This is a genomic window from Pseudomonas sp. PWP3-1b2 (assembly GCF_049896045.1).
In the GTDB taxonomy this organism is placed as follows: domain Bacteria; phylum Pseudomonadota; class Gammaproteobacteria; order Pseudomonadales; family Pseudomonadaceae; genus Aquipseudomonas; species Aquipseudomonas antarctica_B.
Window position 1 is genome coordinate 1 of sequence record NZ_JAFCTN010000010.1, and the last position, 55,507, is coordinate 55,507.

Sequence of the window (55,507 nt, forward strand, 5' to 3'; positions counted from 1 at the left end):
ATGACGGCGTGAATGCAGGCCGGCGTCGCTTCTTGGTAGCAGCCACATCCGTGGTGGGTGCTGCAGGAGCGGTGGGGGCTGCGGTCCCGTTCGTGGGGTCATGGTTTCCCAGTGCCAAGGCGAAAGCCGCAGGCGCACCGGTGAAGGTGAATGTCAGCAAGATCGACCCAGGCCAGCAAATGATTGCTGAGTGGCGCGGTCAGCCCGTATTCATCGTTCGTCGTACCGAGGAAATCCTGGGGAATCTGAAGAAAATCGAGGGGCAACTGTCTGACCCCGATTCAAAGAATTCCGACCAACCCGCTTACGTCGACAAGGAAGTTCGTTCGATCAAGCCAGAGATTCTGCTGCTGATCGGTATCTGCACCCACTTGGGTTGCTCGCCTACCTTCCGCCCGGAAGTTGCTCCAGCAGACCTTGGCAAGGACTGGGTCGGTGGTTATTTCTGCCCTTGCCACGGTTCTCACTACGACCTCGCAGGCCGCGTCTACAAGTCGCAACCCGCACCCTTGAACCTGCCAGTTCCGCCACACCACTACGAGACTGACGATGTCATTGTCATTGGCGTAAACGAGGGGGAGAAAGCCTGATGAGCAAGTTCATGGATTGGGTGGATGCGCGTTTCCCCGCTACCAAAATGTGGGAAGACCACCTCAGCAAATATTACGCGCCCAAAAACTTCAACTTCTTCTACTTCTTTGGCTCGCTGGCCCTGCTGGTGCTGGTCAACCAGATCGTCACCGGTGTCTGGCTGACGATGAGTTACACGCCGTCGGCGGAAGAAGCGTTCGCCTCCGTCGAATACATCATGCGTGACGTCGAGTACGGCTCGATCCTGCGCCTGCTGCACTCCACCGGCGCGTCGGCGTTCTTTATCGTCGTCTACATGCACATGTTCCGTGGCCTGCTCTACGGTTCGTACCAGAAGCCGCGCGAGTTGGTGTGGGTGTTCGGCATGCTGATCTACCTGGCGCTGATGGCCGAAGCCTTCATGGGTTACCTGCTGCCGTGGGGCCAGATGTCGTACTGGGGCGCCCAGGTGATCATCTCGCTGTTTGGCGCGATCCCGGTGATCGGCAACGACCTGACCCAGTGGATTCGTGGTGACTACCTGATCTCCGGCATCACCCTGAACCGCTTCTTCGCCTTGCACGTGGTGGCCTTGCCCATCGTGATTCTGGGCCTGGTGGTGCTGCACATTCTGGCACTGCACGAAGTGGGTTCGAACAACCCGGATGGCGTGGATATCAAGAAGCACAAGGACGAGAACGGCATCCCGCTCGATGGCATTCCGTTCCACCCGTACTACACCGTCAAAGATATCGTCGGCGTGGTCGTGTTCTTGTTTGTGTTCTGCTCGATCGTGTTCTTTTTCCCGGAGATGGGCGGGTACTTCCTGGAGAAGCCTAACTTCGAACAGGCCAACGCCTTCAAGACGCCCGAGCACATTGCCCCGGTCTGGTACTTCACGCCGTTCTACGCGATCTTGCGGGCGATCCCCGACAAGCTCATGGGCGTGATTGCCATGGGCGCAGCGATTGCGGTGCTGTTTGTGCTGCCCTGGCTCGACCGCAGCCCGGTCAAGTCCATGCGCTACAAAGGCTGGCTGAGCAAGATCTGGCTGTGGGTGTTCTGCATTTCGTTCGTGATCCTGGGCGTGCTGGGCGTACTGGCGCCGACCCCTGAGCGTACGTTGTTGTCGCAGGTTTGCACCTTCCTGTACTTCGCCTACTTCATTCTGATGCCGTTCTACACCCGGCTCGAGAAGACCAAACCGGTACCGGAAAGGGTGACTGGCTGATGAAAAAATTATTCGTAGCATTGATGCTTGCGGCCCTGCCGCTGCTGTCCTTCGCCGCCGAGCACGGCGTGGAGTTGGAAAAAGTCGACATCGACGTCTCCGACAAAGCTGCCATGCAGGATGGGCTGCGTACCTTTACCAACTATTGCATGGGCTGCCACAGCGCCAAGTTCCAGCGCTATGAGCGTGTGGCAGACGACCTGGGCATCCCCCATGACGTGATGCTCAGCCATTCGGTGTTCACCGGCGCCAAGATCGGCGACCACATGACCATCGGCATGCAACCGGCTGACGCCAAGACCTGGTTCGGTGCCGCACCGCCCGACCTGACGTTGGTGGCGCGCGTGCGCGGTACCGATTGGCTCTACGGTTACCTGAAATCCTTCTACGAAGACCCTGCGCGCCCCTATGGCGTGAACAACAAAGTCTTCCCGAACGTCGGTATGCCTAACGTTCTGGTCGGCCTGCAGGGGCGCCAAGTGGTAGGATGCAAGCAGGTTCAGGTCGTTGAAGACGGCAAGAAGCAATATGACCCGTTGACCGGCACGCCTTTGACTCATGAAGCGTGCGATCAACTGACCATCGTGCCCAAGACCGGCACGCTGAATGAAGAGCAGTTCGACGAGAAGGTAAAAAATCTCGTGACCTTCCTGGCCTACTCGGCCAACCCGGTCAAATTGCAGCACCAGCGCATCGGTACGTACGTCTTGCTTTACCTGGCTTTCTTCTTTGTATTCGCCTATCTGCTCAAACGCGAATACTGGAAGGATGTGCATTGATCCAACCGTAAGCAATTGCTGTTAATCTTGCGCGCCCAGCGGCATCTCTGAACACGTAGCGGTCGGGTTTTCCTGACGCTGCAGAGATGCTCTCTGGGCGCGCTCGTTTTTGAGCTTTCGATAATTTCAACAAGCGAGGAGGACCGCCATGGGCGTGACCAACCGGTTGGCCTGTTACTCCGACCCCGCCGACCACTATTCCCACCGAGTACGCATCGTGCTCGCAGAGAAGGGTGTCAGCGCCGAGATCATCAGTGTGGAGGTGGGTCGTCATCCGCCGAAACTGATCGAAGTGAACCCTTACGGCAGCTTGCCCACCCTGGTCGATCGCGACCTGGCGTTGTGGGAGTCAACCGTGGTGATGGAATACCTGGATGAGCGTTACCCGCATCCGCCTTTGCTGCCGGTGTACCCGGTGGCGCGTGCCAACAGCCGCCTGCTGATCCATCGGATCCAGCGTGACTGGTGCGGGCTGGTGGATGTGATTCTGGATTCACGCAGTAAAGAGGCGGCACGTGTTGTGGCGCGCAAGGAATTGCGCGAGAGCCTGACCGGTGTTTCGCCGCTGTTCGCCGACAAGCCTTTTTTCCTCAGCGAGGAACAAAGCTTGGTGGATTGCTGCCTATTACCCATACTCTGGCGCTTGCCGATTCTGGGTATTGAACTGCCGCGGCCGGCCAAGCCGTTGCTTGATTACATGGAGCGCCAGTTTGCGCGTGAGGCTTTCCAGGCGAGTCTGTCTGGTGTCGAACGCGATATGCGCTAAGGCTTAAGGAGCCGCTGATGAAGTCCAGTCGACCCTACCTGGTCCGCGCGCTCTATGAGTGGATTGTGGACAACGATTGCACCCCGCACATGCTGGTCAACTCTGAATTTCCCAAGGTTGACGTGCCGCAGGGTTTTGCCAGTGATGGGCAGATCGTGCTGAACGTGTCACCCAGTGCCGTGCGTCACCTGCACATGGACAACGAAGCGGTGAGCTTCGAAGGGCGTTTCGGCGGTGTGCCGCATACGCTGTTTGTGCCCATTGGCGCCATCCTCGGCATTTATGCCCGGGAGAACGGCCAGGGCATGGTGTTTGATCTGGAGTCGCCTTTCGAGGAAGACGAAGCGATCGAAGGCGAAGACGGTGATGACGTGCCGCCACCCGATGCCGAGCCACCGCGCCCAAGCGGTCGGCCGAGCCTGAAAGTGGTGAAGTAACCGGCTTTTACCCTCGGGTAAGCCTCAAAAATGCCTCGGCCTGTGCCGGGGCATTTTTTTGCGCGCTGGATATGGATGAAAGTCGTGTCAGAACGGTGATCGTACAACCGCCATGGGCTATGATGCCCCCTCAAGTTCGCCGAGAAAGATGATTCATCATGGAAAACGCCAACACTGTCCCTCGTCTTCCCCGCAAGCGCCGCAGCCTTGCCCAGGAATTGGTCACGGTGTTGTCCGAGCAGATCCGCGACGGCCAGCTCAAGCGGGGCGACAAACTGCCCACCGAGTCGGCGATCATGGAGGCCCATGGGGTCAGCCGCACGGTGGTGCGTGAAGCCATCTCGCGCTTGCAGGCGGCGGGGCAGGTCGAAACCCGCCACGGCATCGGCACCTTTGTGTTGGACACGCCAAGCCCGAGCGGCTTCCGGATTGACCCGGCCACGGTGGTGACGCTGCGTGATGTGTTGGCGATTCTGGAACTGCGTATCAGCCTTGAAGTGGAGTCCGCCGGGCTTGCTGCCTTGCGTCGTAGCGATGAACAGCTGGCTGCGATGCGCGCGGCCCTTGATGCATTGAACGAAAGCGCTGCCCATGCCGGCGATGCCGTCGCGTCGGACTTCGCGTTCCACCTGGAAATTGCGCTGTCCACCGGCAACCGCTACTTCACCGACATCATGACTCACTTGGGCACCAGCATCATTCCGCGCACCCGCTTGAACTCGGCACGCCTGGCCCATGATGACCAGCAGCACTACATGAGTCGCCTGAGCCGCGAGCACGAAGAGATTTATGAGGCGATTGCCCGCCAGGATTCGGACGCGGCACGCGCGGCCATGCGCCTGCACTTGACCAACAGCCGTGAACGGCTGCGCCATGCCCATGAAGAGGCAGAAGCGCAACGTAACTGAAGACAGCGCAGATCCAGTGTGGGAGCTGGCTTGCCTGCGATGCAGGCACCTCGGTGCTTCAGTGAAACTGAGGTGATGCTATCGCAGGCAAGCCAGCTCCCACAGTGGATTGTTGTTGCCTTGGGTTAGCCAGCAGGCTGGTTGGGCTTGTAGTCCTTAAGCAGCAAGTACGTACTCCACCCCCACCAATCATTGGTCCAGTGCTTGTCGTTCAGGTCATTCACTTCCTTGCGCCGCAGTACCTTGTCTCCCTCCACCTTGAACAGCGGCGAAAAGTTATTCGCCGGGTTCTGCGCGGCGTTTAAATCCGGCACATACAAAGGCGCCTTGAAGCTGGCCGGGGAGGGCGCGACGCCGCTGATGAAGGCTTCGAAGATTTCATCCGCCGACGCCTGCACTGCACGTTTGACCTGCACTCGATTGGCCGCGTCGATACTGTCGAAGTAGCGTTTATCGCCGTAGGCATGCCATTGATCACCCATGGCATTGCGCACCTTGAGCCCGAACTTGCTGTCTTCATCGTGCATGAAGCGGCTGATCAGCGAACCCAGTTCGCCCGGCGTTACCACGGCGGCCAATTGTTTGCGCGGCACGCGCAGGTGGCCGGCGGAAAACAGGTCGGTTAAAAAGTGATCAGCAAAGCTGTTCATGGCGTAAGCCAATTCCAGTGCCTGATCGGTGCCGGTTTGATGGGCCACCACCGCCTGTTGCAGCGCCGCCGTGTGGCCGGCCAGGTACGCCGACAATGCCCATTCACCGAAGTGGTCGGCGTTGTCCGCCGCCAATTTCAAGTAACGACCCAACGGGATCAACCCCGACACCGCGCTGCCACCGCCCGTGATGCGGTTCCATTCTTCGGACAACGTATCACCCAGCGCATCGTACGCTTCGTGAGGCTGCTTGCCGTCGTTGATGGCCTGGTTGACCGCGTTGATCTCCTTTTGCATCACCGCGAGGATCTTCCTCGCTTCCTCCCGCGAGGTCGGCAGCACGGCCAGCGTATTAAACGCAGCATTGAAACGTTGCACGCGGTCGGCGGGGGAGGCGCCATCACTGATGGGCTGCCCGGGAATGCCGTAGAAATCACCGCCCAGGGCGATCACTTGGCCGTAGGTCAACGCCAGGCCGTTGGGCAGGTGCAGTTCAACCTGGTGCGCGGGAATCGCCGGTGCGTCTTTCCCAAAACGCAGCAGCGTGTCATCACCGATGGCAGTGTGTTCAGCGCCTTCAAAGCGCAGGGTTGGCGGTTTTTTTTCGGGTGCGGCGAGTTCAAGACCTGACATGTTAGCTCCTTGCTATGTCGTAGGAATCTTCCTTGATAACTGTATGTATATACAGTTATTGCGAGCATAAAGGAAAAAACTCCTACGTCAAGAAACCCGGTTTCGACGTGGCGCTGAACATGAAGCTTGAAGATTTGCAGTTGACGAATCTTTTTATAGTTGTACGATGACGTACGACATCAACAAACCAACAATAATCTTTCGACAGAAAGTTTTCGCCCAGGGTGTTCGAATAATGAATCCACAAGAACTGAAGTCCATCCTTTCCCACGGTCTGCTGTCTTTCCCGGTGACCGATTTCAATGCCCAGGGTGACTTCCACCAGGCGGGCTACATCAAGCGTCTGGAATGGCTGGCCCCTTACGGCGCCACCGCGCTGTTCGCTGCCGGCGGCACCGGTGAGTTTTTCTCCCTGGCTGCCAGCGAATACTCCCAAGTGGTGAAGACCGCTGTTGATACCTGCGCCACCAGCGTGCCGATCCTTGCCGGTGTGGGCGGTTCGACTCGCCAGGCTATCGAGTACGCCCAGGAAGCCGAACGCCTCGGTGCCAAAGGCCTGCTGCTGCTGCCGCACTACCTCACCGAAGCCAGCCAGGACGGCGTTGCCGCCCACGTGGAAGCCGTGTGCAAGTCGGTCAAGATTGGCGTGGTGGTTTACAACCGCAACGTCTGCCGCCTGACCGCGCCACTGCTGGAACGCCTGGCTGAACGCTGCCCTAACCTGATCGGCTACAAGGATGGCCTGGGCGATATCGAGTTGATGGTGTCGATTCGTCGCCGCCTCGGTGATCGTTTCAGCTACCTCGGCGGCCTGCCGACTGCAGAGGTTTACGCCGCTGCCTACAAGGCCCTGGGCGTGCCGGTGTACTCCTCGGCGGTGTTCAACTTCATCCCGAAAACCGCGATGGACTTCTACCACGCGATTGCGCAGGACGATCACGCCACTGTCGGCAAGATCATCGACAACTTCTTCCTGCCTTACCTCGACATCCGTAACCGCAAGGCTGGTTATGCCGTGAGCATCGTCAAGGCGGGCGCCAAAATCGCTGGCTACGACGCAGGCCCGGTGCGTACCCCGCTGACCGACCTGCTGCCGGAAGAATACGAAGCACTGGCCGCGCTGATCGACAAGCAAGGTCCGCAGTAACTTATCAACAAGGCCGCTGAGAGATCAGCGGCCTTTTGCGTCAGGAGAAGATTTGTGTCCCAAGCCAAACGTTTTGATAACTACATCAACGGCGAGTGGGTGGCCGGTGCCGACTATTGCGCCAACATCAACCCGTCGGAGCTTTCCGATACGATCGGCGAATACGCCAAGGCTGATGTAGCCCAAGTCAACGCTGCCATCGACGCCGCACGCGCCGCTTTCCCCGCCTGGTCCACCTCCGGCATTCAGGCTCGCCATGATTCGCTGGATAAAGTCGGCACTGAAATCCTCGCCCGCCGCGAAGAACTCGGCACCTTGCTGGCGCGGGAAGAGGGCAAGACCCTGCCTGAAGCCATTGGCGAAGTGACCCGCGCCGGTAACATCTTCAAATTCTTCGCCGGTGAATGCCTGCGTTTGTCCGGCGATTACGTGCCTTCGGTACGCCCGGGCGTCAACGTTGAAGTCACCCGTGAAGCCCTCGGCGTGGTCGGCCTGATCACCCCGTGGAACTTCCCGATTGCCATTCCGGCGTGGAAAATTGCCCCGGCCCTGGCCTACGGCAACTGCGTGGTGATCAAGCCGGCTGAACTGGTACCGGGCTGCGCCTGGGCCCTGGCCGATATCATCTCCCGCGCCGGCTTCCCGGCCGGTGTGTTCAACCTGGTGATGGGCAGCGGTCGCGTGGTTGGCGACGTGCTGGTCAACAGCCCGAAAGTCGACGGCATCAGCTTCACCGGTTCCGTGGGTGTGGGCCGTCAGATCGCCGTCAGCTGTGTGTCGCGCCAGGCCAAAGTGCAGTTGGAAATGGGCGGCAAGAACCCGCAAATCATCCTTGATGACGCCGACCTCAAGCAGGCCGTCGAGCTGTCGGTACAGAGCGCGTTCTACTCCACCGGCCAGCGTTGCACCGCGTCCAGCCGCCTGATAGTCACGGCCGGTATTCACGACCAGTTCGTCGCGGCCATGGCCGAGCGCATGAAGTCGATCAAAGTCGGCCACGCCCTGAAAAGCGGTACCGACATCGGCCCGGTAGTCTCCCAGGCCCAACTGGATCAGGACCTCAAATACATCGACATCGGCCAAAGCGAAGGTGCGCGGCTGGTCAGCGGTGGCGGTTTGGTGACCTGCGACACCGAAGGCTACTACCTGGCGCCGACGCTGTTTGCCGACAGCGAAGCCGCCATGCGCATCAGCCGTGAAGAGATCTTCGGCCCAGTGGCCAACGTCGTGCGCGTGGCCGATTACGAGGCGGCGCTGGCCATGGCCAACGACACCGAGTTCGGCTTGTCGGCGGGTATTGCCACGACGTCGCTCAAGTACGCCAACCACTTCAAACGTCATTCCCAGGCCGGGATGGTGATGGTCAACCTGCCAACCGCCGGTGTGGATTATCACGTGCCGTTCGGTGGCCGTAAGGGTTCGTCCTATGGTTCGCGCGAGCAAGGTCGCTATGCGCAAGAGTTCTACACCGTGGTGAAAACCAGCTACATCGGTTCGTAACACGCACTACCTGTGGGCACCGGCTCTTGTGGGAGCTGGCTTGCCTGCGATGCAGAGAACTCGGTGCTTCAGTGGGACCGAGGTCTTGCCATCGCAGGCACGCCAGCTCCCACATGAAGCGGGTGCGCACAGACAACAAGACAATTACCCGCAAAAAAAATAATTAGTGGGAGTACATCTTCATGCAAGCGACCAAGCCGACTCACGTCCGCTATTTGATCCTGCTCATGCTGTTTCTGGTGACCACGATCAACTACGCCGACCGGGCCACCATTGCTATCGCAGGCTCCAGCCTGCAAAAAGACCTCGGCATCGACGCGGTCACCCTCGGTTATATCTTCTCCGCATTCGGTTGGGCCTACGTGGCCGGGCAAATTCCCGGCGGCTGGCTGCTGGACCGGTTCGGCTCGAAAAAAGTCTACGCCCTGAGCATCTTCACCTGGTCACTGTTCACTGTGCTGCAAGGCTATGTCGGTGAGTTTGGTATCTCCACGGCGGTTGTCGCGCTGTTCATGCTGCGCTTCATGGTGGGCCTGGCAGAGGCGCCATCCTTCCCGGGCAACGCCCGCATCGTGGCGGCCTGGTTCCCCACCGCCGAACGCGGCACGGCCTCGGCGATCTTCAACTCGGCGCAGTACTTCGCCACGGTGCTGTTCGCGCCGTTGATGGGCTGGATCGTCTACACCTTCGGCTGGCAGCACGTGTTTATCGTGATGGGCGTGATCGGCATCCTCTTCTCGCTGATCTGGTTGAAAGTTATCCACAGCCCGCGTCAGCACCCGATGATCAACGAAGCCGAACTCAATCACATTGCAGCCAATGGCGCGATGGTCGATATGGATCAGGACAAGGGCAAGGGTAAAAAAACCGACGGCCCGAAGTGGGATTACATCCGTCAGTTGCTGACCAATCGCATGATGCTCGGCGTGTACCTGGGCCAGTACTGCATCAACGGCATTACTTACTTTTTCCTCACCTGGTTCCCGGTGTACCTGGTGCAGGATCGCGGCATGACCATCCTCAAGGCCGGTTTCGTTGCCTCGCTGCCGGCCATCTGCGGGTTTATCGGCGGTGTGCTGGGTGGGGTGATTTCCGACTACCTGTTGCGCAAAGGGCACTCGCTGACCTTCGCTCGAAAAGCACCGATCATTGCCGGCCTGTTGGTCTCCAGCAGCATCATTGCGTGCAACTACGTCGACGTTGAATGGATGGTGGTGGGCTTCATGGCCTTGGCCTTCTTCGGCAAAGGCGTTGGCGCACTGGGTTGGGCGGTTGTGTCCGACACCTCGCCGAAACAAATCGCCGGCCTCAGTGGCGGCTTGTTCAACACCTTCGGTAATCTGGCGTCGATCACTACGCCGATTGTCATCGGCTACATCATCGCCACCACCGGTTCGTTCAAATGGGCCCTGGTGTTTGTCGGCGCCAACGCGCTGGTAGCGGTGTTCAGCTACCTGGTGATTGTCGGCCCGATCAAACGCGTAGTGCTCAAAGAGCCGCCAAGCCAGGGCCCTGAGCTGACCAACCTTACCCAAGCGCATTCCTGAGGGGCGATGTAATGCAGTTGATTGAACATGCCGACTCGCCGCGCTCGATTCGTTTGCACGCGCGCGACAACGTAGTGATCGTGGTCAATGACCAAGGCGTACCGGCCGGGACCGAGTTCCCGGACGGGCTGGTGACCGTTGAGTTCATCCCGCAGAGCCACAAGGTGACGCTGGAAGATATCCCCGAAGGCGGTCAGATTATTCGCTACGGCCAGACCATTGGTTACGCCCTGGCGCCGATTCCACGCGGCAGTTGGGTGCAGGAAGATCAACTGCGCATGCCCACCGCGCCGCCGCTGGACAGCTTGCCGCTGTCCACCGAGGTGCCTGAAACCCAGGCGCCGCTGGAAGGGTTCACGTTCGAGGGGTACCGCAACGCCGACGGCACCGTGGGCACGCGCAATATTTTGGGCATCACCACCACGGTGCAGTGCGTGACCGGGGTGCTGGACCACGCGGTCAAGCGCATCAAGGACGAGTTGCTGCCCAAGTACCCGCACGTCGATGACGTGGTGGCGCTGACCCACAGCTACGGCTGCGGCGTGGCGATTACCGCGACGGATGCCTACATTCCGATCCGCACCGTGCGCAACCTGGCGCGCAACCCGAACCTGGGCGGCGAAGCCTTGGTGATCAGCCTGGGCTGCGAGAAATTGCAGGCCGGGCAGGTGATGCACGACAACGACAGTTCCGTGGATTTGAGCGAGCCGTGGCTGTATCGGTTGCAGGACTCCAGCCACGGGTTTACCGAAATGATCGAGCAGATCATGGCGTTGGCCGAAACCCGCTTGAAGAAACTTGACCAGCGCCGCCGCGAAACCGTGCCGGCGTCCGAGTTGATCCTGGGCATGCAGTGCGGTGGCAGTGATGCGTTTTCCGGCATCACCGCCAACCCGGCGCTCGGTTATGCGTCGGACTTGCTGCTGCGGGCCGGTGCGACGGTGATGTTTTCCGAAGTCACTGAAGTACGCGATGCGATTTACCTGCTGACGTCTCGCGCCGAGACGAAAGAAGTCGCGCAGGAGCTTGTCAGGGAAATGGACTGGTACGACCGTTACCTGGCCAAGGGCGAGGCGGATCGCAGCGCCAACACCACGCCGGGCAACAAGAAGGGCGGGTTGTCGAACATTGTCGAGAAGTCCTTGGGCTCTATCGTCAAATCCGGCAGCAGCGCGATCAACGGCGTGCTTGGCCCGGGCGAGCGGTTCAAAAGTAAGGGCCTGATTTTTTGCGCGACGCCAGCCAGTGACTTTGTGTGCGGCACCTTGCAACTGGCGGCGGGGATGAACCTGCACGTGTTCACCACCGGGCGTGGCACGCCTTACGGGCTGGCGATGGCGCCGGTGGTGAAGGTGTCGACGCGTACAGAGCTGGCGCAGCGTTGGCCGGACCTGATCGACATCGACGCGGGCCGCATCGCCACCGGGCGCGCGAGCATCGAGGAGTTGGGTTGGGAGCTGTTCCACTTCTACCTGGACGTGGCCAGCGGCAAGAAGCAGACCTGGGCTGAGCAGCACAAGCTGCACAATGACATTACCTTGTTCAACCCGGCGCCTATCACCTGAGACCCGAGCTGATCCTGTGGGCGCTGGCTTGTGTGGGAGCTGGCTTGCCTGCGATGCAAGCACCTCGGTTGTCAGGCAAACCGCAGTGATGCTATCGCAGGCAAGCCAGCTCCCACACAAGCCCCACATTGAATCGGTGTCGACCAGACGAAGCGGGCCGCATGGCTTATCATTAGCCACCTGACGACGCTCACCAAGGTTCTCCCCGGCATGCTGGCTATTTTCCTCACCACCCTCACCATCACCGCGCCGGTGTTTGCCATGCTGTTTCTCGGTGTGCTGCTCAAGCGCATCAACTGGATCAACGACAACTTTATCCACACCGCGTCGTCCCTGGTGTTCAACGTCACCATGCCGGCGCTGCTGTTCCTGGGCATCCTGCATGCCGACCTGCACTCGGCACTCAAGCCCGGTTTGCTGATCTACTTCGCCGTCGCCACCCTGGTGAGCTTCGCCTTGGCCTGGGGTTGGGCGATTTTTCGGTGCCCGCGTGAAGACCGCGGCATCTACACCCAAGGCGCTTTTCGCGGCAACAACGGGGTGATCGGCCTGGCGCTGGCCGCCAGCATGTACGGCGACTATGGCATCTCCCTCGGTGCGATCCTCGCGGCGCTGGTGATCCTGTTCTACAACACGCTGTCGACCATCGTGCTGGCGGTGTACAGCCCGGTGATCAAGTCCGACCCGTGGAGTATCTTCAAAAGTGTGGTGGCCAACCCGCTGATCATCAGCGTGTTCGTGGCTGCGCCGTTTGCCATTTTTAAAATCGGTTTGCCTGGCTGGCTGGAATCGTCCGGCCAGTACCTGGCGGACATGACCCTGCCGCTGGCGTTGATCTGCATCGGTGGCACCCTGTCACTGGCCGCCTTGCGCAAGAGCGGCAGCATGGCGCTGAGTGCCAGCCTGGTGAAGATGATCGGGCTGCCGCTGTTGGCGACGCTGGGCGCGTGGCTACTGGGTTTTCGCGGGCCGGAATTGGGCATTCTGTTTCTGTACTTTGGTGCGCCGACGGCGGCGGCAAGCTTTGTGATGGCCAGGGCGGCCGAGGGTAATCATGAGCTGGCGGCGGCGATTATTGTGATCACTACCTTGATGGCGGCGGTGACCACCAATATCGGGATTTTTGTGTTGCAGGCGGGTGGCTGGATCTGAAGTGTGCGGTGGGTTTGAGGGCCAATCGCAGGCAAGCCAGCTCCCACATTTGAATATATTCACAGTTCAAAATGTGGGAGCGGGCTTGCCCGCGATAGCTATCTGACAGTCACTGCTTATCCGCCTGATACGCCTCAATCACTTCCTGCGCCGCCCGGAACGCATCAATCGCCGCTGGCACACCCGCATACACCGCGCAGTGCAGCAGCGCCTCGCGAATCTCCTCCACGGTACAACCATTGTTCAGCGCACCGCGCACATGGCCCTTCAGCTCCTGCGGACATTTGAGCGCCGTCAGGGCCGCCAGGGTAATCAGGCTGCGGGTCTTCAGCGGCAAACCTTCGCGGTTCCACACACTGCCCCAGGCGTGTTCGTTGACGAAATCCTGCAGCGGCTGGGTGAACTCAGTGGCGTTGTTCAGGGCGCGGTCGACGAACACATCGCCCATCACCTGGCGACGCATTTCAACCCCGGGTTTTTTCTGATCGGTCATTGCGATTCCCTTTTGTGTTGGCGGCGCCAGGCTCGCAGCGAGGTGAACAGCAGGAACGCCACCAGCGCTGGCAGGACGTAATGCAGCATCAATTGTTCAAGTTTGTTGGCCAGTGGCATGCCGAATGTAAACGACACCACATGCAGCCCATACGCCAGGTACAGGCCGAGGAACAGCAGGCCTTCGGCGCGTGTCACCCGGTAGCCGCTGTAGAACACTGGCAGGCACAACACCACCACGGCGAGCATCACTGGCAGGTCGAAATCCAGCGCGTTGGGCGACACCGAGAGTGGCGACGGCGCGAGCAATGCGGTCAGCCCCAATACCCCGAGCAGGTTGAACAGGCTGCTGCCGATCACGTTACCCACAGCGATCTCGCGCTCGCCGCGCAGGGCGGCGATCAGCGAAGTGGCCAGGCACGGCAGCGAGGTGCCGACGCCGATCAGCGTCAGGCCAATGATGCGTTCCGACAGGCCCAGGTCGCTCGCCACATCCACCGCTGCACCGAGCAGCAAATGCCCCGCCAGCACCAGCACCAGCAACCCGCCGAGCATCAGCAGTACGCTGCTCAGCCACGGCGCGCTGGCCACGGTGTGCAGCGTGCGGGGGCGGCGGGAGTGGCGCGTCTGGTAGTGCAGCAGCGCGACGTAAGCCACCAACGCCACGAGCAACACCAGCCCGTCGAACGGCGTCAGCTCTTCATTACCCGCCAGGATGAACACCAGCAGGCCAGCGCAGATCATCACCGGGATATCCAGGCGCACCAGTTGCCGTGACACCCGCAGCGGAATGATCAGCGCCGACAGGCCCAGGGTCACGAGGATATTGAAGATGCTGCTGCCGATCACGCTGCCCACGGCGATGTCGGTGTTGCCAGCGAGGGTGGCCTGCAGGCTGACGGTCATCTGCGGCGCGCTGCTGCCGAAGGCGACGATGCTCAGGCCAATAATCAGTGGCCGCACCTTGAGGCTGGCCGCCAGGCGCACGGCGGCGCGCACGAGGATTTCGGCACCGACGATCAGCAACAGTAAACCGCTGACCAGTTCGATAAGGCTCCAGGGCGAAAGGGCGGTTAATCCGAGAATGGTCAGGGCTCCCTCATCAATTGGTTATGGCTTGCACACGCACCCGCGCGGTGCCGTTGCCCAGCATACCCAACTGCTGGGCGGCTTTGTGCGAAAGGTCGATCAAACGCCCACGGGCATGCGGGCCGCGATCATTGATGCGCACCACCACGGATTTGTTGTTATTGAGATTGGTCACCTTGACCTGCGTGCCGAAGGGCAGGCGCCGATGGGCGGCGGTCAGGGCGTTGCTGTTGAAGGGTTCACCGCTGGCAGTCTTGTTGCCATGGTGCCTGGCGCCGTAATAGGAGGCGGTGCCGGTTTCGTCGTAGCCGTGGGGGTCGATGAGGCCGCTGACGCAACCGGCCAGCAGAGAGAACAAGGCCCAAAGACCTAGTAGACGCTTCATGTTCAGATAACCCGCAATTTGAATGTGGTTGTTGGCTTGCCTGCTAACCGGCCACCTGGGTTTTTATGTTGCCCCTCGGTGATGCTATCGCAGGCAAGCCAGCTCCCACATGAGGTCGGGTTGGCTGTGAAACCCCGCCCGGACCATTCACCGTTGTCAGCCTTCGAGCTTGCTCTTCAGCAGTTCGTTCACCTGTTGCGGGTTGGCTTTGCCTTTGGAGGCTTTCATCGCCTGGCCAACAAAGAAGCCGAACATTTTGCCGCGCTTGGCTTCGTCTGCCGCGCGGTATTGCTCAACTTGCTCGGCGTTGGCCGCGAGCATTTCATCCAGCACGGCGGAAATCGCGCCGCTGTCGGTGACTTGCTTGAGGCCACGCGTCTCGATGATCTGGTCAGCGCTGCCTTCACCCGCCGCCATCGCTTCAAACACGGTCTTGGCGATTTTGCCGGAGATGGTGTTGTCCTTGATGCGCAGCAGCATGCCGCCCAACTGCTCGGCGGTGACCGGGGCTTCGTCGATTTCCAGGCCCTGTCTGTTCAACAGGCTGCCCAGCTCAACCATCACCCAGTTGGCCGCCAGTTTGGCGTCGCCGGCAATGCTCAGCACTTTTTCGAAGTAATCGGCTTGTTCACGGCTGGAGGCCAAGACGCTGGCATCGTAAACAGACAGGCCGAACTGCTCCTGGAAGCGCTCGCGTTTTTGCTGCGGCAATTCCGGCAGAGTGGCGCGCACGTCATTGAGGAACGAGTCTTCGATCACCACCGGCAACAGGTCCGGGTCGGGGAAGTAACGGTAGTCGTTGGCTTCCTCTTTGCTGCGCATGGCGCGGGTTTCGTCTTTGTTCGGGTCGTACAGGCGGGTTTGCTGGATCACCTTGCCGCCGTCTTCGATCAGTTCGATCTGGCGACGCACTTCGCTGTTGATCGCCTTTTCGATGAAACGGAACGAGTTGACGTTCTTGATCTCGCAACGGGTGCCGTATTCGGCCTGGCCCTTTGGACGGATCGACACGTTGCAGTCGCAGCGCAGCGAGCCTTCGGCCATGTTGCCGTCGCAGATGTCCAGGTAACGCACCAGCGCGTGGATCGTCTTGACGTAGGCCACGGCTTCCTTGGCGCTGCGCATGTCCGGTTCGGAGACGATTTCCAGCAACGGCGTACCGGCGCGGTTCAGGTCGATACCGGTAGCGCCCGGGAATTCTTCGTGCAGGCTTTTGCCGGCATCTTCTTCCAGGTGCGCACGGGTCACGCCGACACGCTTGATGGTGCCGTCTTCCAGCGGGATGTCCAGGTAGCCCTTGCCGACGATCGGCAATTCCATCTGGCTGATCTGGTAGCCCTTGGGCAGGTCCGGGTAGAAGTAGTTTTTGCGCGCGAACACGTTGTGCTGGCCGATTTCGGCGTCAATCGACAGGCCGAACATCACCGCCATGCGCACCGCTTCCTCGTTCAGCACCGGCAACACACCGGGCATGCCCAGGTCGACCAGGCTGGCCTGGGTGTTGGGCTCGGAGCCAAACGTGGTGGCGCTGCCGGAGAAAATCTTCGATTGGGTGGCGAGCTGGGTATGAATCTCCAGCCCGATCACAACTTCCCATTGCATAGTGTTCTCCTCAGAAGCCGGTAGGGGTGCGAGTGTGCCAGTCAGTGTTCAACTGGTACTGGTGCGCCACATTGAGCAGGCGGCCTTCCTGGAAATACGGGGCGAGCAATTGCACGCCCACCGGCAGGCCATCGACGAAACCTGCTGGCATGGACAAGCCCGGCAAGCCCGCGAGGTTGGCGGTGATGGTGTACAGGTCTTCCAGGTACTCGGCGATCGGGTCGCCGGTCTTGGCGCCGATCTTCCAGGCCGGGTTCGGCGTGGTTGGGCCGAGGATCACGTCGACTTCTTCAAAGGCTGCCATGAAGTCGTTCTTGATCAGGCGACGGATTTTTTGCGCCTTGAGGTAGTACGCGTCGTAGTAGCCGGCCGACAGGGCGTAGGCGCCGACCATGATGCGGCGTTGTACTTCGGCACCGAAGCCTTCGCCACGGGAGCGCTTGTACAGGTCGGTGAGGTCTTTCGGGTTTTCGCAGCGGTAGCCGAACCGCACGCCGTCAAAACGCGACAGGTTGGAAGAGGCTTCGGCCGGCGCGATCACGTAGTAGGCAGGAATCGCGTGCTGGTTGTTCGGCAGGCTGATTTCCTTGATCACGGCGCCGAGCTTTTCCAGCTCCTTGATGCTGTTGTGCACCAATTGGGCGATACGCGGGTCGAGGCCGGCGCTGAAATACTCTTTCGGCACGCCGATGCGCAGTCCTTTGAGCGAGGTGTTGAGGCTGGCGCTGTAGTCCGGCACCGGCTCGTCAATGCTGGTGGAGTCCTGTTTATCGAACCCGGCCATACCTTGTAACAATATCGCGCAGTCTTCAGCCGTGCGCGCCAGAGGCCCGCCCTGATCGAGGCTGGATGCGTAGGCGATCATGCCCCAACGGGAAACACGACCGTAAGTCGGTTTCAGCCCGGTGAGGTTGGTGAAGGCCGCAGGCTGGCGGATGGAGCCGCCGGTGTCGGTGGCCGTAGCCGCCGGCAAAAAGCGCGCAGCAACAGCCGCAGCCGAACCGCCGGACGAACCACCGGGCACGTGCTCCAGGTTCCACGGGTTTTTCACCGCGCCGTAGTAGCTCGATTCGTTGGCCGAGCCCATGGCGAATTCGTCCATGTTGGTCTTGCCCAGGGTCACGGCCCCGGCGGCAGCCAGCTTGGACACCACGGTGGCGTCGTAGGGCGCTTTAAAGTTGTCGAGCATCTTCGAGCCGCAACTGGTGCGAATACCCTGGGTGCAGAACAGGTCTTTGTGGGCGATCGGTGCGCCCAGCAGTGCGCCATTCTCACCGTTGGCGCGACGTACGTCGGCGGCCTTGGCCTGGCTCAGGGCCAGTTCTTCGGTGAGGCTGATGAAGCTGTTGACCTTGGGGTCCAGCGCGGCGATACGCGCCAGCAGGGTTTGGGTCAGCTCTTCGGAAGAAAACTTTTTGTCGGCGAGACCGCGGGCGATCTCGGCCAGAGTCAATTGATGCATTGCAGGCTCTTTCCCTTTAGTCGATGACTTTCGGAACCAGGTACAGGCCGTTTTCGACCGCTGGTGCGATGGACTGGTAAGCCTCGCGATTATTGCGCTCGGTCACGACGTCTGCGCGCAGGCGCTGGCTGGCTTCCAGCGGGTGAGCCAGGGGCTCGATGCCGTCGGTGTTCACGGCTTGCATTTGGTCAACCAGCCCGAGAATGCTGTTCAGGGCTGCGGTGGTCTGTGGAAGATCGGCGTCATTCAGGCCAAGCGAGGCCAGATGCGCGATTTTTTCCACGTCGGAGCGTTCAAGCGCCATGGGATTCTCCAGTGGAAAACAGAACGGAGGGCGTCCGTGTGTTAGATTGTCGGAACACTACCGCATTTCTACGGTCATATGGCCGCGATTGTGGGGGTTGGTGCACAGAAAGTCGGCCAATTTAGCACATTGGCGCCTTGCCCAAAATCCCTGTCGTTGTTAGAGTTTGCCGCACTTTTTTACCCACGCGTTGCCTAGGGTCCTTTCCCCATGTTCAAGAAACTGCGTGGCATGTTTTCCAGCGATCTTTCCATTGACCTGGGCACTGCCAACACCCTTATTTACGTGCGCGAGCGCGGAATCGTTCTGAATGAGCCATCGGTTGTGGCCATTCGGACCCATGGTAATCAGAAAAGTGTCGTTGCCGTCGGCACCGAGGCCAAGCGCATGCTCGGCCGAACACCTGGCAATATTGCCGCCATTCGTCCGATGAAAGACGGCGTGATCGCCGACTTCAGTGTCTGCGAAAAGATGCTGCAGTACTTCATCAACAAGGTTCACGAAAACAGTTTCCTGCAGCCCAGCCCTCGTGTGCTGATCTGCGTTCCGTGCAAGTCCACCCAGGTGGAGCGTCGTGCCATCCGTGAATCGGCCCTTGGCGCCGGTGCCCGCGAAGTGTTCCTGATCGAAGAGCCTATGGCTGCCGCTATCGGCGCCGGCTTGCCGGTTGAAGAAGCGCGCGGTTCGATGGTGGTGGATATCGGTGGTGGTACCACTGAAATCGCCCTGATTTCCCTGAACGGTGTGGTGTATGCCGAATCCGTGCGTGTAGGCGGCGACCGCTTCGACGAAGCGATCATTACTTATGTACGTCGCAACTACGGCAGCCTGATCGGTGAATCCACCGCTGAGCGCATCAAGCAGGAAATCGGCACGGCCTACCCGGGCGGCGAAGTTCGCGAAGTTGATGTTCGCGGTCGCAACCTGGCCGAAGGTGTTCCACGTGCCTTCACCCTGAATTCCAACGAAGTGCTGGAAGCTCTGCAAGAGTCCCTGGCCACTATCGTTCAGGCTGTGAAGAGTGCCCTGGAGCAATCGCCGCCGGAACTGGCTTCCGACATCGCCGAGCGTGGCCTGGTACTGACCGGTGGTGGCGCCTTGCTGCGCGACCTCGACAAGTTGCTGGCTCAGGAAACCGGTCTGCCGGTGATCGTCGCCGAAGACCCGCTGACTTGCGTCGCGCGTGGCGGTGGCCGTGCACTGGAAATGATGGATAAACACACCATGGACCTGCTCTCCAGCGAATAAGATCGCGCGCAGGGTTCATGCTTTGCTCGCAGGCGGCACTTTGCAGTGCTGCCTGTTGGCGTTTATCTTCTTCAATCTGCATCCAGGCCGGTTTGATGCCGTATGAATAAAGAGAACATTTGCCTGGGAGGAGCGGCTTATTAAACCGCTTTTCGCCAAAGGCCCCTCATTGGGCGTGCGCTTATTGGTGCTGGTCGTGCTTTCGGTCGCGCTGATGGTGGTCGATGCCCGCTTTGCACTGCTCAAGCCTGTGCGTAGCCAGATGTCGCTGGTGTTGATGCAGACTTACTGGATCACCGACCTGCCGCAACGTCTCTACCAGGGCGTGGCCAGCCAATTCGGCAGCCGCACCGAGCTGGTCGCCGAGAACGAAAAACTCAAGACTGAAAACCTGCTGTTGCAGGGGCGCATGCAAAAGCTCGCGGCCCTCACCGAGCAGAACGTTCGGCTGCGCGAGTTGCTCAATTCTTCCGCGCTGGTCAACGAGAAGGTCGAAGTGGCCGAGTTGATCGGCATGGACCCCAACCCCTTTACCCATCGCATCATCATCAACAAGGGTGAGCGCGACGGTGTGGTTCTTGGCCAGCCAGTGCTCGACGCCCGTGGCTTGATGGGCCAGGTGGTTGAGTTGATGCCCTACACCTCGCGAGTGCTGCTGCTGACGGACACGACTCACAGCATTCCGGTGCAGGTGAATCGCAACGGCTTGCGTGCGATTGCCAGCGGCACCGGTAACCCGGAACGCCTGGAATTGCGCCATGTGGCCGACACCGCAGACATCAAGGAGGGCGACCTGTTGGTCAGCTCCGGCCTCGGTCAGCGGTTCCCGGCGGGCTACCCGGTGGCGACGGTCAAGGAAGTCATCCACGATTCAGGTCAACCATTTGCCATAGTACGGGCCGTCCCGACTGCGGCTCTGAACCGCAGTCGCTATCTGCTGCTGGTGTTCAGCGACAACCGCACCCCGGAAGAGCGTGTCAACGACGCCGCCCAGGCTCAGGAAGCGGAAGACAAGCAAAACGGTACCGCGCCGATTGTTCCCGCCACCGTACCGAAGCCGGCATTCGTCGGGCCGCCTGCGCCGCCCGCCACTCCGGCAGCGCCGGTGGCAACTCCGGTCAAACCGGCAGCCCACAGCGCGCGCCCAGCCAAGCCGGCGGCCAAGCCCGCAGCCACCACGCCTGCCACCACGACGCCTGCAGCCAGAGCTCCGGCCGCTGCTCCGGCAACCACGCGGCAGAGGGAGGAATAATGGCCGGTACACATTCGCACAATGGCTGGATCGTCTGGCTGACGTTTGCCATCGGTTTGCTGCTCAGTGTTTCGCCACTGCCCCAATTCATGGAGATTCTGCGCCCGCTTTGGCTGGCCTTGCTGCTGGCCTTCTGGTCGCTGACCTTGCCGCATAAAGTTGGCATGGTCACGGCGATGTGCCTGGGCTTGGCGGAAGACGTGCTCTATGGCACCTTGCTGGGGCAGAACGCGCTGATCCTCACCCTGATTACGTTCCTGGTGCTGTCGTTGCAGCAGCGTTTGCGCATGTTCCCGATGTGGCAGCAGTGCCTGGTGATCCTGGTGATCTTCGGCCTGGCGCAGTTGGTGCAACTGTGGCTCAGCGCCCTGACCGGTAATCGTCAGCCCACCCTGGCGTTGGTATTGCCGGCCCTGGTCAGCGCATTGCTGTGGCCATGGGTCAGTTTCGGTCTGCGTGGCTTACGTCGTCGCTACAAAATCAATTGAATGGATTGCGAGGCTCTGCCTGGTTATCGAACGTCACAGGGAGAGTCTGCAATGAATTCGCTTTATCTGGCCTCGGGCTCTGCGAGGCGGCGTGAACTGCTGACCCAGATCGGTGTGCCCTTCACCGTGGTCAGTGCCGCGATTGATGAAACCCCTCTTACAAACGAAACCGCTGTTGCCTACGTCGAGCGCCTCGCGCGCGGCAAGGCAGCGGCGGGTTTTGCTGCGCTCGAAAAAAATCTCCAGGCCTGTGTGCTGGGTGCCGACACCGCCGTGATCGTTGACGGCCAAATCCTCGGCAAACCAGTGGATCAGGCGGACGCGCTGGCGATGTTGGTGGCGCTTTCTGATCGAGAACATGAAGTCCTTACCGCCATCGCCCTGACTGACGGCCAGCGTTGCGAAACACTGTGCGTCAGCAGTCGCGTACGTTTTCGCAGTATTTCTGTCGAAGAGGCTACAACCTACTGGCACAGTGGTGAACCTCAGGACAAAGCCGGCGGCTATGCTATTCAGGGGCTTGGTTCGGTGTTTGTCGCCGGGCTCAATGGCAGCTATTCCGCCGTGGTAGGCCTGCCGGTGTGCGAAACCGCGCATCTGCTCAGCCAATTCGGCATACCCTGTTGGCAACACCTTACCGCGCGCTGACCGCCGTATTACAGCGCCCAGCCTTTAGCGATCGGTCACTATTGTGAAAACGCCTGAACGAGACCCAGCCATGAGTGAAGAGATTCTGATCAATATCACGCCGATGGAATCGCGCGTGGCGGTGGTAGAGAACGGTGTTCTGCAAGAAGTGCACGTCGAGCGCACTCAAAAGCGCGGGATCGTCGGCAACATCTATAAGGGCAAGGTAGTGCGCGTCCTGCCGGGCATGCAGGCGGCGTTCGTCGACATCGGCCTGGACCGCGCGGCGTTCATCCACGCCTCGGAAATTTCCCTGCGCGAAGGCCCGGCGGTCGAGAGCATCAGCGCCCTGGTGCATGAAGGGCAGAGCCTGGTGGTGCAAGTCACCAAGGACCCCATCGGTTCCAAAGGCGCACGCTTGACCACCCAGCTGTCGATCCCTTCGCGCTATCTGGTGTACATGCCGCGTACGGCGCATGTTGGCATTTCCCTGAAAATCGAAGACGAAGCCGAGCGCGAGCGCCTGAAAAAGGTGGTCAGCGATTGTGTGGCTGCCGAGGGCATCAAGGAGGCGGGCGGCTTCATCCTGCGCACCGCCGCTGAGGGCGCCGGCGCCGATGAAATCCTCATGGACATCCGCTACCTGCGGCGCTTGTGGGATCAGATCGGCGCGCAGATCAAGACCATCGGCGCCCCCAGCGTGATTTATGAAGACCTCGGCCTGGCCTTGCGTACCCTGCGCGATTTGGTCAGCCCGAAGATCGAGAAAATTCGCATCGACTCGCGGGAAACCTTCCAGCGCACCACGCAATTTGTTGCCGAGCTGATGCCGGAAATTGCCGACCGCCTCGAGCATTACCCCGGCGAGCGACCGATTTTCGACCTGTATGGCGTTGAAGACGAAATTCAGAAAGCCCTGGAGCGCAAGGTGCCGCTTAAATCCGGCGGCTATCTGGTGGTAGACCCGGCGGAAGCCATGACCACCATCGACGTCAACACTGGCGCGTTCGTGGGCCATCGCAACCTCGAAGAAACCATCTTCAAGACCAACCTCGAAGCGGCCACCGCGATCGCCCGCCAGCTGCGCCTGCGTAACCTGGGCGGCATCATCATCATCGACTTCATCGACATGGAAGATGAAGAGCACCAGCGTCAAGTATTGCGCACCCTTGAGAAGCAGTTGGAGCGCGATCACGCCAAGACCAATATCATCGGCATCACCGAATTGGGCCTGGTGCAGATGACGCGCAAACGCACCCGCGAGAGCCTCGAGCAAGTGCTGTGCGAGCCTTGCAGCAGTTGCCTGGGGCGCGGCAAGTTGAAGACTCCCGAAACGGTTTGCTACGAGATTTTCCGGGAAATCTTACGGGAGGCGCGTGCCTACCAGGCCGAAGGTTATAGAGTGCTTGCCAACCAGAAGGTGGTCGATCGGTTGCTGGATGAAGAGTCCGGTAATGTCGCTGAATTGGAGGGTTTTATCGGGCGCACCATTCGCTTTCAGGTCGAAACCATGTATTCCCAGGAACAATACGACGTGGTGCTGCTCTGATCCCCAATCGCTTTCTTTCTTCGAGACCGGCAGACCTTGATCTGCCGTCCGCCTATTGCTTTGAGGGTCGCCTGACATGGAGCGTCTGATACGCTTTTTTGCCGCTTTGACCCGTTGGGGCTTGGGCCTCTGTGCGTTGCTGTTGGTATTGGCGGCGGTGTACGTGAGCCTGGGTCGTGAACTGACCCCGCTGGTGGCCGAATATCGCGCCGAAATCGAAGCCAAGGCCCAGGCCGCCGTTGATATGCCTCTGCAGATTGGTAGCCTTGAAGGGCGCTGGAGCGGTTTTGCTCCGGTGTTGCTGGCCCACGACGTGATGGTCGGTGAGGGTAACAGTGCCTTGCGTCTGGACCAGGTTGAAGTGGTGCCAGACCTCTGGGCCAGCCTGATGGCGCGTGAAGTGCGCATCGCCCATCTGGAAGTCAGTGGCCTGCAGTTGAGTGTGAAGGAAGACAAGGACGGGCACTGGGCGCTGCAAGGCCTGCCGTTGCAGGATGACCAGCCACTGGACCCGGAGCAGTTGCTCACGCGCCTGCAAAGGGTCAATCGTGTGTCAGTGCTGGACAGCCAGGTGACGTTGCAGCCGTTCAATCAGGCGCCGTTGACTTTGACTTACGTGGGCTTGAGCCTGGAAACCGACACCAGCCACCAACGGCTCGATGCACGCCTGACGTTGCCTGACGGCCAGCCGTTGGCATTGAGCCTGCGCACGCGCATCCGCGCCAGCCAGTGGAAAGACGGCGAAGCCCAGGCTTACCTGAGCCTGCCGCAGAGTGATTGGGCCAAGTGGATTCCGGCCAGCCTGACCCAGCAATGGAAACTTACGCAGTTCAAGGCCGGCGGCGAGTTCTGGCTGGATTGGGCCAAGGGCACGGTACAAAGCGCTGTGGTGCGCCTTCATTCACCCCAGGTAAAGGGCAGCTACGCCGACCGCAAGCCTGTCCATATCGAAAACCTCGCCCTGACGGCTTACCTCCAGCGTAGCGACAGCGGCCTGAAGGTTCTGTTTGATTCATTGGCGATGAATATCGGCGAGACACGTTGGGAGTCGCACCTGCAATTGCAGCAAACCCTGGCGACCGACAAGGATCTGGAAGTCTGGAAGCTGCAGGCCGACCGCCTCGACTTGACCCCCATCACGCCGCTGCTCAACGCCTTGGCGCCGTTACCGGAAGGTTTCGCCAGGACCATCGAACACCTGAAAGCCACTGGCGTGTTGCGCAACGTGCTGGTGGATTTCCGTCCTCAGGACACCACGGACAAGAAAGTCAGTTTTGCAGCCAACCTTGAGCGCGTCGGCTTTGATGCCTATAGCGGCGCACCGGCTGCACGTAATGTGTCCGGCAGCATCAGCGGTGACTTGGGCCAGGGCGAGCTGCGCATGGACAGCAAGGATTTCTCCCTGCACCTGGATCCTATCTTCGCCAAGCCGTGGCAGTACATCCAGGCGAACGCGCGCCTGACCTGGAAGCTGGATAAAGAAGGCTTCACGCTGATCGCACCCTACATCAAGGTGCTGGGTGAGGAGGGCAAGGTCGCCGCCGACTTCCTGATTCGCCTGCATTTTGACCATAGCCAGGAAGACTACATGGACCTGCGGGTCGGTATGGTCGATGGCGATGGGCGCTTCACCTCCAAATATCTGCCTGCGGTGCTGAGCCCGTCTTTGGACGAATGGCTGCGCACGGCAATCCTCAAGGGAGCGGTTGACCAGGGTTTCTTCCAGTACCAGGGCTCGTTGAACCACGACGCATTGCCAGCAGCACGCAATATCAGCCTGTTCTTCAAGGTGCATGACGCCGAGCTGGCCTTCCAGCCTGGCTGGCCGCATGTGAGCAAGGTCAATGGCGAGGTGTTCGTCGAAGAGACCGGCGTGCGTATCGTGGCGAACAAGGGTCAATTGCTCGACACCAAGGTTAAAGACGTCTACGTCAATATTCCTCACGCGCCTGCTGGCAAAGACAGCCATCTGTTGATCACCGGTGGGTTCGCGGGTGGCTTGGGCGATGGCCTGAAGATCCTCCAGGAAGCGCCCATCGGCACAGATTCAACCTTCGCCGGCTGGAAGGGAGAGGGCGACCTGCACGGCAAGCTGGATCTGGATATCCCGCTGGCCGAAGACACCGAGCCCAGGATTGTGGTGGACTTCCAGACCGACAAGGCCCGCCTGCAATTGGCGGAACCGACTCTGGACCTGACCCAGCTCAAAGGCGATTTTCGTTTCGACAGCGCCAAGGGCTTGAGCGGGCAGAACATCTCGGCACAGGCGTTTGATCGCCCCATCACGGCGCAGATTGCTGCCGATGGCCACCCGGGCAATATCACCACCCGCGTCAGTGTCAAAGGCCAGGTCACGGTCAAGCGGCTGACGGACTGGCTGAAAGTCAGTCAGCCACTGCCTATATCCGGTGATATCCCCTATCAGTTGCAACTCACCCTGGCTGGCGCCGACAGCCAATTGATGGTCAGCTCCAACATGAAGGGCGTTGCCGTGGACTTGCCTGCACCCTTTGGCATGCCGGCCAGCCAAGGGCGCGACAGCGTGTTCCGCATGACCTTACAGGGCGCTGAGCGGCGCTATTGGTTCGACTATGGCGAGCTGGCGAGCTTCACCTTCGCGTCGCCCCCGGATAATTTCAATGACGGTCGTGGGGAGTTGTTCCTCGGCGATGGTGATGCCGTGTTGCCTGCCACCAAAGGCTTGCGTATTCGCGGCGTGCTGTCGGAGCTGGACATCGACCCGTGGAAAAAACTCGCAAACCGCTACGCCGGTAATGATCCAGGCGGCAGTGCCAAGCAACTCCTCAGCGGCGCTGACTTCAAGGTGGGCAAGCTGACTGGCTTTGGCAGCCAATTTGATCAGGTCAGCTTGCAGATGGCTCGTAAGCCGGCAGCGTGGGGCTTGCAGCTCGACAGTCAGCAGGCCAAAGGCTCGGTCAACCTGCCGGATGCCAAGGGCGCGCCGATTGCGATCAACCTGCAATACGTGAAGCTGCCGGCGGTGGACCCGACGGTGCAGGCGGATGAAAACGCGCCGGACCCGTTGGCGGATATCGACCCTAAAGACATCCCCGCGCTGGATATTTCAATCAATCAATTGTTCCAGGGGCCGGATCTGGTGGGCGCCTGGTCGCTGAGAATCCGGCCAACGGCCAAAGGCTTGGCCTTCAACAACCTCGACCTTGGCCTCAAGGGCATGCAACTCAACGGTGCCGGTGGCTGGGAAGGCGCGCCGGGGGCCAGCAGCAGTTGGTACAAGGGCCGTCTGGATGGCAAGAACATCGCCGATGTGCTCAAGGGTTGGGGTTTTGCGCCGACCGTGACCAGTGAGGACTTCCACCTGGACGTGGACGGTCGTTGGCCGGGGTCGCCGGCCTGGGTTGGGCCCAAGCGTTTTTCCGGCAGCCTGGATGCGGCGTTCCGCAAAGGGCAGTTTGTGGAAGTGGAAGGCGGCGCGCAGGCCTTGCGAGTGTTTGGCTTGCTCAATTTCAACTCCATTGGCCGCCGTCTGCGTCTGGATTTCTCCGACCTGCTCGGCAAAGGCTTGAGCTACGACCGGGTCAAAGGCTTGCTGGCCGCCAGTGATGGCGTGTTCGTGACCCGTGAACCCATCACCATGACGGGCCCTTCTACCAACCTTGAGCTCAACGGGACCCTGGATTTGGTGGCTGACCGCGTCGACGCCAAGCTGCTGGTGACCCTGCCGGTGACCAACAACCTGCCGATTGCCGCGCTGATCGTGGGTGCACCCGCCATCGGTGGCGCGTTGTTCCTCATCGACAAGCTGATCGGTGACCGTGTTTCGCGCTTCGCCAGCGTGCAGTACAAGGTGGAAGGCCCGTGGAAGGATCCAAAAATCACCTTCGACAAGCCATTTGAAAAACCAAACTGAGAGCCTGTGGAGTAGCATGGCCGCATGCCTATTACGGAGTGTCGGCCCATGCCCTTTGCGGTAATTCAAATGGTCAGCCAGAGTGATGTGCTGGCTAACCTGGCCCAGGCCCGGCGCTTGCTGGAACAGGCAGCAGCGGGAGGTGCGAAGCTTGCGGTGCTGCCGGAAAACTTCGCCGCCATGGGCCGCCGCGACGTGGCAGATATCGGCCGCGCCGAGGCGTTGGGTGAAGGGCCGATCCTGCCATGGTTGAAACAGACCGCCCGCGACCTCACCTTATGGATAGTGGCCGGCACTTTGCCGTTGCCTCCAGAGGGCCAGCCGAACGCCAAGTCCAACGCGTGCTCGCTGCTGATTGATGATCGCGGTGAAATCGTTGCCCGCTACGACAAGCTGCATCTGTTCGATGTGGATGTCGCCGATGCGCGGGGTCGCTATCGAGAATCCGATGACTATGCTTTCGGGAGCAACGTGGTAGTGGCGGATACGCCCGTCGGTCGGTTGGGCCTGACGGTGTGTTACGACCTGCGTTTCCCGGAGCTGTACAGCGAGTTGCGTGCAGCCGGGGCTGAATTGATTACCGCGCCCTCGGCGTTTACGGCGGTGACCGGCGCCGCGCATTGGGACGTGCTGATTCGCGCGCGGGCCATCGAAACCCAGTGCTATGTGCTGGCGGCGGCGCAAGGCGGTGTGCACCCTGGGCCACGCGAGACCCATGGGCATGCGGCGATTGTCGACCCGTGGGGGCGTGTACTGACACAACAGGATACAGGCGAGGCGGTGTTGTTGGCCGAACGCGACAGCAGTGAACAGGCGTCGATACGGGCGCGCATGCCGGTGGTCAACCACCGGCGCTTTTTCTCGCAGGGCGCGCAGCGACCTGCTTCGGAACGATGAATTTAAGGCCAAACCTATGAGCACGTTGTTGTCCTCAGTCAGTGAACACCTCCTGGCACCCGGTGGCGTGACCATCGAAAGCTTGCAAACCGTCCTCGGCGATCTGGCCGGGCCGGGCATCGACGCGGCCGACCTGTATTTTCAGGGGCAGATTTCCGAGTCGTGGGCGCTGGAAGACGGCATTGTCAAGGAAGGCAGTTTTAACCTCGACCAAGGCGTGGGCGTGCGTGCGCAGTCTGGCGAAAAAACCGGTTTTGCTTACAGCAACGCAATCACCCTTGAAGCACTGGGCTTGGCGGCTCGTGCTGCGCGCTCGATTTCCCGCGCGGGCCAAAATGGCACGGTGCAGGCGTTCAGCACCCAGGACGTGGCCCAGTTGTACGCGCCGGATAACCCATTGGAAGTGATCAGCCGTGCGGAAAAGGTCGACTTGCTCAAGCGCATCGACGCGGCTACCCGTGCCCTCGACCCGCGTATCCAGCAGGTGACCGTGAGCATGGCAGGCGTGTGGGAGCGCATTCTGGTCGCGTCTACCGATGGCGGCCTGGCGGCGGACGTACGCCCTCTGGTGCGTTTCAACGTCAGTGTGATCGTCGAGCAAAATGGCCGTCGTGAGCGCGGTGGCCATGGCGGCGGCGGCCGTACTGACTACCGTTATTTCCTGACTGAAGACCGCGCCATGGGGTATGCCCGTGAAGCGCTGCGCCAGGCACTGGTCAACCTGGAAGCCATTCCGGCGCCCGCAGGTACCTTGCCGGTGGTATTGGGCTCGGGTTGGTCCGGGGTTCTGTTGCACGAAGCGGTGGGCCATGGCCTGGAAGGCGACTTCAACCGCAAGGGCAGCTCGGCTTACAGCGGGCGCATGGGCGAGATGGTTGCGTCCAAGCTCTGCACTATCGTCGATGACGGCACCCTGGCCGGTCGCCGTGGCTCGCTGAGCGTCGACGACGAAGGCACGCCGACCGAGTGCACCACGCTGATTGAAAACGGCGTGCTCAAGGGCTACATGCAAGACAAGCTCAACGCCCGCTTGATGGGCGTGGCCCGCACCGGTAACGGCCGTCGCGAGTCCTATGCACATTTGCCGATGCCGCGCATGACCAACACCTACATGCTCGGTGGCGAAAGCGATCCGGCGGAAATCATCGCCTCGGTAAAACGCGGCATCTACTGCGCCAACCTCGGCGGCGGCCAGGTGGATATCACCAGCGGCAAGTTCGTGTTCTCCACCAGCGAGGCGTACCTGATCGAAGACGGCAAGATTACCGCGCCGGTCAAAGGGGCGACGTTGATTGGTAACGGGCCAGAGGCCATGAGCAAGGTGTCGATGGTCGGTAACGACCTGTCGCTGGACAGCGGCGTAGGCACATGCGGCAAGGATGGGCAGTCGGTGCCGGTGGGTGTCGGCCAGCCAACGCTGAAAATTGATGCGATCACCGTGGGTGGCACGGGGTCGTAAGTCGTGGAGCTTCGGGTGGCGAAGACCGCCACCCGCGGAAGAGGATCAGCGCAGACCGCGTTGAGTCTCGTCCAGCTCACGGATGTACTTGAAAATTTTACGGCTGGTGGCCGGAGCCTTGTTTTGCGCCGCTTCGTGCTGGGCCTGACGAATCAGGGAGCGCAGTTGCTGGCGGTCGGCGTCCGGGTAGTCCACTACAAACTTCTCCAGTACGGCGTCATCGCCCGCGATCAGGCGGTCACGCCAACGTTCCAGGTTATGGAAACGTTCGTTGTACTGGCGAGTGGAGGCATCCAGTTGATCGAGCAAAGTGAGGATCGCGTCAGTGTCCTGGTCGCGCATCAATTTGCCGATAAACATGATGTGCCGTTTACGCGCGATATTCGCGGTGTGCTTGGGCGCATCCGCCAGAGCCCGACGCATTTCGTCGGTCAGTGGCAGTTTTGCAACCAAATCCGGCTTGAGCGTTGTAAGGCGCTCGCCAAGGTCAACCAGAGCATGCAGCTCGCGTTTGACTTGGGTTTTGCTTTTCTCCCCGTCGAGGGAGTCGTCGTAAGAATCAACCATGGTGGCAGTCCGCAAAGAAACGCCGCCATGATAACCAGTCGGGGGCCGCTTGTCCGGCCCGGTCGCTCGATGGCCTTAACCGAAAGCAGAATTTGAGTGGAGAAAACCATGAGTGCAGCCCAAAGCGTCGGTCCGCAAGCGTTACCGGCACTGCAGGAACAAGTCGAGCAGATCATTGCCGAGGCCAAGCGCCAGGGGGCCAGTGCCTGTGAAGTGGCGGTGTCGCTGGAGCAGGGGCTGTCGACGTCGGTACGCCAGCGGGAAGTGGAAACTGTTGAATTCAACCGGGATCAGGGGTTTGGCATCACCTTGTATGTCGGGCATCGCAAAGGCTCGGCCAGCACCTCGGCAAGCGGCCCGGAAGCGATTCGCGAGACCGTTGCCGCTGCGTTGGCAATCGCCAAGCACACTTCCGAAGATGAAAGCTCGGGTTTGGCTGACAAGGCGCTGATGGCCAAGGATCTGAAGGATTTTGATCTGTTCCACGCCTGGGACATCACCCCTGAAAGGGCTATCGAGCTGGCGCTGACCTGCGAAGCGGCAGCATTCGACGCCGATGCCCGCATCAAGAACGCCGATGGCACCACCTTGAGTACGCATCAGGGATGCCGCGTGTATGGCAACAGCCATGGTTTTATCGGCGGCTACGCCTCCACTCGCCACAGCTTGAGCTGCGTGATGATCGCCGAAGCCAATGGCCAGATGCAGCGCGACTACTGGTACGACGTGAACCGTCAGGGCGAATTGCTCGCCGACCCGGTGAGTATCGGCCAGCGTGCTGCGCAACGGGCTGCGAGCCGTTTGGGCGCGCGCCCGGTGCCAACCTGTGAAGTGCCGGTGCTGTTTTCGGCGGAGCTGGCCGGTGGTTTGTTCGGCAGTTTCCTGGGCGCGATTTCCGGTGGCAACCTGTACCGCAAGTCTTCGTTCCTGGAAGGCGCAATCGGTCAGGCGTTGTTTCCTGAGTGGCTGACCATTGATGAACGCCCGCACCTGATGCGCGCCATGGGCAGTTCCTCGTTTGACGGTGACGGCCTGGCGACCTATGCCAAGCCGTTCGTTGAGAAGGGTGAGCTGGTTTCCTACGTACTGGGCACTTATGCCGGTCGCAAGCTCGGTCTGCCAAGCACCGCCAACTCCGGCGGCGTGCATAACCTGTTCGTGACCCATGGCGATGAAGATCAGGCCGCGTTGTTGCGCCGTATGGGGCGCGGCTTGCTGGTCACCGAGTTGATGGGCCATGGCTTGAACATGGTCACCGGCGATTATTCGCGAGGAGCGGCAGGTTTTTGGGTGGAAAATGGTGAGATCCAGTTCGCCGTCCAGGAAGTGACCATCGCAGGCAATATGCGCGACATGTTCAAACAAATCGTTGCCGTGGGTAACGACCTTGAGCTGCGCAGCAATATTCGCACCGGTTCGGTACTGATCGAGCGAATGACCGTCGCCGGCAGCTAACCTGCACGACGCTTCAAAAAGGCGCGCCATCGTAAAGATGGCGCGCCTTTTTTTATGGCCGCGGTTAAGCGCTATCAACAGGCTGTGCTTGTTTTGATTCTTAATATCATTTAATAATAAATCTCATTACCGAGCGAGTGTGGATCATGAGTTCTGTCCTGCATGAGGATCCGTATCTGGAAAGCTGGCGCTGGATGAGTCGTCAGATTCGCTGCGGCCTCAATCCCAATGAACCTCGCCTGATCGAACATTACCTCAATGAGGGTCGATACCTGGCGTGTTGCACTGCAACTCACCCGTGGACCATCGCAGAAACCTCATTGCGCCTGCTGATCGACACCGCCCGCGATATTGCCTTGCCCTGGCACTGGCGCTCCGCGTGCCTGGATCAGGCCTGGCGCCCCCTGCGCGACCTGGAAAAACTCTCTCACTGTGCCTGCCGCCTCAAGCGCTGGCAGACCTTTGCCTGGCAATTGGCGACCTGCGAATTGCTGCCGTCCCTTTCTGTTTCTGACCTGGTGCAAGGATCTAACGATGAGTAACACCCGAATCGAACGCGACAGCATGGGCGAGCTGCAAGTGCCCGCCGAGGCGTTATATGGCGCCCAGACCCAGCGCGCGGTGAACAATTTTCCGATCAGTCATCAATGCATGCCGGCGCAATTCATCCGTGCCCTGATCCTGGCCAAAGCCGCCGCCGCCAAGGTCAATGTGGACCTCAAGCAAATCAGCGAAGGGCAGGGCAACGCCATTGTCGACGCCGCCCAAGGCTTGCTCGAAGGCGATTTCATGCAGCACTTCCCGGTGGATATCTTTCAGACCGGCTCCGGCACCAGTTCCAACATGAATGCCAACGAAGTGATCGCTACGCTCGCCAGCCGTTTGCTTGGCGAGCCGGTCAATCCCAACGACCACGTGAACTGCGGCCAAAGCAGCAACGACATCATTCCGACCACCATTCACGTGAGTGCCGCGCTGGTCCTGCATGAAAAAACGCTGCCGGCGCTGCTGCACCTTGTGCAGGTTATCGAGCAAAAAGCCGAAGAGGTTCACCCGTTCATCAAGACCGGCCGCACGCACCTGATGGATGCGATGCCGGTGCGCATGAGCCAGGTGCTCAATGGCTGGGCACAGCAACTCAAGGCCAATATCGGCCACTTGCAGGACCTGCTGCCAAGTTTGCAGGCGCTGGCCCAGGGCGGCACGGCGGTCGGGACCGGGATCAATGCACACCCGGAATTCGCGGCGCGTTTCAGCGCGCAACTGAGCAGCCTGACCGGCGTGAAGTTCACCCCGGGCAAAAACCTGTTCGCGCTGATCGGCTCCCAGGACACTGCCGTCGCCGTCTCCGGTCAGTTGAAAGCCACTGCGGTATCACTGATGAAAATCGCCAACGATTTGCGCTGGATGAACTCCGGCCCGCTCGCTGGCCTGGGTGAAATCGAGCTTGAAGCGTTGCAGCCTGGCTCGTCGATCATGCCGGGCAAGGTCAACCCGGTAATCCCGGAGGCCACTGCCATGGTTGCCGCGCAGGTGATTGGCAATGACGCGGTGATCACCGTCGCCGGCCAATCGGGCAACTTCGAGTTGAATGTGATGCTGCCGATCATCGCGCAGAACCTGCTCGGGAGCCTCGAACTGCTGGCCAATTCAAGCCGCCTGCTGGCCGACAAAGCCATCGCCAGCTTCAAGGTCAACGAAGCCAAGCTCAAGGAAGCGTTGTCACGCAACCCCATTCTGGTCACCGCACTCAACCCGATCATTGGTTACCAAAAGGCCGCTGAAATTGCCAAGAAGGCCTATCAGCAAGGTCGCCCGGTGATTGATGTAGCCCTGGAACACACGGACTTGCCGCGCAGCCAACTGGAGATCCTGCTGGATCCGGAAAAGCTCACCGCCGGCGGCGTGTAATCACCGACCCTGCTTTGGAGGCTCACCATGGAGCACTGGAAACGCACGATCGAACGGGCCAATCGCTGTTTTATGGCTGGCGAATTGGTCGACGCACGCGAGGCCTATCTGCAAGCCCTGGCCCTGGCTCAAGTGTTGTTCGAGCGCTGGGCGAATGCCGACGAAGCAGTGGCGGCCTGCGTCATTTCCCATCACAACCTGGCGGACCTGCACCTGCACCTGCATCAGCCTGAGGAGAGCGCCGAATACCTCTGCGCCATCCATCAGCGTCTGTTGCAGACCATGCAGGACCCGCGCCTGAGCGAAGCATTGCGCGAGGCGGCGTTGCGCCAGAGCAGCAAGACCTACGTTGAATTGTTGAATTTCATCAGCGACCACGGCGAGTACCCGCGTACTCATCGCCTGCTGGGCGGCGCCGCGGCGCAACCGTATGCCTCGTCCCGCAATAATCCTTATTACGGAGCTCATTGATATGACCTACACCTTGCCTGCCTTGCCCTACGCCTACGACGCCCTGGAACCGCATATCGACGCGCAAACCATGGAAATTCACTACACCAAACACCATCAAACCTACATCAACAACCTTAATGCCGCGGTCGAGGGCACCGAGTTCGCGGGCTGGCCCGTAGAGAAACTGGTGTCCAGCGTTCAAAACCTGCCAGAAAAACTGCGTGCCGCCGTGATCAATCAGGGCGGCGGCCATGCAAACCATTCGCTGTTCTGGGCGGTGATGTCGCCAAAAGGCGGCGGCAAACCCGAAGGTGCGCTGAGCAACGCCATCGATGAGCAATTGGGCGGTTTCGACCGCTTCAAGGAAGCCTTCACCAAAGCGGCCCTGACCCGTTTCGGCAGCGGCTGGGCGTGGTTGAGCGTCACCCCGCAAAAGACCCTGGTGGTGGAAAGCAGTGGCAACCAGGACAGCCCCCTGATGAGTGGCAACACACCGATCCTCGGCCTCGACGTCTGGGAGCACGCTTATTACCTGCAGTACCAGAACCGCCGCCCGGAATACATCAACGCCTTCTATAGTGTAATCAACTGGCCGGAAGTGGCCGCTCGCTACCAGGCCGCCTTGGTCTGACATTCACCTATAACAAGATCTAAGGCCGACTATGGGCACTGAAACACTGGCGATCAGCAGCGTGCGAATGTTTCGTTATGCGTTTGGCTCGCTGCTGCTATTGGCAGGTACTGCATTGCTGGTGGCCCAGGGGCTCGCCTGGCTGGACCCGGAACCGCGCATGCTGCGCGCCTTGCAGGGTGGAGCATTGTGCGCGCTCGGCACGGCGCTGGGCGCGGTACCTGTGTTGGTTATTCGTCGAATGCCGGCGGCGCTGAGCGATACCCTGCTGGGTTTTGGTGCGGGGGTAATGCTGGCGGCAACGGCGTTTTCGTTGATCGTCCCTGGCATCGCTGCTGCCGAAAGCCTGGGGCTCTCGCCCTGGAAGGCCAGTGGTTTGATCAGTCTCGGCATCATGCTGGGCGCGTTCGGGCTGTACCTGGTCGACCGCAGGGTCTCCGGAGCGAGTCCGGAAATGCTGGTGGGCACGCCGGACAAACCGGTGATTCCCCCGCGCATCTGGCTGTTCGTGTTTGCGATCATTGCCCACAACATTCCGGAAGGCATGGCCGTCGGCGTTTCTGCTGGCGGCGGTATGCCGGATGCCGACAGCCTGGCCATGGGGATTGCTCTGCAGGACGTGCCGGAAGGCCTGGTGATCGCGCTGGTTTTGGCCGGGGCGGGTATGTCGCGGGTAAGGGCGTTCCTGATCGGTGCGGCGTCAGGGCTGGTCGAACCGGTGTTTGCCGTGCTCTGTGCCTGGCTGGTGAGCCTGGCCGAAATGCTCTTGCCCTTGGGGTTGGCGCTGGCTGCGGGGGCGATGCTGTTGGTGGTGACTCACGAGGTGATTCCCGAATCACGCCGCAACGGCCACGAAAAGCTCGCCAGCCTGGGGCTGTGCATCGGGTTTTGTTTGATGATGGTGATGGATACTGCCCTGGGGTGAAGCCGCTGCGGCGTCACCGTTCTGAAAGGGTGGGTTTACTCACCCTCATCAAAGTAGTTATTGATCAGCTCAACCAGTGCATCCATCGCTTCCTGTTCTTGCTCGCCTTCAGTCTTCAAGTGAATCCTGGTGCCTTTACCGGCAGCCAACATCATCATGGCCATGATGCTTTTGCCATCGACCATGGAATCCGGGGTACGCCCGGCGCGGATCTGGCAGGGAAATTTTCCGGCAACACCGACGAACTTGGCAGAAGCCCGGGCGTGCAGGCCCAGCTTGTTGATGATTTCAATTTCCAGAGCGGGCATCGCGGGGGTGTTCCTTTCAGCTAAGGTCGCGGTGGCGGACCTGAACGTTCTTGAGGGTTTGTTGCAGCACTTGGCCAAGACGCTCGGTCAGGTAGACGGAACGGTGATGGCCACCGGTGCAGCCAATGGCAATGGTGACATACGCCCGGTTGCTGGCGGCAAAGCGCGGCAGCCATTTGAGCAGGTAACTGGAAATGTCCTGGAACATCTCTTCCACATCCGGCTGTGCCGCGAGGTAGTCGGCTACAGGCTGATCCAGCCCGGACTGAGCACGTAACTCTGGCTTCCAGTAAGGATTCGGCAGGCAACGCACGTCGAAGACCAGGTCGGCATCCACCGGCATCCCCCGCTTGAAGCCAAACGACTCTACAAGAAAAGCCGTGCCAGGCTCCGGCTGGTTCAGAAGGCGCAACTTGATGGCGTCGCGCAGCTGATACAGGTTCAGAGCGGTGGTATTGATTTTGAGGTCGGCGAGGTCAATGATCGGCCCCAACAGGGTCGTCTCGTCCTCAATGGCTTCGGCCAGGGAGCGGTGCGGGCTGCTGAGGGGGTGACGGCGACGGGTTTCAGAAAAGCGCTTCAGCAGTGTTTCTTCATCCGCATCCAGGTAGAGCACATCGCAATGAATGTGCTTGGCCCGCACTTCTTCGAGCAATTCAGGGAATCGCGAGAGGTGGCTGGGCAGGTTGCGGGCGTCAATCGAAACGGCGACCAGAGGCTGCGCCAGTTCGGTGTGGATAAGGGCACGCTCCGCCAGCTCCGGCAGCAGGCCGGCCGGCAGGTTGTCGATGCAATAGAAACCACTGTCCTCAAGAACATTAAGGGCGGTGCTTTTACCCGAGCCGGATCGGCCGCTGACGATGATCAAACGCATGATTACTGCCTGTTTTGTTCATCCAGAACGACCTGATAGAGCGCTTCATTGCTGCTGGCGCTGCGCAGTTTGTCGCGTACTTCCTTTCGGTCGAGCATGCTGGCGATCTGCCGAAGCAGTTCCAGGTGAGCGTCGGTGGCGGCTTGCGGGACCAGCAGCACGAACAGCAGGTCAACCGGAGCACCGTCGATGGCGTCGAAATCGATGGGATGGTCCAAGTGCAGCAGGGCGCTGACAGGCGTCTCGCAGCCTTTGAGGCGGCAGTGGGGAATAGCGATGCCGTTACCAAAACCGGTCGAGCCAAGTTTTTCACGGGCAATCAATGCCTCGTACACAGTTTGCGTTTCCAGTTCGGGCACTTCGCGGCCGATCAGGTTGGCAATTTGTTCGAGGGCGCGTTTTTTACTGCCGCCCGGCACATTCACGAGGGAACGGCCGGGGGTCAGAATGGTTTCAAGTCGAATCATGGGGGGAGAGTTAACGACCTGTGCCTTGTAGCAGGCTCAGATTCTTTTCCTTATGCTTTTTGAGTTGGCGGTCAAGCTTGTCGGTGAGCAAGTCGATCGACGCGTACATGTCTTCATGCTCGGCATTGGCAACAACTTCACCACCGGGAATCTGAAGGGTGGCTTCGATCTTCTGCTGAAGCTTATCGACCTTCATGATGACTTGCACGTTGGTGATCTTGTCGAAATGACCCTCCAGCTTCCTGAGCTTCTGCTCGACATAGTCGCGCAGTGGAGGGGTGACTTCTACATGGTGTCCACTGATGTTGACTTGCATACAGCTTCTCCTTCGTTGCCAGTGCATAAAGCGACGGGTAGGAATACCCGTCACTGGAACGCTATGGCCCGCCCGTCACATCAAACGCTTACGCTCGCTGGAAGGCGCGATCCCGAGGGACTCGCGGTACTTGGCGACGGTTCGACGGGCGACCTGAATGCCTTGTGCCTCCAGTAAACCAGCGATCTTACTGTCACTCAATGGCTTTTTCTGATTTTCCGCGGCAACCAGTTTTTTGATGATCGCGCGGATCGCCGTGGACGAGCATTCGCCGCCTTCGGAGGTGCTGACGTGGCTGGAGAAAAAGTATTTCAACTCATAAATACCGCGCGGGGTATGCATGAATTTCTGGGTAGTCACCCGGGAAATCGTCGATTCGTGCATGCCCACCGCTTCGGCGATGTCGTGCAGAACGAGCGGTTTCATCGCTTCGTCGCCATATTCCAGGAAGCCGCGCTGATGCTCGACGATCTGGGTAGCCACTTTCATCAATGTTTCGTTACGGCTTTGCAGGCTCTTGATGAACCAGCGTGCCTCCTGCAACTGGTTGCGCATGAACGTGTTGTCGGCGCTGGTGTCTGCGCGGCGCACAAAACCTGCGTATTGCGGATTGACCCGCAGGCGCGGCACCGATTCCTGATTCAGCTCCACCAGCCAGCGTTCGTTGTGCTTGCGCACAATCACATCAGGCACGACGTATTCGGCTTCGCTGGACTCAATCTGCGAGCCTGGGCGTGGGTTCAGGCTTTGCACCAGCTCGATCACCTGGCGCAGGTCATCTTCCTTGAGCTTCATGCGGCGCATCAACTGGCTGTAGTCACGGCTGCCCAGCAGGTCGATGTAGTCGGTAACCAGGCGCTGGGCTTCGCTGAGCCACGGCGTCTTGGCCGGCAGTTGGCGCAATTGCAGCAACAGGCACTCGCTGAGGGTGCGCGCGCCAATACCGGCGGGCTCAAATTGCTGGATGCGGTGCAGGACAGCTTCGATTTCGTCCAGCTCGATGTCCAGTTCCGGGTTGAATGCCTCAAGGATTTCCTCAAGGGTTTCGTCCAGGTAGCCCTGATTATTGATGCAGTCGATCAGAGTGACAGCGATCAGGCGATCGGTGTCGGACATCGGTGCCAGGTTCAGTTGCCACAACAAGTGGCTTTGCAGGCTCTCTCCGGCAGACGTACGGGTGGTGAAGTCCCACTCGTCATCATCATTGCTGGGCAGGCTGCTGGCGCTGGTCTGGTAAACGTCTTCCCACGCGGTGTCCACGGGAAGCTCGTTGGGGATGCGTTCGTTCCATTCGCCTTCCTCAAGGTTGTCCACCGTAGGGGCGGTTTCCTGGTAGGAGGGTTCCTGCACGTCGGGATTGGGTTTTTGCTCGATGTTGTCGGCCAGCGGGTCTGCATTATCGAAGTCGTCGCCTTCTTCCTGGCGCTCGAGCATCGGATTGGATTCCAAGGCCTCCTGGATTTCCTGTTGCAGGTCCAGGGTCGACAATTGGAGCAGGCGGATGGCCTGTTGCAGCTGCGGTGTCATCGTCAGCTGCTGGCCCATTCTCAGGACTAGCGATGGTTTCATGGCAGGGGCTTAACACCTTATTCGCCGGCGCAATGCGCCATCCACGACAGGGCGCGTGAGCGCCAAACATAAGCAAATTATATGCCTGATATCGGGGGCTTTGCCTAGAGCGCGGTAACAATAAAAAAACCGAGGTTTTTATTGACTCCCGCGCACTCTGGCAAACAACCGCAACACCACACTGCTTACAGGCGGAACTCGTGGCCCAGGTACACTTCCTTGACCAGTTCGTTGGCCAGGATAGTCGCGGAATCGCCTTCGGCGATCAGCTGGCCATCGTTGACGATGTAAGCCGTTTCACAGATATCGAGCGTCTCACGAACGTTGTGGTCAGTGATCAACACGCCAATGCCCTTGGCCTTGAGGTGATGGATGATCTGCTTGATGTCGCCGACCGAGATAGGGTCGACGCCGGCAAACGGTTCGTCCAGCAGGATGAACTTGGGCGCGGTGGCCAGGGCGCGGGCGATTTCCACACGGCGACGCTCACCGCCGGACAAGCTCATGCCGAGGTTGTCGCGAATGTGGTTGATATGGAATTCCTGCAGCAGGCTTTCCAGCTCCTGTCGACGGCCATCACGGTCGAGTTCCTTGCGGGTCTCCAGGATCGCCATGATGTTGTCGGACACCGAGAGCTTGCGGAAGATCGACGCTTCCTGAGGAAGATAGCCGATACCTGCGCGAGCACGACCGTGCATCGGCTGGTGGCTGACATCCAGGTCGTCGATCAATACGCGACCTTGGTCAGCCTGCACCAAACCGACAATCATGTAGAAACAGGTGGTCTTGCCGGCACCGTTGGGGCCGAGCAGACCGACGATCTGGCCGCTGTCGATCGACAGGCTCACATCGCGCACGACTTGACGGCTTTTATAGGCCTTGGCCAGATGCTGGGCTTTCAGGGTTGCCATTAATTGGCCTTCTTCGCAGCGGGTTTAGGCGCAGGAGCAGCGCCTTCTTTCTGCTTCGGCTGGATAACCATGTCGATGCGCGGCTTCGGAGTACCGATTTTTGCGCCGGTGGCACGACCGGCCTGGGCGATCTGCTTCACGGTGTCATAGGTGATTTTTTCACCGTCAGTGGTGTTGCCATCACTGCTGACTACCCGGGCCTGATCGATCAGGATGATGCGGTTCTGCTGGGCGTGATACTGGATGGTCCTGCCGTAGCCCTTCATTGGCGCAGGGTCTGCAGCGGCCTGCTTCTGTTCGAAGTAGGCGAGGTTACCCACCGAGGTCACCACATCAATGTCGCCAGCCGGGGTGCGCGTGAGCGTCACTGTGTTGCCAGTGATTTTCATCGAGCCCTGGGTGATGATCACACCGCCCGTGTAGGTCGCGACACCTTGCTTGTCATCCAGCTGAGCATCGTCAGCCTGAATGTGGATAGGTTGCTCGCTATCGTTCGGCAGAGCCCAGGCGCTCACGCTTCCCAGTGCTGCGCCCAGACTGAGCAAAATAGGGAGAGTTTTAACGAGCCTCATACTGTCCTCTTACGTTCGATAGCAGGTGTATCCTGCTTTCTTTCAAATACGCTTTCATTCCCTTGCCAGTCGATACACCGCCAGCGCCGTCGATTCTAACGTCTTGCTCGGTCTGCGCATATTGCTGTTGTGGGAAAACGGTCATGCGACTGCTGGTAATAATGGTGTCGCGGTTCTTCTCGTCGGTGCGCGCAACGCGAACCGAGTCAATCAGTTCAACCTGAGTACCGTCCGGGTTGACCTCGCCACGCTTACTGGTGACGTGCCATGGAAATTCGGTTCCCTTGTACAGATTCAGGTCCGGGTTGGTCAGTAAAGTGACCTCGGAGGACTTTATATGATCGACTCTGTCGGCCGTCATTTCGTACTGAACCTTGCCGTCAGGCAGGAACTGCACGCTGTAGGCATTGGTTGCGTAATAGTCGATAACGCTTTCATCAACCTTTGCAACAGGCTTGTCGAGGAAGCGTTCCGGGCTGATATTCCAGTAGCCTACCGCCAGGAACAGCGCGGCGATGACTCCGAACAGCAGGAAGTTACGAATCTTTTTGCTCAGCATAAAACGCTCTATAGGTAGGCGGCGTGGGCCGCTTCAAGACTGCCTTGGGCGCGCAGGATCAACTCGCAGAACTCGCGGGCGGCGCCTTCACCGCCACGGGCGGTAGTGATGCCATGGGCGTGTTCGCGAACAAAAGCCGCCGCATTTGCAACGGCCATGCCCAGGCCCACTCGGCGAATCACCGGCAGGTCGGGCAGGTCGTCACCCAAGTAGGCGACCTGCTCATAGCTTAGGTTGAGTTGGCCAAGAAGCTCGTCCAGAACCACCAGTTTATCCTCGCGGCCTTGATACAGGTGAGGAATCCCCAGGTTTTGTGCGCGGCGTTCCACTACCGGTGTCTTTCGACCGCTGATAATCGCCGTTTGCACACCCGCCGCCATCAACATTTTAATGCCCTGGCCGTCGAGAGTATTGAACGTCTTGAATTCACTGCCATCTTCGAGGAAGTAGAGGCGGCCGTCAGTCAGCACGCCATCCACGTCGAAAATCGCCAATTTGATGTGTTTGCCGCGTTGCAGCAGGTCGGCTGTCATTTACATCACTCCCGCACGCAGCAAGTCGTGCATGTTCAGGGCGCCAATCGGGCGGTCGTCGCGATCTACAACCACCAGCGCGAGAATTTTATGGTCTTCCATGATCTTCAAGGCTTCGGCCGCGAGCATGTCAGGGCGTGCGGTCTTGCCGTGCGGGGTCATCACCTCATCAATTCGGGCGGTTTGAATATCCAGGTTGCGGTCCAGGGCGCGGCGCAGGTCGCCGTCGGTGAATACTCCGGCGAGGCGGCCGTCGGCTTCCAGGATGGCGGTCATGCCCAGGCGCTTGAGACTCATCTCCATCAAGGCTTCCTTGAGCAAGGCACCGCGCTGCACGTTAGGCAGTTCGTCACCGCTGTGCATCACATTTTCGACTTTCAACAGCAGCCGACGGCCAAGGGCACCGCCGGGGTGCGAAAACGCGAAATCTTCAGCAGTAAAACCGCGTGCGTCCAGCAACGCCACGGCCAGGGCGTCGCCCATGACCAGCGCGGCAGTGGTGGAGGAGGTCGGCGCCAGGTTCAAGGGGCAAGCTTCATGGTCCACGTGAACGTTAAGGTTCACTTCGGCAGCCTTGGCTAGCGTTGAGTCGGGGTTGCCGGTAATGCTGATCATCTGGATACCCAGGCGTTTGATCAGCGGCAGCAGGGTCACGATTTCATTGGTGGTGCCGGAGTTGGACAGCGCCAGGATGATGTCATCCTTGGTGATCATGCCCATGTCGCCGTGGCTGGCTTCGGCCGGATGCACGAAAAACGCCGTGGTCCCGGTGCTGGCCAATGTGGCGGCGATCTTGTTGCCGACGTGGCCGGATTTGCCCATGCCGACCACGACAACGCGGCCCTTGCTGGCCAGAATCATCTCGCAGGCACGTACGAAATCCGCGTCGATATGGGCCAGTAAACCTTCTACGGCTTCAAGCTCGAGGCGGATGGTGCGTTGTGCGGATTGAATAAGGTCGCTGGATTGGCTCATGTCTGGAATCGTATAGCCTGACGAAAAGTCGGCGATTATAGCGGTAATGATCAATTCCCTCACATAAGTTCGTCAGCCTTTATTCGTCGGGTGTATGAGATTCATGATCTGTAACACAGTCAGCAACGTTTTTTCCCTGTCCAAAATCTGAACAACCACAGTTCCGCCCTTGGGGGCTCTGCATCAGCAGTGATATAGTTCGCCGCCAGTTCGGCCCGCCCAACCCATGTCGCCAATTTATTGCACATTCGTAAGTAAACGAAAGTCACACACATGGTGTCTGAGTGAAAGGCTGCATCCCAAGGAGATTAGATGAGTGCCGATAACGCCTACGCGGTCGAGCTGAAGGGTCTTACCTTCAAGCGCGGGACGCGCAGCATCTTCAATAACGTCGATATTCGCATTCCCCGCGGTAAAGTCACGGGCATCATGGGGCCTTCCGGTTGTGGCAAGACCACGCTGTTGCGTCTGATGGGCATGCAATTGCGGCCCAATGCCGGCGAAGTGTGGGTCAACGGCCAGAACCTGCCGACGCTGTCGCGCAGCGATCTGTTCGATGCCCGCAAGCACATGGGCGTGTTGTTCCAGAGCGGTGCGCTGTTTACCGACCTCGACGTTTTCGAAAACGTGGCTTTTCCGCTGCGGGTGCATACCCAGCTGTCCGATGAAATGATTCGGGACATCGTGTTGTTGAAGCTGCAGGCCGTAGGCCTTCGCGGCGCCATCGACCTGATGCCCGACGAGTTGTCCGGCGGGATGAAGCGCCGTGTGGCCCTGGCGCGAGCCATTGCCCTCGATCCGCAAATCCTTATGTACGACGAGCCATTCGTAGGCCAGGACCCGATCGCCATGGGTGTGTTGGTGCGCTTGATCCGCCTGCTCAACGATGCACTGGGAATCACCAGTATCGTGGTGTCCCACGACTTGGCCGAAACCGCGAGCATTGCCGACTACTTATATGTGGTGGGCGATGGTCAGGTGTTGGGGCAGGGCACGCCGCAAGAGCTGATGAACGCTGACAACCCGCGCATTCGCCAATTCATGACCGGCGATCCCGATGGCCCGGTGCCTTTTCATTTTCCGGCAGCGGACTACCGCTCAGATCTTCTGGGGAAGCGCTGATGCGCAAGAAATCTTTACTCGAGAAGGTGCGTCTTTTTGGTCGCTCCGGTATCGACTTGGTCGAAGTGCTTGGGCGCTCGACCATTTTCCTGTTTCACGCCTTGCTTGGCCGTGGCGGCATTGGCGGCGGTTTCGGCTTGCTGCTCAAACAGTTGCACTCAGTGGGCGTGATGTCCCTGGTCATTATTGTGGTGTCCGGGATTTTCATCGGCATGGTGCTGGCGTTGCAGGGGTTCAATATCCTCTCCAGCTACGGTTCCGAGCAGGCCGTGGGGCAGATGGTTGCCCTGACGCTGCTGCGGGAACTGGGTCCGGTGGTCACCGCCTTGCTGTTTGCTGGTCGCGCAGGTTCTGCACTGACGGCTGAAATCGGCAATATGAAATCCACCGAGCAGTTGTCCAGCCTTGAAATGATTGGCGTGGACCCGCTCAAGTACATTGTTGCCCCGCGCCTGTGGGCCGGCTTCATTTCCCTGCCACTGCTGGCGATGATCTTCAGCGTGGTAGGCATTTGGGGCGGTTCATGGGTGGCGGTTGACTGGTTGGGCGTCTATGACGGCTCTTACTGGGGCAACATGCAAAACAGTGTGACCTTCAGCGGCGACGTGCTCAACGGCATCATAAAAAGCATCGTCTTCGCCTTTGTTGTGACCTGGATCGCCGTATTCCAAGGCTACGACTGTGAGCCCACTTCCGAAGGGATCAGTCGTGCCACCACCAAGACCGTTGTGTACGCCTCGCTGGCGGTACTGGGCCTTGACTTCATTTTGACCGCCTTGATGTTTGGAGATTTCTGATGCAAAACCGCACTGTGGAAATCGGTGTCGGCCTTTTCTTGCTGGCTGGCATCCTGGCTTTACTGTTGCTGGCCCTGCGAGTCAGCGGCCTTTCGGCCAGCCCCACCGCCGATACTTATAAACTTTACGCGTACTTCGACAATATCGCCGGTTTGACTGTCAGAGCTAAAGTGACCATGGCCGGTGTAACCATCGGCAAGGTCACGGCAATCGATCTGGATCGCGACAGCTTCACCGGGCGAGTGACCATGCAGATAGACAAGAAGGTAGATAACCTGCCGACTGACTCAACTGCATCTATCCTCACTGCGGGTCTGCTGGGCGAGAAGTACATCGGTATCAGCGTGGGTGGGGAAACAGCCCTGCTCAAGGATGGCTCGACAATCCACGACACACAGTCGTCGCTGGTGCTTGAAGACCTGATCGGTAAATTCCTGCTTAATACGGTCAATAAAGACGCCAAATGAGGAATCTGTTCATGATCTCTACCTTGCGACGTGGCCTGCTGGTACTGTTTGCAGCGCTGCCGCTGATGGCTAACGCGGCGGGTTCTGCGCACGATCTGGTGCAGGACACGACCAGCAAAATGTTGGCTGACCTGACCGCCAATAAAGAGCAGTACAAGCAAGACCCCACCAGGTTTTACGAAGCGCTCAACACGATTGTTGGCCCTGTGGTCGATGCCGAGGGTATTTCCAAAAGCATCATGACGGTCAAGTATTCGCGCAAGGCTACCCCTGCGCAGATGCAAACATTCCAGGAAAACTTCAAAAAGGGCCTGTTCCAGTTCTACGGTAACGCCTTGCTGGAGTACAACAACCAGGGCATCACCGTTGCACCGGCTGGTGACGAGTCGGGTGATCGCACCAGCGTTAACATGACCGTTAAAGGCACCAACGGCGCGGTCTACCCTGTCCAGTACACGCTGGAGAAGGTCAACGGCGAGTGGAAACTGCGCAACGTGATCATCAACGGCATCAACATTGGCAAGCTGTTCCGTGACCAGTTTGCCGACGCGATGCAGCGTAATGGCAACGATCTGGACAAGACCATCAATGGTTGGGCCGGCGAAGTTGCCAAAGCCAAGGAAGAAACCGACAAGCAAGCTGCCGGGAAGCCTGCGCAATGACCGAGTCGGCTGTTCGTCTAGGCGATGCCGGTGAGTTGTTTCTCAGCGGCGTGCTCGATTACCGCTCCGGGCCTGATCTGCGCAAGCAGGGCCAGGCCCTGATCAATGCCAGTACTGCGCCTGCGCTGGTGCTGGATTGTTCGGCGGTGACCAAGTCGAGCAGCGTCGGCTTGTCTTTGTTGCTGTGCTTCATGCGTGACGCAGAGGCGGCAAAAAAGCCGGTCAGCATCCGCGCATTGCCTGAAGACATGCGTGAAATCGCAGAAGTTTCCGGTTTGACCGAGTTGTTGGCGCATCCTTAATACACATTATTAAAGAAGCCCCCCGTCAGAGTCCTGCTATGCGGGGTTCGCAGGCGCGGGGCTTTTTTGTATGATGTGCGACCCGCGCGCACTGGGCGCCCATAGAGGTTGATCATGCAGGCCCTAGAAGTTAAAAGCTTCCTTGAAGGAAAGCTGCCCGAAACCAAGGTTGAAGTTGAGGGCGAAGGCTGCAATTTCCAGCTGAACGTGATTAGCGATGAACTGGCGGCTTTGAGCCCGGTCAAGCGTCAACAGCAGATCTATGCCCATTTAAACCCGTGGATCACCGATGGCAGCATCCATGCGGTCACTATGAAATTTTTCAGCCGCGCGGCCTGGGCCGAGCGCACCTGAGCCCCCAAGGCGTCGAGATTCTTATGGATAAATTGATTATTACCGGCGGTGTTCGTCTTGATGGCGAGATCCGCATTTCCGGTGCTAAAAACTCCGCCCTGCCGATTCTGGCAGCGACCCTGCTGTGCGATGGCCCGGTAACCGTGGCCAACCTGCCGCACCTGCACGACATCACCACCATGATCGAGCTGTTCGGTCGCATGGGCATCGAGCCGGTGATCGACGAAAAACTGTCGGTCGAAATCGATCCGCGCACCATCAAGACCCTGATCGCCCCGTACGAGCTGGTGAAAACCATGCGTGCCTCGATCCTGGTGCTCGGCCCAATGGTTGCCCGTTTCGGCGAGGCTGAAGTAGCCCTGCCTGGCGGTTGCGCCATCGGCTCGCGTCCGGTTGACCTGCACATCCGTGGCCTTGAAGCCATGGGCGCGACCATCGACGTGGAAGGCGGCTACATCAAGGCCAAGGCGCCGGAAGGCGGCCTGCGTGGCGCGAACTTCTTCTTTGATACCGTCAGCGTAACCGGTACCGAGAACATCATGATGGCCGCTGCATTGGCCAACGGCCGCAGCGTGTTGCAAAACGCCGCCCGCGAGCCGGAAGTGGTCGACCTCGCCAATTTCCTGATCGCCATGGGTGCCAACATCACTGGCGCCGGCACTGACACCATCACCATCGACGGTGTTAAGCGCCTGCACTCGGCCACCTATAAAGTGATGCCGGACCGTATCGAGACCGGCACCTACCTGGTCGCTGCTGCTGTGACCGGTGGCCGCGTCAAGGTCAAGGACACTGATCCGACCATCCTCGAGTCTGTGCTGGAAAAACTCAAGGAAGCCGGTGCTGAAATCACCACCGGTGAAGACTGGATCGAGCTGAACATGCACGGCAAGCGGCCAAAAGCCGTCAACGTGCGTACCGCTCCGTACCCGGCGTTCCCGACCGACATGCAGGCGCAGTTCATTTCCCTGAACGCAATTGCCGAAGGCACCGGTGCCGTGATCGAAACCATCTTCGAAAACCGTTTCATGCACGTGTATGAACTGCACCGCATGGGCGCGAAGATCCAGGTTGAAGGCAATACGGCCATCGTCACCGGTATCGACAAGCTCAAGGGCGCGCCAGTAATGGCCACCGACCTGCGCGCTTCGGCCAGCCTGGTAATCTCGGCGCTGTGCGCGGATGGCGACACCTTGATCGACCGCATCTACCACATCGACCGTGGTTATGAGTGCATCGAAGAGAAGCTGCAGATGCTCGGCGCGAAAATCCGCCGCGTACCGGGCTAGTAACACTGTCATTGTGGCGAGGGAGAGCGCTCCCTCGCCACAGGACTGCGTTTGCTGCCAACGGATTTTTTTCAAATCGAGGCTGTAATGGCCTCGATCTGTGTCTGGCGCCGTTTGCGACCGGACAGCAATAGCCTGATGAAGGACTGACGTTTCCCATGTTGACCATCGCACTGTCCAAGGGCCGCATCCTTGACGACACTTTGCCGCTTCTGGCTGAAGCGGGCATCGTGCCAACCGAGAATCCGGACAAGAGCCGCAAGCTGATCATCCCCACGACCCAGGACGACGTTCGCCTGTTGATCGTGCGGGCTACCGACGTACCGACCTACGTCGAGCACGGCGCGGCCGACCTTGGCGTCGCCGGTAAGGACGTGCTGATGGAGTACGGTGGCCAGGGCCTTTACGAGCCATTGGACCTGCGTATCGCCCTGTGCAAGCTGATGACCGCCGGCCGTGTAGGTGACGTCGAACCCAAAGGCCGCCTGCGCGTGGCCACCAAGTTCGTCAACGTTGCCAAGCGCTACTATGCCGAGCAAGGCCGCCAGGTCGACATCATCAAGCTCTACGGCTCGATGGAATTGGCCCCGCTGATCGGCCTGGCCGACAAGATTATCGACGTGGTCGACACCGGCAACACCCTGCGTGCCAACGGTCTCGAGCCCCAGGATTTCATTGCAGACATCAGCTCCCGTCTGATCGTCAACAAAGCATCGATGAAGATGCAGCACGCCCGTATCCAGGCGTTGATCGACACCCTGCGCAAGGCAGTGGAGTCGCGACACCGCGGTTGACTCACCCGCGTAGCTGAAAGGCTACGCCCGTCTATCCGCCTCATAGCCAGAATTCTCAGGTGCCCAAGCGGAGCAAACGGTAGTTTAGGGCGCTTGAGTTTTTGCCAATTCTATTGAGGCCCTCGCTATGACCACGTCCACTGAAATTGCCCGACTCAACGCTGCCGACCCGGATTTCGCCCATCATCTGGATCATCTGCTGAGCTGGGAAAGTGTGTCTGACGACTCGGTCAACGGGCGAGTCCTCGACATCATCAAGGCCGTGCGTGAGCGCGGCGATGCGGCGCTGGTGGACTTCACCCGTCAATTCGACGGTCTGGACGTAAAGTCCATGTCCGACCTGATTTTGCCCCGTGAACGCCTTGAGCTGGCCCTGACGCGCATCACCGCGCCGCAGCGCGAAGCCCTGGAAGTGGCGGCGGCCCGCGTACGCAGCTATCACGAAAAGCAGAAACAGGACTCCTGGAGCTACACCGAGGCCGACGGCACCGTGCTGGGCCAAAAGGTCACGCCGCTGGACCGTGCCGGGTTATACGTGCCCGGCGGCAAGGCCTCTTACCCGTCATCGGTACTGATGAACGCGATTCCGGCCAAAGTGGCGGGCGTGCTCGAAGTGGTCATGGTCGTGCCGACTCCGCGCGGTGAAATCAACGAGCTGGTATTGGCCGCGGCATGCATCGCCGGTGTCGACCGCGTGTTCACCATCGGTGGCGCCCAGGCCGTTGCAGCCTTGGCCTACGGCACCGAAAGCGTACCGAAAGTCGACAAGGTGGTTGGCCCTGGCAACATCTATGTCGCCACCGCCAAGCGCCATGTGTTTGGTCAGGTCGGTATCGACATGATCGCCGGTCCTTCGGAAATTCTGGTGGTGTGCGACGGCCAGACCGACCCGGACTGGATCGCCATGGACCTGTTCTCCCAGGCCGAGCACGACGAAGACGCCCAAGCAATTCTAATCAGCCCTGACGCCGAGTTCCTCGACAAGGTCGCCGCCAGCATCGACAAGCTGCTGCCGACCATGGACCGCGCCGAGATCATCGAGAAGTCGATCAATGGCCGCGGCGCGCTGATCCTGGTGCGCGATATGGAACAAGCCATCGAAGTGGCCAACCGCATCGCCCCGGAACACCTGGAGCTGTCTGTCGCCGACCCACAAGCCTGGCTGCCGTCGATTCGCCACGCCGGTGCGATCTTCATGGGTCGCCACACCAGCGAAGCCCTGGGCGACTACTGCGCGGGTCCCAACCACGTGTTGCCGACATCCGGCACCGCGCGATTCTCATCGCCGCTGGGCGTGTATGACTTCCAGAAGCGTTCGTCGATCATCTTCTGCTCGCCACAGGGCGCCTCCGAGCTGGGCAAGACCGCCTCGGTGCTGGCTCGTGGTGAATCGCTGAGCGCGCACGCGCGCAGCGCCGAATATCGCATTATCAAGGGGGAGTAAGGCATGAGCAGATTCTGGAGCCCTTTCGTCAAGGACCTCGTGCCTTACGTGCCCGGCGAGCAACCGAAACTGACCAAGCTGGTCAAGCTCAACACCAATGAAAACCCGTACGGCCCATCGCCCAAGGCGTTGGCCGCCATGCACGCCGAGTTGAACGACAACCTGCGCCTGTACCCGGACCCCAACAGCGACCTGCTTAAGCAAGCGGTAGCCAGGTACTACGGGATCGACGCAGGCAAGGTGTTCCTTGGCAACGGTTCCGATGAAGTCCTCGCGCATATTTTTCACGGCTTGTTCCAGCACGATTTGCCACTGTTGTTCCCGGACATCAGCTACAGCTTCTATCCAGTGTACTGCGGCCTGTATGGCATCAAGTCTGACCCGGTGCCGCTGGACGAACATTTCCAGATCCGTGTGGCGGACTATGCCAGGCCCAACGGCGGGATCATCTTCCCCAACCCGAACGCGCCGACCGGCTGTGTGCTGGCGCTGGATGCGGTGGAACAGATCCTCAAGGCCAGCCCGGATTCGGTGGTCGTGGTCGATGAAGCCTATATCGACTTTGGCGGCGAAACGGCCATTAGCCTGGTGGATCGCTACCCAAACCTGCTGGTGACGCAAACCCTCTCCAAATCGCGCTCCCTGGCCGGTTTGCGCGTGGGCTTGGCCGTGGGCCATCCGGACCTGATCGAGGCGCTGGAGCGGGTCAAGAACAGCTTCAACTCTTACCCACTGGATCGCCTGGCGATTGTCGGCGCGGCGGCGGCGTTTGAGGACCGTGAGTATTTCGAGAAGACCTGCCAGTTAGTCATCGACAGCCGCAACACGGTGGTCGCGCAGCTGGAGGCCAAGGGGTTTGAAGTGTTGCCGTCGGCGGCGAACTTTATCTTTGCGCGTCATCCGCAGCACGACGCTGCCGGCCTGGCGGCCAAGTTGCGAGAGAAAGGCGTGATCGTGCGGCACTTCAAGCAGGAGCGGATTGCGCAGTTCCTGCGGATCAGCATTGGTACGCCGGAGCAGAACCAGGCGCTGATTGATGGCCTCGGCGAGCTCTAACAGTTACTGAAAATCAAATGTGGGAGCTGGCTTGCCTGCGATGGCGGTGTATTGAACGACAGATATGTCGTCGGTTACACCGCTATCGCAGGCAAGCCAGCTCCCACACTGATTTGCGCTGGGTCAGTTAGATCAGCGGTTCGTCAGGCTTCTTGTTCTTCCAGCCATCATTACCCGGCAGCAGCAGGTTCAGCGCAATCGCCACCACTGCACACAGGGCGATGCCCTTCAGGCCAAAGTCATCCGGGCCCGTGCCGGTGCCGACCAGCACGCCACCAATACCAAACACCAGGGTCACCGACACAATCACCAGATTGCGCGCCTCGCCGAGGTCGATCTTGTGGCGGATCAGCGTGTTCATCCCCACCGCGGCAATCGAACCAAACAGCAGGCACAAAATGCCGCCCATCACCGGAACCGGAATGCTTTGCAGCAATGCGCCGAACTTGCCGATAAACGCCAGGCTGATGGCAAATACCGCCGCCCAGGTCATGATTTTCGGATTGTAGTTCTTGGTCAGCATCACCGCGCCGGTGACTTCGGCGTAGGTGGTATTTGGCGGGCCGCCGAAGAGGCCTGCCGCCGTGGTAGCGATGCCGTCGCCAAGCAAGGTGCGGTGCAGGCCGGGCTTCTTCAGGTAGTCGCGACCGGTCACGCTGCCGACCGCAATCACGCCACCGATATGTTCAATCGCCGGTGCCAGGGCCACCGGGACGATGAACAGAATCGCCTGCCAGTTGAATTCCGGCGCGGTGAAGTGGGGCAGGGCGAACCAGGGGGCGGCTGCAATCTTCGCCGTATCGACCACGCCGAAGTAGAACGCCATGGCAAAACCCACCAGCACGCCGGAGATGATCGGCACCAGGCGGAAGATGCCTTTGCCGAACACCGCCACGATCAACGTGGTCAGCAGCGCCGGCATCGAGATCAGCATCGCGGTCTGGTAATGAATCAACTCGCTGCCGTCGCCGTTCTTGCCCATCGCCATATTGGCGGCAATCGGTGCCATGGCCAGGCCGATGGAGATAATGACCGGGCCGATGACCACTGGCGGCAGCAGCCGGTCAATGAAACCGGTGCCCTTGATCTTCACCGCCAGGCCCAGAAACGTATAGACGAAACCCGCCGCCATCACGCCGCCCATGGTCGCCGCGAGGCCGAATTGGCCCTTGGCAAGAATGATCGGGGTGATAAACGCAAAGCTCGACGCCAAAAACACCGGCACCTGCCGCCCTGTCACAACCTGGAACAACAACGTGCCCAGGCCCGCAGTAAACAACGCAACGTTTGGATCAAGACCTGTGATCAGTGGCATCAACACCAGCGCACCAAATGCTACAAAGAGCATTTGTGCGCCAGACAGGATCTGGCGCCAAAGCGGGTCGTTGAAATCATCCTGCATGCTCAAGCGTCCTTCTGCTTGGTACCGAAGATCTTGTCACCGGCATCGCCCAAGCCTGGGATGATGTAACCGTGTTCGTTCAAGCGTTCATCAATGGACGCGGTGTAGATCTGCACATCCGGGTGCGCCTTTTCGACTGCGGCAATCCCTTCGGGGGCGGCCACCAGCACCATGGCGCGAATGTCTTTGCAGCCGGCTTTTTTCAACAGGTCGATGGTGGCGACCATGGAGCTGCCGGTGGCGAGCATCGGGTCGATGATCATCGCCAGGCGCTCGTTGATTTCCGGAACGAGTTTTTCCAGGTAGGTGTGAGCCTGCAAGGTTTCTTCGTTGCGGGCCACGCCTACGGCGCTGACCTTGGCGCCGGGAATCAGGCTGAGCACGCCTTCGAGCATGCCGATACCGGCGCGCAGGATGGGGACAACCGTGATTTTCTTACCGGCGATTTTCTCGACCTGGACGGTACCGCACCAGCCCTCGATTTCGTAATTTTCCAAAGGCAAATCTTTGGTGGCTTCGTAAGTGAGCAACGCTCCGACTTCCTGAGCAAGCTCACGGAAATTCTTCGTGCTAATGTCGGCACGGCGCATAAGGCCGAGTTTGTGTCGGATCAGCGGGTGGCGGATCTCGCGAGTGGGCATGGGAAAGGCTCCGGCGGCGGGCAAAAAAACCGGCCTAGATTAATCTATCCGAGGGTGTTGTCCTATAGACATCTAGTACGTTAGTCCATTAAGGCTTGATCGTTGCGCCCCACATGCGTACCTTTGCCCGCTTTTCTTGCCACAGCATCCCCTTGGAGAGCGCCATGTCCGCTGATCTTGAGCATATCCGTCAAATCATGCGTGAGGCTGATTGCCTGTACACCGAAGCGCAAGTCGAAGAAGCGATCGCCAAGGTTGGCGCACAAATCACGCGCGAAATGGCTGACACCAACCCGGTGGTCTTTTGCGTGATGAACGGCGGCCTGATTTTCGCCGGCAAATTGCTCACTCATCTGCAATTTCCGCTGGAAGCGTCTTACCTGCACGCCACGCGTTACCGCAATGAAACCACGGGCGGCGACCTGTTCTGGAAAGCCAAGCCCGAAGTCTCGTTCATCGACCGCGACGTGTTGATCATCGACGACATTCTCGATGAAGGTCACACCCTGGGCGCCATCATCGACTTCTGCAAACACGCTGGCGCACGCAAGGTTCACACCGCCGTGTTGATCGACAAAGACCACGACCGCAAAGCCCGTCCGGACTTGAAAGCCGATTACGTCGGCCTGCCGTGCATCGACCGCTATATCTTTGGTTACGGTATGGACTACAAAGGCTACTGGCGTAACGCCAATGGCATCTACGCCGTTAAAGGAATGTAATTCATGATCCGCTTTCTTGATAACACGCTGTTTGCTGAACTGGCTGAGAAAGCGGGCGCAAGCCCCCGTGGCCGGCACCACCACAACTTCCATCAGATGGAAGAGCCTTGCCATCGGCTGGCGGTAAGTTTGCAACCCAATACCTATGTGCCACCCCATCGGCACCTGAGTGCAGACAAAGCAGAAACGCTGGTGGTGCTTAAAGGCCGCCTGGGGCTGCTGGTATTCAGTGAGACAGGCGAGGTGCTTGCCAAGCGCGTGATGCAAGCGGGCGGCGAGTGTTCGGGCGTTGACCTGCCTCCGGGAATATTCCATGGCCTGGTGGTGCTGGAGCCCGACACGGTGATGTTCGAATGCAAGGCCGGCCCTTATCGGCCGGTGGGCGAGGGCGAACTGGCTGATTGGGCGCCGCGTGAAGGCGACGCCGATGTGGCCGAGTATCAACGCTGGATGCTTGCCCAGTTCGATTGAGCTACAGCTCGGCCACCTCTCACAGAGAGATTCGCCAGCCTCTAAAAGTTGTGTAGATACCTATGGCTATCGCAGGCAAGCCAGCTCCCACATGAGTTCGGCGTGGCTTCCGCCGCTCGCGCCCCGCAGGTAGACTTCAAACCCCGTGTAAATGTCTGCAGGCTGGAGTCGGTAATGCGTAAAGATAAGAAACAGGTGATCGGCGACGAGATTGGCGACGATCAAATCAAGTTGTTCCTGGACTTCGAGCCGGTTGACGCAACTTCACCGTCCCTGCACAAACTGATCAAGGCCTACCGTGGCCTGCGTATCGATGACTTCGAGCGCTTCCTGGGCTTTTTCAAGGAAGCCGGTCTAGACCTTGACGGTAAAGACGAGCACGGCCAGACCTTCGTCGACCTGATCAAGGACCAGCGCAACGCGCCGGAATACATCGCGCTGATCGAAAACGCTCGCGGCTGATTATCACAGGCAAAAAAACGCCCCGCTCTCATCACAAGAGCGGGGCGATCTTTCCCACGTGACGCTCTGCGTCACGACCTCAAGCGTAGCTCTCGGTCTCGGCGGCAGGCTCAACCAGTTCCAGGCTGATGTTGTTGTGCGCATTGATTTTGCGATACAGCTCGGCATCGGTCTCCAGGACCTTTTCACGCGCCGGGAAGATCTCGTGCAGCTTGGCTGCCCACTCACCCGCAGCTTTCTCGGGGAAGCAGCGCTCGATCAATTCCAGCATGATCGACACGGTCACCGATGCACCCGGAGACGCGCCCAGCAGGGCGGCCAACGAACCGTCCCGGGCCGCGACCAGTTCGGTGCCAAACTGCAGCACGCCGCCCTTTTTCGGGTCTTTCTTGATGATCTGCACCCGTTGGCCGGCCACTTCCAGGCGCCAGTCTTCGGCTTTCGCTTCAGGGTAGAAGCGACGCAGTGACTCCAGGCGCTGTTCCATGGACTGGCGCACTTCACTGACCAGGTACTTGGTCAAATCCATGTTGTCGCGGGCGACAGCCAGCATCGGGCCGATGTTGCCGGCACGGATCGACAGCGGCAGGTCAAGGAACGAGCCGTGCTTGAGGAATTTGGTGGTGAAACCGGCGTAAGGCCCGAACAGCAAGGACTTCTTGCCATCCACTACGCGGGTGTCCAGGTGCGGCACCGACATCGGTGGCGAGCCCACGGCGGCCTGGCTATAGACCTTGGCCTGGTGGTGCTTGACCACGTCCGGGTTGTCGCAACGCAGCCATTGGCCACTGACCGGGAAACCGCCGAAGCCTTTGCTTTCTTCGATGCCCGAGGCTTGCAGCAACGGCAGCGCCGCGCCGCCGGC

The 55,507-nt window shown here is 59.6% G+C and carries 59 protein-coding genes (1 of these 59 cut by a window edge); 38 read left to right on the forward strand and 21 right to left on the reverse strand.

Annotated features, from left to right (window positions below):
* The 6 genes from petA to ACP7A2_RS08960 form a co-directional block, all read left to right on the forward strand.
* Positions 1-590, forward strand: a 590-nt coding sequence (petA, locus tag ACP7A2_RS08935; RefSeq protein ID WP_426133926.1) for a ubiquinol-cytochrome c reductase iron-sulfur subunit, incomplete at its 5' end; no start/stop codon positions are given.
* The gene (locus ACP7A2_RS08940; protein ID WP_032877803.1) at positions 590-1,801 is read left to right on the forward strand and encodes a cytochrome b; all 1,212 of its coding nucleotides are present in this window, start codon (positions 590-592) and stop codon (positions 1,799-1,801) included. The genes petA and ACP7A2_RS08940, both read left to right, overlap by 1 nt.
* Positions 1,801-2,580, forward strand: a complete 780-nt coding sequence (locus ACP7A2_RS08945) for a cytochrome c1 (protein WP_426133927.1) — start codon at positions 1,801-1,803, stop codon at positions 2,578-2,580. Before ACP7A2_RS08940 ends, ACP7A2_RS08945 begins: the two co-directional genes overlap by 1 nt.
* A 148-nt stretch (positions 2,581-2,728) precedes the next feature.
* Positions 2,729-3,346: a glutathione S-transferase N-terminal domain-containing protein gene (locus tag ACP7A2_RS08950; protein ID WP_375066259.1), complete on the forward strand. Its 618-nt coding sequence runs from the start codon at positions 2,729-2,731 to the stop codon at positions 3,344-3,346.
* A gap of 17 nt (positions 3,347-3,363) precedes the next feature.
* Entirely contained in the window at positions 3,364-3,783 is a 420-nt protein-coding gene (locus ACP7A2_RS08955; RefSeq protein WP_426133928.1) for a ClpXP protease specificity-enhancing factor, read from the forward strand.
* A gap of 158 nt (positions 3,784-3,941) precedes the next feature.
* Entirely contained in the window at positions 3,942-4,691 is a 750-nt protein-coding gene (locus ACP7A2_RS08960; RefSeq protein ID WP_348062481.1) for a FadR/GntR family transcriptional regulator, read from the forward strand.
* A gap of 125 nt (positions 4,692-4,816) precedes the next feature.
* Here ACP7A2_RS08960 and ACP7A2_RS08965 read toward each other — a convergent pair whose 3' ends face one another.
* Positions 4,817-5,974, reverse strand: coding sequence for a phospholipase (locus tag ACP7A2_RS08965; protein ID WP_426133929.1), 1,158 nt, complete (start codon positions 5,972-5,974; stop codon positions 4,817-4,819).
* Between the two features lie 235 nt (positions 5,975-6,209).
* Here ACP7A2_RS08965 and kdgD point away from each other — a divergent pair, with 235 nt between their 5' ends.
* From kdgD to ACP7A2_RS08990, 5 genes are all read left to right on the forward strand, one after another.
* The gene (gene kdgD, locus ACP7A2_RS08970) at positions 6,210-7,121 is read left to right on the forward strand and encodes a 5-dehydro-4-deoxyglucarate dehydratase (protein WP_159954238.1); all 912 of its coding nucleotides are present in this window, start codon (positions 6,210-6,212) and stop codon (positions 7,119-7,121) included.
* 54 nt (positions 7,122-7,175) lie between these two features.
* Positions 7,176-8,621, forward strand: a complete 1,446-nt coding sequence (locus ACP7A2_RS08975; RefSeq protein WP_078740720.1) for an aldehyde dehydrogenase family protein — start codon at positions 7,176-7,178, stop codon at positions 8,619-8,621.
* A 182-nt stretch (positions 8,622-8,803) separates the two neighbouring features.
* Positions 8,804-10,168, forward strand: coding sequence for an MFS transporter (locus ACP7A2_RS08980; RefSeq protein WP_426133930.1), 1,365 nt, complete (start codon positions 8,804-8,806; stop codon positions 10,166-10,168).
* Between the two features lie 11 nt (positions 10,169-10,179).
* Complete coding sequence (gene garD, locus ACP7A2_RS08985; RefSeq protein ID WP_426133931.1) at positions 10,180-11,733, forward strand: galactarate dehydratase; 1,554 nt, start codon at positions 10,180-10,182, stop codon at positions 11,731-11,733.
* A gap of 210 nt (positions 11,734-11,943) precedes the next feature.
* Positions 11,944-12,885 (forward strand): AEC family transporter, encoded by a 942-nt coding sequence (locus tag ACP7A2_RS08990; protein WP_426133932.1) that lies wholly within the window; start codon positions 11,944-11,946, stop codon positions 12,883-12,885.
* 109 nt (positions 12,886-12,994) lie between these two features.
* Here ACP7A2_RS08990 and ACP7A2_RS08995 read toward each other — a convergent pair whose 3' ends face one another.
* The 6 genes from ACP7A2_RS08995 to gatC all read right to left on the reverse strand — a co-directional run bounded on the left by ACP7A2_RS08995 (position 12,995) and on the right by gatC (position 18,219).
* Complete coding sequence (locus tag ACP7A2_RS08995; protein WP_078740724.1) at positions 12,995-13,378, reverse strand: carboxymuconolactone decarboxylase family protein; 384 nt, start codon at positions 13,376-13,378, stop codon at positions 12,995-12,997.
* A complete protein-coding gene (locus ACP7A2_RS09000; RefSeq protein WP_426134020.1) occupies positions 13,375-14,421 on the reverse strand; it encodes a calcium/sodium antiporter in 1,047 nt (348 codons plus the stop codon). The genes ACP7A2_RS08995 and ACP7A2_RS09000 overlap by 4 nt, the downstream gene beginning before the upstream one ends.
* 58 nt (positions 14,422-14,479) lie before the next feature.
* Positions 14,480-14,851 (reverse strand): septal ring lytic transglycosylase RlpA family protein, encoded by a 372-nt coding sequence (locus ACP7A2_RS09005; RefSeq protein WP_426133933.1) that lies wholly within the window; start codon positions 14,849-14,851, stop codon positions 14,480-14,482.
* 156 nt (positions 14,852-15,007) lie between these two features.
* On the reverse strand, positions 15,008-16,453 hold the full coding sequence (gatB, locus tag ACP7A2_RS09010; RefSeq protein ID WP_426133934.1) for an Asp-tRNA(Asn)/Glu-tRNA(Gln) amidotransferase subunit GatB: 1,446 nt from the start codon (positions 16,451-16,453) through the stop codon (positions 15,008-15,010).
* A 10-nt stretch (positions 16,454-16,463) separates the two neighbouring features.
* Entirely contained in the window at positions 16,464-17,915 is a 1,452-nt protein-coding gene (gene gatA, locus ACP7A2_RS09015; protein ID WP_426133935.1) for an Asp-tRNA(Asn)/Glu-tRNA(Gln) amidotransferase subunit GatA, read from the reverse strand.
* Between the two features lie 16 nt (positions 17,916-17,931).
* Positions 17,932-18,219: an Asp-tRNA(Asn)/Glu-tRNA(Gln) amidotransferase subunit GatC gene (gene gatC / locus ACP7A2_RS09020; RefSeq protein ID WP_003188556.1), complete on the reverse strand. Its 288-nt coding sequence runs from the start codon at positions 18,217-18,219 to the stop codon at positions 17,932-17,934.
* Between the two features lie 210 nt (positions 18,220-18,429).
* On the opposite strand from gatC, the gene mreB reads away from it, so the two are divergent.
* The 8 genes from mreB (at position 18,430) to tldD (ending at position 29,631) form a co-directional block, all read left to right on the forward strand.
* Positions 18,430-19,467 (forward strand): rod shape-determining protein MreB, encoded by a 1,038-nt coding sequence (mreB, locus tag ACP7A2_RS09025; RefSeq protein ID WP_002555108.1) that lies wholly within the window; start codon positions 18,430-18,432, stop codon positions 19,465-19,467.
* 139 nt (positions 19,468-19,606) lie between these two features.
* Complete coding sequence (mreC, locus tag ACP7A2_RS09030) at positions 19,607-20,719, forward strand: rod shape-determining protein MreC (RefSeq protein WP_426134021.1); 1,113 nt, start codon at positions 19,607-19,609, stop codon at positions 20,717-20,719.
* A complete protein-coding gene (gene mreD, locus ACP7A2_RS09035; RefSeq protein WP_128588513.1) occupies positions 20,719-21,207 on the forward strand; it encodes a rod shape-determining protein MreD in 489 nt (162 codons plus the stop codon). Before mreC ends, mreD begins: the two co-directional genes overlap by 1 nt.
* Before the next feature lie 51 nt (positions 21,208-21,258).
* On the forward strand, positions 21,259-21,855 hold the full coding sequence (locus ACP7A2_RS09040) for a Maf family protein (RefSeq protein ID WP_426133936.1): 597 nt from the start codon (positions 21,259-21,261) through the stop codon (positions 21,853-21,855).
* Positions 21,856-21,925: 70 nt separating this feature from the next.
* Positions 21,926-23,383: a ribonuclease G gene (gene rng / locus ACP7A2_RS09045; protein ID WP_426133937.1), complete on the forward strand. Its 1,458-nt coding sequence runs from the start codon at positions 21,926-21,928 to the stop codon at positions 23,381-23,383.
* Positions 23,384-23,459: 76 nt separating this feature from the next.
* Positions 23,460-27,275, forward strand: a complete 3,816-nt coding sequence (locus ACP7A2_RS09050; RefSeq protein WP_426133938.1) for a YhdP family protein — start codon at positions 23,460-23,462, stop codon at positions 27,273-27,275.
* Between the two features lie 48 nt (positions 27,276-27,323).
* The gene (locus ACP7A2_RS09055) at positions 27,324-28,172 is read left to right on the forward strand and encodes a carbon-nitrogen hydrolase family protein (RefSeq protein ID WP_426133939.1); all 849 of its coding nucleotides are present in this window, start codon (positions 27,324-27,326) and stop codon (positions 28,170-28,172) included.
* A 16-nt stretch (positions 28,173-28,188) separates the two neighbouring features.
* Complete coding sequence (tldD, locus tag ACP7A2_RS09060) at positions 28,189-29,631, forward strand: metalloprotease TldD (RefSeq protein WP_375066323.1); 1,443 nt, start codon at positions 28,189-28,191, stop codon at positions 29,629-29,631.
* A 45-nt stretch (positions 29,632-29,676) separates the two neighbouring features.
* Here tldD and yjgA read toward each other — a convergent pair whose 3' ends face one another.
* Positions 29,677-30,198 (reverse strand): ribosome biogenesis factor YjgA, encoded by a 522-nt coding sequence (yjgA, locus tag ACP7A2_RS09065; protein ID WP_375066325.1) that lies wholly within the window; start codon positions 30,196-30,198, stop codon positions 29,677-29,679.
* A 108-nt stretch (positions 30,199-30,306) separates the two neighbouring features.
* On the opposite strand from yjgA, the gene pmbA reads away from it, so the two are divergent.
* The 6 genes from pmbA (at position 30,307) to ACP7A2_RS09095 (ending at position 35,573) form a co-directional block, all read left to right on the forward strand.
* On the forward strand, positions 30,307-31,653 hold the full coding sequence (gene pmbA / locus ACP7A2_RS09070; RefSeq protein ID WP_426133940.1) for a metalloprotease PmbA: 1,347 nt from the start codon (positions 30,307-30,309) through the stop codon (positions 31,651-31,653).
* 146 nt (positions 31,654-31,799) lie between these two features.
* Positions 31,800-32,195, forward strand: coding sequence for a FagA protein (locus ACP7A2_RS09075; protein ID WP_348057503.1), 396 nt, complete (start codon positions 31,800-31,802; stop codon positions 32,193-32,195).
* Positions 32,188-33,564 (forward strand): class II fumarate hydratase, encoded by a 1,377-nt coding sequence (locus ACP7A2_RS09080; protein WP_426133941.1) that lies wholly within the window; start codon positions 32,188-32,190, stop codon positions 33,562-33,564. Before ACP7A2_RS09075 ends, ACP7A2_RS09080 begins: the two co-directional genes overlap by 8 nt.
* Positions 33,565-33,591: 27 nt before the next feature.
* Positions 33,592-34,035, forward strand: a complete 444-nt coding sequence (locus tag ACP7A2_RS09085; protein ID WP_426133942.1) for a hypothetical protein — start codon at positions 33,592-33,594, stop codon at positions 34,033-34,035.
* A gap of 1 nt (position 34,036) precedes the next feature.
* The gene (locus tag ACP7A2_RS09090) at positions 34,037-34,648 is read left to right on the forward strand and encodes a superoxide dismutase (RefSeq protein ID WP_426133943.1); all 612 of its coding nucleotides are present in this window, start codon (positions 34,037-34,039) and stop codon (positions 34,646-34,648) included.
* Positions 34,649-34,679: 31 nt separating this feature from the next.
* Positions 34,680-35,573 (forward strand): ZIP family metal transporter, encoded by an 894-nt coding sequence (locus ACP7A2_RS09095; protein ID WP_426133944.1) that lies wholly within the window; start codon positions 34,680-34,682, stop codon positions 35,571-35,573.
* Positions 35,574-35,608: 35 nt separating this feature from the next.
* Here ACP7A2_RS09095 and ACP7A2_RS09100 read toward each other — a convergent pair whose 3' ends face one another.
* The 10 genes from ACP7A2_RS09100 to ACP7A2_RS09145 form a co-directional block, all read right to left on the reverse strand.
* Positions 35,609-35,881 carry an HPr family phosphocarrier protein gene (locus tag ACP7A2_RS09100; protein ID WP_426133945.1) on the reverse strand — a complete coding sequence of 91 codons (273 nt, stop codon included), beginning with the start codon at positions 35,879-35,881 and terminating at the stop codon, positions 35,609-35,611.
* 16 nt (positions 35,882-35,897) lie between these two features.
* Positions 35,898-36,755, reverse strand: a complete 858-nt coding sequence (rapZ, locus tag ACP7A2_RS09105) for an RNase adapter RapZ (RefSeq protein WP_426133946.1) — start codon at positions 36,753-36,755, stop codon at positions 35,898-35,900.
* A 2-nt stretch (positions 36,756-36,757) separates the two neighbouring features.
* On the reverse strand, positions 36,758-37,222 hold the full coding sequence (gene ptsN, locus ACP7A2_RS09110) for a PTS IIA-like nitrogen regulatory protein PtsN (RefSeq protein WP_426133947.1): 465 nt from the start codon (positions 37,220-37,222) through the stop codon (positions 36,758-36,760).
* A 10-nt stretch (positions 37,223-37,232) separates the two neighbouring features.
* Positions 37,233-37,538, reverse strand: coding sequence for a ribosome hibernation-promoting factor, HPF/YfiA family (gene hpf, locus ACP7A2_RS09115; RefSeq protein ID WP_027604812.1), 306 nt, complete (start codon positions 37,536-37,538; stop codon positions 37,233-37,235).
* Positions 37,539-37,613: 75 nt separating this feature from the next.
* A complete protein-coding gene (locus ACP7A2_RS09120) occupies positions 37,614-39,107 on the reverse strand; it encodes an RNA polymerase factor sigma-54 (RefSeq protein WP_426133948.1) in 1,494 nt (497 codons plus the stop codon).
* 185 nt (positions 39,108-39,292) lie between these two features.
* Positions 39,293-40,018, reverse strand: coding sequence for an LPS export ABC transporter ATP-binding protein (gene lptB, locus ACP7A2_RS09125; protein WP_029291791.1), 726 nt, complete (start codon positions 40,016-40,018; stop codon positions 39,293-39,295).
* Entirely contained in the window at positions 40,018-40,590 is a 573-nt protein-coding gene (gene lptA, locus ACP7A2_RS09130) for a lipopolysaccharide transport periplasmic protein LptA (RefSeq protein ID WP_348057521.1), read from the reverse strand. Before lptA ends, lptB begins: the two co-directional genes overlap by 1 nt.
* A complete protein-coding gene (gene lptC / locus ACP7A2_RS09135) occupies positions 40,577-41,149 on the reverse strand; it encodes an LPS export ABC transporter periplasmic protein LptC (protein WP_426133949.1) in 573 nt (190 codons plus the stop codon). Before lptC ends, lptA begins: the two co-directional genes overlap by 14 nt.
* A gap of 8 nt (positions 41,150-41,157) precedes the next feature.
* Positions 41,158-41,682: a KdsC family phosphatase gene (locus ACP7A2_RS09140; protein WP_426133950.1), complete on the reverse strand. Its 525-nt coding sequence runs from the start codon at positions 41,680-41,682 to the stop codon at positions 41,158-41,160.
* Entirely contained in the window at positions 41,683-42,657 is a 975-nt protein-coding gene (locus ACP7A2_RS09145; protein ID WP_426133951.1) for a KpsF/GutQ family sugar-phosphate isomerase, read from the reverse strand.
* 312 nt (positions 42,658-42,969) lie between these two features.
* On the opposite strand from ACP7A2_RS09145, the gene ACP7A2_RS09150 reads away from it, so the two are divergent.
* The 10 genes from ACP7A2_RS09150 (at position 42,970) to hisC (ending at position 50,944) form a co-directional block, all read left to right on the forward strand.
* Complete coding sequence (locus ACP7A2_RS09150) at positions 42,970-43,779, forward strand: ATP-binding cassette domain-containing protein (RefSeq protein ID WP_375066347.1); 810 nt, start codon at positions 42,970-42,972, stop codon at positions 43,777-43,779.
* Positions 43,779-44,576: a lipid asymmetry maintenance ABC transporter permease subunit MlaE gene (mlaE, locus tag ACP7A2_RS09155; protein WP_426133952.1), complete on the forward strand. Its 798-nt coding sequence runs from the start codon at positions 43,779-43,781 to the stop codon at positions 44,574-44,576. The genes ACP7A2_RS09150 and mlaE overlap by 1 nt, the downstream gene beginning before the upstream one ends.
* Entirely contained in the window at positions 44,576-45,043 is a 468-nt protein-coding gene (gene mlaD / locus ACP7A2_RS09160) for an outer membrane lipid asymmetry maintenance protein MlaD (RefSeq protein ID WP_426133953.1), read from the forward strand. Before mlaE ends, mlaD begins: the two co-directional genes overlap by 1 nt.
* Before the next feature lie 11 nt (positions 45,044-45,054).
* Entirely contained in the window at positions 45,055-45,705 is a 651-nt protein-coding gene (locus ACP7A2_RS09165; RefSeq protein ID WP_426133954.1) for an MlaC/ttg2D family ABC transporter substrate-binding protein, read from the forward strand.
* On the forward strand, positions 45,702-46,007 hold the full coding sequence (locus tag ACP7A2_RS09170) for an STAS domain-containing protein (RefSeq protein ID WP_348062662.1): 306 nt from the start codon (positions 45,702-45,704) through the stop codon (positions 46,005-46,007). Before ACP7A2_RS09165 ends, ACP7A2_RS09170 begins: the two co-directional genes overlap by 4 nt.
* A 114-nt stretch (positions 46,008-46,121) precedes the next feature.
* Positions 46,122-46,361 (forward strand): BolA family protein, encoded by a 240-nt coding sequence (locus ACP7A2_RS09175; RefSeq protein WP_024073478.1) that lies wholly within the window; start codon positions 46,122-46,124, stop codon positions 46,359-46,361.
* A 23-nt stretch (positions 46,362-46,384) separates the two neighbouring features.
* On the forward strand, positions 46,385-47,650 hold the full coding sequence (murA, locus tag ACP7A2_RS09180) for a UDP-N-acetylglucosamine 1-carboxyvinyltransferase (RefSeq protein WP_426133955.1): 1,266 nt from the start codon (positions 46,385-46,387) through the stop codon (positions 47,648-47,650).
* Positions 47,651-47,808: 158 nt separating this feature from the next.
* Positions 47,809-48,444, forward strand: a complete 636-nt coding sequence (gene hisG, locus ACP7A2_RS09185; RefSeq protein WP_003188599.1) for an ATP phosphoribosyltransferase — start codon at positions 47,809-47,811, stop codon at positions 48,442-48,444.
* A gap of 127 nt (positions 48,445-48,571) precedes the next feature.
* Positions 48,572-49,888, forward strand: a complete 1,317-nt coding sequence (gene hisD, locus ACP7A2_RS09190; protein ID WP_426133956.1) for a histidinol dehydrogenase — start codon at positions 48,572-48,574, stop codon at positions 49,886-49,888.
* A gap of 3 nt (positions 49,889-49,891) precedes the next feature.
* A complete protein-coding gene (hisC, locus tag ACP7A2_RS09195; protein ID WP_426133957.1) occupies positions 49,892-50,944 on the forward strand; it encodes a histidinol-phosphate transaminase in 1,053 nt (350 codons plus the stop codon).
* A 127-nt stretch (positions 50,945-51,071) separates the two neighbouring features.
* On the opposite strand, the gene ACP7A2_RS09200 is transcribed toward hisC, so the two are convergent.
* Both ACP7A2_RS09200 and upp read right to left on the reverse strand, forming a co-directional pair.
* Positions 51,072-52,346 carry a uracil-xanthine permease family protein gene (locus ACP7A2_RS09200; protein ID WP_426133958.1) on the reverse strand — a complete coding sequence of 425 codons (1,275 nt, stop codon included), beginning with the start codon at positions 52,344-52,346 and terminating at the stop codon, positions 51,072-51,074.
* 2 nt (positions 52,347-52,348) lie between these two features.
* The gene (gene upp, locus ACP7A2_RS09205; protein WP_078740754.1) at positions 52,349-52,987 is read right to left on the reverse strand and encodes a uracil phosphoribosyltransferase; all 639 of its coding nucleotides are present in this window, start codon (positions 52,985-52,987) and stop codon (positions 52,349-52,351) included.
* A gap of 164 nt (positions 52,988-53,151) precedes the next feature.
* Between upp and ACP7A2_RS09210 the strand changes: the two genes are divergently transcribed.
* From ACP7A2_RS09210 to ACP7A2_RS09220, 3 genes are all read left to right on the forward strand, one after another.
* Complete coding sequence (locus tag ACP7A2_RS09210) at positions 53,152-53,709, forward strand: hypoxanthine-guanine phosphoribosyltransferase (RefSeq protein ID WP_426133959.1); 558 nt, start codon at positions 53,152-53,154, stop codon at positions 53,707-53,709.
* Between the two features lie 3 nt (positions 53,710-53,712).
* The gene (locus tag ACP7A2_RS09215; protein ID WP_426133960.1) at positions 53,713-54,180 is read left to right on the forward strand and encodes a WbuC family cupin fold metalloprotein; all 468 of its coding nucleotides are present in this window, start codon (positions 53,713-53,715) and stop codon (positions 54,178-54,180) included.
* A gap of 174 nt (positions 54,181-54,354) precedes the next feature.
* Complete coding sequence (locus ACP7A2_RS09220) at positions 54,355-54,642, forward strand: PA4642 family protein (protein ID WP_122307388.1); 288 nt, start codon at positions 54,355-54,357, stop codon at positions 54,640-54,642.
* 79 nt (positions 54,643-54,721) lie between these two features.
* Here the strand turns inward: ACP7A2_RS09220 and mqo are convergent, their stop codons facing one another.
* A protein-coding gene (mqo, locus tag ACP7A2_RS09225; protein ID WP_426133961.1) for a malate dehydrogenase (quinone) crosses the window boundary here: on the reverse strand, positions 54,722-55,507 show its 3' portion. 723 nt of this gene lie beyond the right edge of the window; only the last 786 of its 1,509 coding nucleotides appear in the window; its start codon lies beyond the right edge, outside the window; it ends in the stop codon at positions 54,722-54,724.

Bases quoted from the DNA above. Each gene is read 5' to 3' on its own strand.
- ACP7A2_RS09040 (WP_426133936.1), top strand. From the start codon at position 21,259: ATGAATTCGCTTTATCTGGCCTCGGGCTCTGCGAGGCGGCGTGAACTG.
- kdgD (WP_159954238.1), top strand. From the start codon at position 6,210: ATGAATCCACAAGAACTGAAGTCCATCCTTTCCCACGGTCTGCTGTCT.
- ACP7A2_RS08945 (WP_426133927.1), top strand. From the start codon at position 1,801: ATGAAAAAATTATTCGTAGCATTGATGCTTGCGGCCCTGCCGCTGCTG.
- ACP7A2_RS09215 (WP_426133960.1), top strand. From the start codon at position 53,713: ATGATCCGCTTTCTTGATAACACGCTGTTTGCTGAACTGGCTGAGAAA.
- ACP7A2_RS08940 (WP_032877803.1), top strand. From the start codon at position 590: ATGAGCAAGTTCATGGATTGGGTGGATGCGCGTTTCCCCGCTACCAAA.
- ACP7A2_RS08955 (WP_426133928.1), top strand. From the start codon at position 3,364: ATGAAGTCCAGTCGACCCTACCTGGTCCGCGCGCTCTATGAGTGGATT.
- hisD (WP_426133956.1), top strand. From the start codon at position 48,572: ATGACCACGTCCACTGAAATTGCCCGACTCAACGCTGCCGACCCGGAT.
- gatA (WP_426133935.1), bottom strand. From the start codon at position 17,915: ATGCATCAATTGACTCTGGCCGAGATCGCCCGCGGTCTCGCCGACAAA.
- gatB (WP_426133934.1), bottom strand. From the start codon at position 16,453: ATGCAATGGGAAGTTGTGATCGGGCTGGAGATTCATACCCAGCTCGCC.
- ACP7A2_RS09050 (WP_426133938.1), top strand. From the start codon at position 23,460: ATGGAGCGTCTGATACGCTTTTTTGCCGCTTTGACCCGTTGGGGCTTG.
- rapZ (WP_426133946.1), bottom strand. From the start codon at position 36,755: ATGCGTTTGATCATCGTCAGCGGCCGATCCGGCTCGGGTAAAAGCACC.
- ACP7A2_RS09140 (WP_426133950.1), bottom strand. From the start codon at position 41,682: ATGACAGCCGACCTGCTGCAACGCGGCAAACACATCAAATTGGCGATT.
- ACP7A2_RS09085 (WP_426133942.1), top strand. From the start codon at position 33,592: ATGGAGCACTGGAAACGCACGATCGAACGGGCCAATCGCTGTTTTATG.
- lptA (WP_348057521.1), bottom strand. From the start codon at position 40,590: ATGAGGCTCGTTAAAACTCTCCCTATTTTGCTCAGTCTGGGCGCAGCA.
- ACP7A2_RS09100 (WP_426133945.1), bottom strand. From the start codon at position 35,881: ATGCCCGCTCTGGAAATTGAAATCATCAACAAGCTGGGCCTGCACGCC.
- ACP7A2_RS09120 (WP_426133948.1), bottom strand. From the start codon at position 39,107: ATGAAACCATCGCTAGTCCTGAGAATGGGCCAGCAGCTGACGATGACA.
- mreD (WP_128588513.1), top strand. From the start codon at position 20,719: ATGGCCGGTACACATTCGCACAATGGCTGGATCGTCTGGCTGACGTTT.
- ACP7A2_RS08965 (WP_426133929.1), bottom strand. From the start codon at position 5,974: ATGTCAGGTCTTGAACTCGCCGCACCCGAAAAAAAACCGCCAACCCTG.
- ACP7A2_RS09175 (WP_024073478.1), top strand. From the start codon at position 46,122: ATGCAGGCCCTAGAAGTTAAAAGCTTCCTTGAAGGAAAGCTGCCCGAA.
- ACP7A2_RS09220 (WP_122307388.1), top strand. From the start codon at position 54,355: ATGCGTAAAGATAAGAAACAGGTGATCGGCGACGAGATTGGCGACGAT.
- gatC (WP_003188556.1), bottom strand. From the start codon at position 18,219: ATGGCGCTTGAACGCTCCGACGTGGAAAAAATCGCGCATCTGGCCTCG.
- ACP7A2_RS09165 (WP_426133954.1), top strand. From the start codon at position 45,055: ATGATCTCTACCTTGCGACGTGGCCTGCTGGTACTGTTTGCAGCGCTG.
- ACP7A2_RS09075 (WP_348057503.1), top strand. From the start codon at position 31,800: ATGAGTTCTGTCCTGCATGAGGATCCGTATCTGGAAAGCTGGCGCTGG.
- ACP7A2_RS09170 (WP_348062662.1), top strand. From the start codon at position 45,702: ATGACCGAGTCGGCTGTTCGTCTAGGCGATGCCGGTGAGTTGTTTCTC.
- murA (WP_426133955.1), top strand. From the start codon at position 46,385: ATGGATAAATTGATTATTACCGGCGGTGTTCGTCTTGATGGCGAGATC.
- tldD (WP_375066323.1), top strand. From the start codon at position 28,189: ATGAGCACGTTGTTGTCCTCAGTCAGTGAACACCTCCTGGCACCCGGT.
- ACP7A2_RS09005 (WP_426133933.1), bottom strand. From the start codon at position 14,851: ATGAAGCGTCTACTAGGTCTTTGGGCCTTGTTCTCTCTGCTGGCCGGT.
- yjgA (WP_375066325.1), bottom strand. From the start codon at position 30,198: ATGGTTGATTCTTACGACGACTCCCTCGACGGGGAGAAAAGCAAAACC.
- ACP7A2_RS09210 (WP_426133959.1), top strand. From the start codon at position 53,152: ATGTCCGCTGATCTTGAGCATATCCGTCAAATCATGCGTGAGGCTGAT.
- hisC (WP_426133957.1), top strand. From the start codon at position 49,892: ATGAGCAGATTCTGGAGCCCTTTCGTCAAGGACCTCGTGCCTTACGTG.
- garD (WP_426133931.1), top strand. From the start codon at position 10,180: ATGCAGTTGATTGAACATGCCGACTCGCCGCGCTCGATTCGTTTGCAC.
- ACP7A2_RS08995 (WP_078740724.1), bottom strand. From the start codon at position 13,378: ATGACCGATCAGAAAAAACCCGGGGTTGAAATGCGTCGCCAGGTGATG.
- ACP7A2_RS09200 (WP_426133958.1), bottom strand. From the start codon at position 52,346: ATGCAGGATGATTTCAACGACCCGCTTTGGCGCCAGATCCTGTCTGGC.
- ACP7A2_RS09150 (WP_375066347.1), top strand. From the start codon at position 42,970: ATGAGTGCCGATAACGCCTACGCGGTCGAGCTGAAGGGTCTTACCTTC.
- mlaE (WP_426133952.1), top strand. From the start codon at position 43,779: ATGCGCAAGAAATCTTTACTCGAGAAGGTGCGTCTTTTTGGTCGCTCC.
- ACP7A2_RS08990 (WP_426133932.1), top strand. From the start codon at position 11,944: ATGCTGGCTATTTTCCTCACCACCCTCACCATCACCGCGCCGGTGTTT.
- hpf (WP_027604812.1), bottom strand. From the start codon at position 37,538: ATGCAAGTCAACATCAGTGGACACCATGTAGAAGTCACCCCTCCACTG.
- hisG (WP_003188599.1), top strand. From the start codon at position 47,809: ATGTTGACCATCGCACTGTCCAAGGGCCGCATCCTTGACGACACTTTG.
- ACP7A2_RS09055 (WP_426133939.1), top strand. From the start codon at position 27,324: ATGCCCTTTGCGGTAATTCAAATGGTCAGCCAGAGTGATGTGCTGGCT.
- lptB (WP_029291791.1), bottom strand. From the start codon at position 40,018: ATGGCAACCCTGAAAGCCCAGCATCTGGCCAAGGCCTATAAAAGCCGT.
- upp (WP_078740754.1), bottom strand. From the start codon at position 52,987: ATGCCCACTCGCGAGATCCGCCACCCGCTGATCCGACACAAACTCGGC.
- ACP7A2_RS08980 (WP_426133930.1), top strand. From the start codon at position 8,804: ATGCAAGCGACCAAGCCGACTCACGTCCGCTATTTGATCCTGCTCATG.
- pmbA (WP_426133940.1), top strand. From the start codon at position 30,307: ATGAGTGCAGCCCAAAGCGTCGGTCCGCAAGCGTTACCGGCACTGCAG.
- ptsN (WP_426133947.1), bottom strand. From the start codon at position 37,222: ATGATTCGACTTGAAACCATTCTGACCCCCGGCCGTTCCCTCGTGAAT.
- ACP7A2_RS09095 (WP_426133944.1), top strand. From the start codon at position 34,680: ATGGGCACTGAAACACTGGCGATCAGCAGCGTGCGAATGTTTCGTTAT.
- ACP7A2_RS09080 (WP_426133941.1), top strand. From the start codon at position 32,188: ATGAGTAACACCCGAATCGAACGCGACAGCATGGGCGAGCTGCAAGTG.
- mlaD (WP_426133953.1), top strand. From the start codon at position 44,576: ATGCAAAACCGCACTGTGGAAATCGGTGTCGGCCTTTTCTTGCTGGCT.
- lptC (WP_426133949.1), bottom strand. From the start codon at position 41,149: ATGCTGAGCAAAAAGATTCGTAACTTCCTGCTGTTCGGAGTCATCGCC.
- ACP7A2_RS09145 (WP_426133951.1), bottom strand. From the start codon at position 42,657: ATGAGCCAATCCAGCGACCTTATTCAATCCGCACAACGCACCATCCGC.
- ACP7A2_RS08960 (WP_348062481.1), top strand. From the start codon at position 3,942: ATGGAAAACGCCAACACTGTCCCTCGTCTTCCCCGCAAGCGCCGCAGC.
- rng (WP_426133937.1), top strand. From the start codon at position 21,926: ATGAGTGAAGAGATTCTGATCAATATCACGCCGATGGAATCGCGCGTG.
- ACP7A2_RS09090 (WP_426133943.1), top strand. From the start codon at position 34,037: ATGACCTACACCTTGCCTGCCTTGCCCTACGCCTACGACGCCCTGGAA.
- mreB (WP_002555108.1), top strand. From the start codon at position 18,430: ATGTTCAAGAAACTGCGTGGCATGTTTTCCAGCGATCTTTCCATTGAC.
- ACP7A2_RS08950 (WP_375066259.1), top strand. From the start codon at position 2,729: ATGGGCGTGACCAACCGGTTGGCCTGTTACTCCGACCCCGCCGACCAC.